This is a genomic window from Stenotrophomonas maltophilia, assembly GCF_013464915.1.
In the GTDB taxonomy this organism is placed as follows: domain Bacteria; phylum Pseudomonadota; class Gammaproteobacteria; order Xanthomonadales; family Xanthomonadaceae; genus Stenotrophomonas; species Stenotrophomonas maltophilia_AT.
In genome coordinates, this window is sequence record NZ_RAVT01000005.1 from 56,085 (window position 1) to 113,083 (window position 56,999).

Sequence of the window (56,999 nt, forward strand, 5' to 3'; positions counted from 1 at the left end):
ATCTGGATGGCGACGAGGAAGGTGCGCAGGCCTGGGGTGAGCGCTTCGGCGTGCGCGGTTACCCGACCCTGATCGTGCTCGACCCGGAGCGCAACGAAATCACCCGTGTGGCCGGTGGCAACGATGCCGCCGAACTGACCCGCGCACTGACCGTGGCCGCTGGCCGTCGCAGTGCGGTCGCCGCTACGCTGGCCACCGCGCTCGCCACGCCGGACAGGCTGGCCGCGGAGGATTGGCAGGTGCTGGGCGACTACGGCTGGGAAGTGGACGCCAATCGCCTGGCCGGTGATCGCAAGAGTGCCGAGGTGCTGCGCCAGCTTGCCAGAACTGCACCGGATGCCGCTCTGCAGCGTCGCTTCGCCCTGCTGGCATTGGCTACCGCGGAAAAGCCGGATGCACCACCCACCGAGGTGCGTGAGCTGCTGCAGGCCGTGCTGGCGCAGCCCGCCGAAGTCCGCCGCAACCGTGAGTTGCTGGGCTATGCAGGCGCGCAGCTGGCCAAGCAGGCCAGCGCCGGACCGGCCACCAGCAACACGCTGGGGCAGCAGCTGCTGGTGGCGCTGGAGCGCGCAGACGCCGAGCGCGGCGACCGCGCCGACGACGCGTTGTCGCGTGCGCTGACCGAAGTATCCCTTGCCCGCCAGCAGCAGCCGAAGGGCGCATTGCCCGCCACACTGGTTGATCGGGTCAAGCAGCGCGTGGCTGCCGCCGACGCTGCCGCCACCGATGCGCATGCGCGCCAGGCGACGATCAGCAGCGCGGTCTACGCGCTGCGCCAGGTCGGCGACGACGCAGGCGCCGAGTCGCTGTTGCTGGCGGAGCTGAAGCGCAGCGAGCAGCCGTACTACTACATGCCCGAACTGGCCGAACTGGCCGAGCAACGCGGCGACACCGCCGGTGCGCTGGAGTGGCTGAAGCGTGCCTACGATGGCGCGCAGGGCCCGGCGACCCGCGTGCAGTGGGGCGTACTGTATGTGGAAGGCCTGCTGAAGCTGGCACCGGACGATGCACCACGCATCGAGCAGGCGACCGCCTCGCTGATCGCTGAACTGGAGGCACAGCCGTCGGGCTACCACCAGCGCACCCGCCAGCGCTTCGAGCGCCTGGCCGGGCAGTTGAAGGCGTGGAGCGGCAAGCACCAGGGCGCGGAAACGCTGGCGCGATTGCAGCAGCGGATGCAGCAGGCTTGCGGTGAACAGGTGGATGGTGCGTGCAAGGATTGGTTGAGTTGATGAAATCGCTGGCGACTGATTCGCCTGCCGGCGCTTTTGTTGATCCGTGTGGGAGGGGGTTCGGAAAGCGGGTTCTGGTAGTGCCGGCCGCTGGCCGGCAACCCGACCTTCGCTGAATGCCGGCCAGCGGCCGGCACTACCACGCCTCCGTCTTGACCTCCTGATCTCTTGACCTCAACCAATGTTGAGGTGCGATAACGATCTCCCCACGGCCAGCCTCTCTGGCCTTCCCCACGGAGATTGCTTCGATGTCGTACTCGCTTCCCCCGCTCCCCTACGCCTACGACGCCCTCGAGCCGCACTTCGATGCGCGCACGATGGAGATCCACCACAGCAAGCACCACCAGACCTACGTCAACAACCTCAATGCCGCCGTCGAGCAGGCTGGCCTCGCCGATCAGCCGGTCGAGGCACTGATCGCCCAGCTCGATGCGGTGCCCGAGGCGCAGCGCGGCGCCATCCGCAACAACGGCGGCGGCCACGCCAACCACAGCCTGTTCTGGACCGTGCTCAGCGCCAGCGGTGGCGAACCCGATGATGAACTGGCAGCGGCCATCAACCGCGACCTCGGCGGTTTCGATGCCTTCAAGGACGCCTTCACCAAGGCCGCGCAGACCCGCTTCGGCAGCGGCTGGGCCTGGCTGACCAGCGATCGCGATGGCCGCCTGCAGGTGGAAAGCAGCGCCAACCAGGACAGCCCGCTGATGGGTGCAGCCGCCGGCCTGTCCGGCAACACCCCGATCCTCGCACTGGATGTCTGGGAACACGCCTACTACCTGCACTACCAGAACCGTCGCCCGGACTACATCGGTGCGTTCTTCAACATCATCAACTGGGCCGAGGTCGGCCGGCGCTACCGCCAGGCCAGGGCCTCATGAGCGGCGAGACACTGCCGTACGCCGGGCCGTGGGCGGGGGTCTTCCCCGCTCCGGCGCCGGTGCCGTCGGTCGAGATGCCGCCGCGTGCACTGCGGCGGCTGCTCGGTCATTTCCCGACCGGCGTGGCCATCGTCTGTGCGCGCGATGCACAGGGCAAGCCGGTCGGCCTGACCATCAATTCGTTCGTGCCGGTGTCATTGCAGCCGCCACTGGTGCTGTGGAACCTGGCGTTGCACGCGCAGAGCCTGTCCACCTTCCAGCGCGCCACCCGCTTTGCGATCAGCGTGCTGGCGGCCGAGCAGGAAGCGCTGGCCCGGCGCTTTGCCGATCCGCAGGTACGCAACCGCTTCGACGGCCTGGCATTGCTGGATGATGACGAGGACGCCCCTCCACGCATCGCCGGTGCGGTAGCCCATCTCACCTGCACCCGGCACGCGATGTGGCCGGTGGGCGATCACCTGCTGCTGGCCGGACGCATCATCGAAGTGCACGAGAGCGGCGGCGCACCGCTGCTGTTCCACCGTGGCCGCTTCCAGCCCGGCCCCACCGAACTGCTGGTGGAGGTGCGCTGATGAACATCGAAGCCCTGGAATGCATGCTTGCCAACGGCAAGGACGGCGCGCTGCTGCGCTTCGGCCTGGGCAAGGGTTGGCTGGATGCCGGCAACCCGGTGCGCGCGGCCACCCACCTGGGCCGTTGCGTGGTCCTTGATCCGCAGTACTCGGCCGCCTGGAAGCTGCTCGGCAAAGCCTGGCTTGCCGGTGGCCAACCGCAGGCGGCGCGCGAGGCGTGGCAGCGTGGGCTGAGCGTGGCCGGCAGCAAGGGTGACCAGCAGGCACGCAAGGAAATGCAGGTGTTCCTGCGCCGCTTGGACCGCGAACAGGCGGCCCTGGCGAAGGCGGGCTGAGTCGATCAGCCCGCGTTGGCCGATGCCGGTGCGGACATGATGTCCGACATCGGCAGGCGGCGCGGCTTGCTCGGGAACGCGTGGCGCAGGATGCGCCAGACCACCTGGCCGAACTGGCGCGGCAGCGAGCCGTTGTTGTAGTGCTGGCCGTAACGGCGGCAGATGTCCTTCACTTCCTTGGCAATGGCCGCATAGCGGTTGGCCGGCAGGTCCGGGTAGAAGTGGTGCTCGATCTGGTGGCTGAGGTTGCCCGACAGCACGTTGATCAGGAAGCCGCCGCTGATGTTGGACGAACCGCGCAGCTGGCGCAGGTACCAGTGGCCACGCGATTCATTGCGCAGGCACTCCTTCGGGAACGTTTCCGATTCGGCGGTGAAGTGGCCGCAGAAGATGATCACGTAGGTCCAGATGTTGCGCAGGCCGTTGGCCACCATGTTGCCCAGCATCACGGTGAGGAAGAACGGGCCGGCCAGCAGCGGGAAGAACACGTAGTCTTTCAGCACCTGGCGGGCCATTTTCCGCGCCACCGGGCGGGTCTGCAGCCACATCGCACGGCCACTGATGCGGCCCTTCAGCCAACGGCCCAGGCGCAGGTCCTGTGCGGCCACGCCCCACTGGAACAGCAGCGCGAAGATCGGCGCGATGATCGGCTGCAGCAGGTAGAACGGCTTCCAGCGCTGTTCCGGGAAGATGCGCAGCAGGCCGTAGCCGATGTCATCGTCCATGCCGCGCACGTTGGTGTAGGTGTGGTGACGGAAATTGTGGGTCTTGCGCCAGTTGTCGGCGGTGGCAACGATGTCCCACTCGTAGGTGTTGCCGTTGAGCTTGGGGTCGCCGGTCCAGTCGAACTGGCCGTGCATCACGTTGTGGCCCAGCTCCATGTTCTCCAGGATCTTCGACAGCGCCAGCAGCAGCGTACCGGTGATCGCGGCCGGCCACAGCAGCGGCATCCAGAACAGCGGCGAGAACGCCGCCAGGAACAGCAGGCCACGGCCGCCCACGCCGAACCAGCGCACGGCGGCGGCCACACGGCGGATATAGCGGGTATCGGAGGCGCCGAGGCTGTCGATCACACGGTCGCGGATCGCGTCGAGTTCCTCGCCGAAGGCATGCATCTCGGCAGTACTCAAGGCACGGTCGGTAGCGCGGGTCATGGCAGGCGTCCTCAGAGATCCAGGGTCAGGTCGGTGGTCGGTGCGCTCACGCAGATCCGCACCGGCTGTGCCGATTCGGACTGCAGGTCGCCGGTGCGCAGGTGGCGGGTGGCGCCACTGACGCGGTCACAGGTGCAGGTGTTGCAGATGCCCATGCGGCAACCGTGCCTGGGCTTGATGCCATGCGCTTCCAGGCTTTCCAGCAGCGAGCGGCCACGTGGCACGCTCAGCTGGCGGCCACTGCGGGCCAGGGTCAGCGACACTTCGCCCTCACTGCTGGCATCGCGCAGCGGCGCCGGCGGGGTGAAGGCTTCGGCCTGGAAGCCGGCCACCTGGTGCGCCAGGCGTTCGCGCGCAGCGGCAACGAACCCATCCGGGCCGCAGGCCAGCACATGGCGCTGCGCCAGCGGCGTGTCATCGCCCGCCACCTGCAGATCGTGGGTATCGATACGCGCGGCCGGCGCCTCACCCTCGCGGGTGGCCAGCAGGTGCACGCGCAGGTTCGGATGTGCCGCGGCCAGCGCCTGCAGCTCATCACGGAACTGCAGATGGGCGGCGGTGCGCTCCCAGTAGAACAGGTCCACCGGTGCTGCCAGCGGACGCTGGCAGGCGTCGCGCAACAGGCTGCGCATCGGCGTGATGCCACTGCCGGCCGCCAGCAGCAGCACCGGCGCCGCGGCCGGCATATGGAATTCGCCGAAGGCGGCATCGAGGCGGAACAGCTCGCCCGGCCGCGCATGATTGACCAGATGCTGGCTGACCCGGCCGCCGTCGATCGCCTTGACGGTGATCGCCAGCTCGCGCGGCCCCAACGTGGTGGGGCTGTAGCTGCGCTGCCACAGGCGCCCCTCAATCTCGACGCCAAGGGTGACGTGCTGGCCGGCGCGCATGCCGGCCCAGTGCCGGTTGGTGCGCAGGACCAGGGTCGCCGCGCCCTCGCCGGCCGGCTCGCGCCGGACCAGGCGGGCCATCGGCTCGCGCAGGGTCCACAGGGGATTGAGCTGGCCCGCCCAGAAATCGAACAACGACGGCGAGACCCAGCGGTATGGAGAGAACAGGGACGGACGGACGACAGCGCTCATGAGCGAACTATACGGGCGCACATACACCTGTGTATACACGTGTATATTGAACCGGATTGGGTATGATTCAGCCTTGCCCCACCGGAACCCCCATGGCCGCCGCCACCGCCTTGTCGCCGCCCGAAGATGCCAACAGCCCGGCCCGCCGTACGGTGAGCCGCGAGGATCTGCTGGCCGCCGCCCTGAAGTTGATCGGGCCGCACCGCAGCCTGTCCACGCTCAGCCTGCGCGAAGTGGCACGCGAGGCCGGCATCGCGCCGAACAGCTTCTACCGGCAGTTCCGCGACATGGACGAGCTGGCCGTGGCGCTGATCGATGCGGCCGGCCGCTCGCTGCGCACTATCATCGGCGAGGCCCGCCAGCGCGCCACCTCTACCGCCACCAGCGTGGTACGCGTTTCCGTGGAGACTTTCATGGAGCAGCTGCGTGCCGACGACAAGCTGCTGCACGTGCTGCTGCGCGAGGGCGCGGTCGGCTCCGACGACTTCAAGCACGCGGTTGAACGCGAGCTGCACTACTTCGAGGAAGAACTGCAGCACGACCTGGTGCGCCTGGCCGCCTTGGATGGCGCGGTGCTGCACGCCCCGGAGCTGGTGGCCAAGGCCATCACCCGGCTGGTGTTCGCGATGGGCGCCACCGCCATGGACCTGCCGCCGGAGAGGGATCCGGAGCTGGTCGAACAGATCTCCACGATGATCCGCATGATCATCGTCGGCGCCCGTACCCCCGCCGCGTTCCGCCGCGGCTGACGATCAGGCCCAGGGTCGGATCCCTTTCCAAAGGAAAGGGCTCTGACCCCGTCTCCCTGCGCCACACGGCAACGCCATCCTCCGTGCATGACCACCGGCAGGGTTGCGGCTGTTTTATGTAATGTTATAACAAACGCATGATCCACCTGGATGGATGCTCCTCACCGAATTGCTGCGGCTTCGTTATATAGCTCTTGCTATATTGATAAGCCACTGCTTTCATATCCGCCAGCCAGGTCGCCCTCGCCGCCCTCCCTCCCCAAGGACGACGCCTCATGCCCGTTGCCACACCCCTTTTCCATCGGCTGCCCTTGGCTGCCGCCATCGCCCTGACCCTGCCGCTACCCGCGCTCGCCGCCACCCCGCGGCCAACCGAACTGGACCGCGTGCAGGTGAAGGTCAGCACTGCCACCCGCAGCGAACGCCTGCTGTCGGACGTGCCCATCCGCACCGAAGTGCTGCGCAAGGAAGACATCGCGCTGCGCGCGGCCACCGACTTCTCGCGGGCCGCCGAGCTGATCAACGGCCTGCGCGTGGAAAGCAACTGCCAGAACTGCAACACCAGCGAAGTACAGCTGCTGGGCCTGCCGGGTGCGTACAACCAGCTGTTGTTCGACGGCATCCCGCTGCTGTCCACACTGGGCAGCGTGTACGGCCTGGAACAGATCCCGGCCGGGTTCGTCGATCGCATCGAAGTGGTCAAGGGCGGTGGCTCGGCGCTGTACGGCCCGGGCGCGGTGGCCGGTGTGATCAACCTGATCCCACCGCTCCCAGCACGCAGCGGTGGCCATGTGCAGGCCGGCGTGGACGTACTGAAGGGCACGCCGCAGAAGAATGCCGACGTGCGCCTGGACCTGGTGGCGAAAGACGCCGATGCAGGACTTTCAGTGATTGCCCAGCGCAACTGGAACAGCGGCATCGACTACAACGGTGACGGCTACACCGAGATCACCCGCAAGAACCTGAAGGTCGGTGGGCTGCAGGCCTGGTATGCGCCCACGCCCGGCACGCGGCTGCGCCTGGACCTGCAGGTGACCGATGAAACCCGGCGCGGCGGCAACCGCCTGGACCAGCCCGAATACCTGGCCAACATCGCCGAATCGCTGGATACGAAATACCGCCGCGGCAGCGTGTCGTGGGACCAGGAAATCAATGCCGACGTCGATTTCCGCCTGGCCTACGCCTTCGCCGATATCGACCGCGACAGTTTCTACGGCGGTCTGGGCGACGTCGTTACCGCCCCCTCAGCGCCCGGCTATGACCCGTCGCAGCTGGACCCCAACGTGGCCGGCAGCGCGGCCTCGCGTTCGTGGCGCCAGTACGGCCGCACCCACAACCCGCTGCACTACATCGACAGCCAGTTGAACTGGCGGCTGGGCGCGCACGCGCTGGCCTTCGGCGTGCAGTACAAGCACGAGGCGCTGCGCGACGACAACCGCACCGGTGCCGGGCAGCGTATTGCGGTACTCGAGGATGCGACCTTCCACAACCTGGGCGCCTTCATCCAGGACGAGTGGAGCCTGCGCGACAACGTCGACCTGGTACTGGGTGCGCGCGTTGACAAGAGCTCGGAGCTGGACAACGCGGTGTTCTCGCCGCGCATCGCACTCGCCTGGCAGGCCACGCCGAACCTGAAGTGGCGGGCCGGTATCGCCACCGGCTTCCGTGCACCGGAGATCTTTGTCGAGGACGTGCATGTCGATACGCTGGGTGGCGAACAGGTGCGCGTGCGCAACACCGACGGCCTGAAGGAAGAACGCGCATTGACCACCCTGTTCGGCTTCGACTGGCGGTCGGACCCGGCCAATCCGGTGTGGAGCTGGGATGCCACCGCCTCCTATGCGCGCATCCGCGACACCTTCGCGCTGGGCGAGATCCAGCGCGGCGATGACGGACAGCTGAGCCAGCTGCGCTACAACGCTTCCGGCTCCAACGTGCTGGGCGCGGAAACCAATCTCGGTTGGCAGCCATCGCCGCAGTGGCGCCTGACTGCCGGGGCTTCGTGGTACCGCTCGCGCTTCCGTGAACCGCAGCGCATCTTTGACGACACCGGCGACGGTGGCGACACCGTCATCGAAAGCCGCGACTACCTGAAGACCCCGCGCTGGACCGGTCTGGCCCAGCTCAGCTGGATGCCCGCCGAGCCGTGGGAAACCTTCGTCGCGCTGCGCCATACCGGCCCGATGTCGGTACTGAACAACCGGCTGGGCGAGCTGCACCGCACGCGTTCGTTCCTGGTGACCGACCTCGGTGCGCGCTGGCACCGCCATCTGGGCGCGCAGGCGCAGCAGGAACTGTCGGTGGCCGCGGGCGTCAAGAACGTGTTCGACCAGCGCCAGAAGGATCTGGAAGTGGGCGCGCTGCGAGACAGCGACTACGTCTACGGACCGCGTTTCGCGCGTTCGTGGTACGTCAACCTGCGCTATGCGTTCTGAAGCACTGCGAACGCTGTTGCTGGCCAGCGCGCTGCTGCTGGCCGTACCGGCGATGGCCACGGACCTGCACGCGCAGGTTTCCGCCTCGTTGATGCGGCCGGAACAGCGCTCGCTGCGGTCGATGCAGTGGGCGCCGCCACCGAGATTGGTCGCGCTGTACTTCGGTGCCGACTGGTGTGCACCCTGCCACGCCTTCGTACCCACGCTGCGCAGCGTGCGCGATGCCCTGCGCGATGCGGGCGCCGATACCGAGGTGGTGTACGTCAGTCTGGATGAGAGCGAGAGTGCGCTGCGCCGCTACATGCACGCGCAGGACATGCCGTGGCCGGTGCTGGACCCGCGGCGCGCCGCGCGCATGCCGGCGCTGCAGGCCCTGGCTGGGCTGGCACCGCCGAATCTGGTGCTGATCGATGCCGACGGCAAGGTACTGGCCAATGGCTGGCAAGGGCGCCGCTATGAGGGCCTGCAGCCGGTGTTGAAGGAATGGACGAAACAGGCATGTGCGCAGGAACAGGCGCGCTGCCCGGATGGCGGCATTCAACCCCGGTAACGCCGGGCCATGCCCGGCGAAATGCGTGATGCGGCGACGCGCCCGCCGGGCATCGCCCGGCGCTACCGCTACGGCGCCCCACCCTCGGCCTTGCGCACGAACGCTTCGAACAGCGCCAGCGTCTGTTCGCTGACATGGTGCTCGATGCCCTCGGCATCGCGCCGCGCGGTATCCGGGTCCACGCCCAGCGCCAGCAGGAAACGCTCCACGGTCTGGTGCCGCTGGCGGCTGGCATGGGCCAGCGCCTCGCCTTCCGGGGTCAGGAACACGCCACGATACGGGCGCTGCACCACCCAGCCATCACGAGCCAGGCGCCGCAGCATCTTCGCCACGGTGGGCTGGGCCACGCCCAGGCGGGTGGCGATATCGACCTGGCGGGCCTCGCCGCCGTCGGCCAGCAGGTCCGAGATCAGCTCGACATAGTCCTCCACCAGCTCCATCCGGTGCGCCTCGCGCACTTGCCGGAAGCTCTCGACCTGGCGCTCGGCCTCGATCAAGGGGGTGCTTTTCAGCGATGTCGAATCGTCGGTCCTGCCCACGCCTGCGCCTGTCCTTCCGGTCTACCCCGGGTTTGAAACTGAATTCTGGACCAGTACCGCGATAAAGACGATTGTTTCACATTGCTAATGACTATAGCAGGAGCTATATTCGGACCCATGAACACCCTGGCGCCCCGCGACCCTTCGGCCTCCACTCCGGCCAGCCTGGGCGCGCTCAATGCTTCGGTGGCGGTCCCTGACAAGGGGCATTGGTGGTTCCGCCTGCTGGCCTTCCTCGGCCCGGGCTACATGATCTCGGTCGGTTACATGGACCCGGGCAACTGGGCCACCGACCTCGCCGGCGGCTCGCGCTTCGGCTACCTGCTGTTGTCGGTCATCCTCATTTCCAACCTGATGGCGGTGATCCTGCAGGCGCTGTCGGCGCGGCTGGGCATCGCCACCGGGATGGACCTGGCCCAGGCCTGTCGCGCGCGTTACCCGAAGCCGGTGAACCTGGCGCTGTGGGCGCTGTGCGAGGCCGCGATCATCGCCTGCGACCTGGCCGAAGTGATCGGTACCGCAATCGCGCTGAAGCTGCTGTTCGACCTGCCCCTGCTGTGGGGCGCAGTGATCACCGCACTGGACACGCTTCTGGTACTGCTGTTGATGAACCGCGGTTTCCGTGCGCTGGAAGCGTTCGTGATCGCATTGCTGATGGTGATCTTCGGCTGCTTCATGGTGCAGATCGCACTGGCCGCGCCACCGGTGATGGAAGTGCTGGGCGGGTTCATTCCGCGCGCCCAGGTGGTGACCGATCCGCACGCGCTGTACATCGCCATCGGCATCATTGGCGCCACGGTGATGCCGCATAACCTGTACCTGCATTCGTCCATCGTACAGACCCGCGCGTATCCGCGCACCGATGAGGGCCGTCGCAGCGCCCTGCGCTGGGCGGTGACCGACAGCACCCTCGCGCTGACCCTGGCGCTGTTCATCAACGCCAGCATCCTGATCCTGGCCGCAGCGGTGTTCCATGCCAATGGCCGCTTTGATGTGGAAGACATCGAGCAGGCGCACCAGCTGCTGGCGCCGATGCTGGGCGTGGGCGCGGCGGCGACGTTGTTCGCGATAGCACTGCTCGCCTCGGGCCTGAATTCGACGGTGACCGCCACGCTCGCCGGCCAGATCGTGATGGAAGGCTTCCTGCACCTGCGCTTGCCGCCGTGGCTGCGGCGGCTGATCACGCGGGCGCTGGCGATCATTCCGGTGGTGGTGGTGATCATGCTGTTCGGCGACCAGGGCGCGGTGAAGCTGCTGGTGCTGAGCCAGGTGGTGCTGTCGATGCAGCTGCCGTTTGCGATCATTCCCCTGGTGCGGATCGTGACCGACAAGGTGACGATGGGCGCGCTGGTGGCGCCACGCTGGCTGGGCGGCATCGCCTGGGTAATCGCGCTGGTGATCGTGGTGCTGAACGTGAAGCTGCTGGTGGATACCTTCAGCGGCGGATGACGCCAATGCCGGGGGTCGGTCCTGCCCCGGTAGATCCACGCCATGCGTGGATGCCTTTGTTCGCAGACCGCGCGAAAAGCAGCCGAGCATGGGCTCGGCTCTACAGTGTCAGAGCCCTCGCCTGCGGAGAAGGATCCGACCTCGGTGGATGCCGCCGCTACAGATGCAACGCGATCGCGGCCTCGATCTGCTGCGGCGACTGGAACCCGGCCAGGCGCGTACGTTCATCACCATCGCGGAACAGCGACAGCGTCGGCGTCTGCCGCAGCCCCAGCTCGCGGAAGAACGCCTCGCCCAGTACCTCCAGCTGCACGCGCAGCAGGGTGGTGCCCTGCCCCGCACTGCTGGCGGCTACCCGGTGCAGCGACATTTCCAGCATCCGGCAGCCGGGACACTGGTCCTTGTGGAAATCCACCAGCACCCGCGGGTGTGCGGCCAGCAGCTGCTGGAACTGCTCAGGCGTGGTGGCGTCGATGATCTGCATGGGTGTTGCTCCAGTATTGGGCCAGGACCGCATCGGTCCAGGCACTGATGGCCGCGGCGTGGCGAACGCCATGCGGCATCTGTTCGATCTCCAGCGGCGGGTAGTCGCTGCGGAAGTAGCGGATCAGCCGGTGCACGGCGCCGCAGTAGTACTCCTGCCCCCATTGCGTCTCACCGGTGCCGAACACCGCCAGCTGCCGCGGCCGCTCACCCCGTTCGGCGATGCCGGCCACCCAGGCCTTCATCTCCGCCGGCGTGCGGCCGGCGTTGTCGGTCCAGCAGCCCAGCAGCACCAGGTCGGCGTCGTCGGCCGCCAATGGGGGGGCCTGGCGCAGGTCGTCGGCCTCGTGCCAGTACACCACATGGCCGGCGGCGCGGCAGCGCTCGGCGATCTGGCGGCCCAGCTCGCGCGTGTTCCCACTCAGCGAGGCGACCACCAGCAGGATGCGCAGCACCGCGCCTGGCTCAGAGGTCGTCGAAGCCGTTGTCGACATTGGTCTTCTTGTAGCTTGCATTGCGCATCTCGAAGAAGTCGGTCTTGGTCTCGGTGAAGTTGTCGGCGTAGGCCTTGATCCACGGCATCACGTTGTCGGTGGTGTCGCTGTACAGGCGCTCGATGCCGAGCATGCCGGCCATCTTGTTGGCCCGGTACTTCACGTAGCGCGTCATCTCCTCGACATCAATGCCGTCGATACCGTCCAGCACTTCCGAGGACCACTGCGTCTCCAGTTCGATCGCATGCTCGAACGCCTGGTGCACGTACGCGGTCAGTTCATTGGTCTGCAGCTCCGGGTTCTCGCCGATGATGGCGCGGATCAGCTCGCTGATGAACTTGGTATGCGCCAGCTCGTCACGGTTGATGAAGCTGATGATCTTGCCGGTGCCGGTCATGCGGTTCTGCCGCACCATGTTGTAGAAGTAGGCAAACCCGGAATAGAAGTTGATGCCTTCCAGGATCGACGACTGGATCAGCGATTTCAGCAGGGTCTCGGCGGTCTTCTCGCGCATGAAATCGTCATACGCCCCCATGATCGGCGCGTTGCGCTTGATGATCGTCGGGTGGGTGCGAGCGATCTCGAAGATGCGGTTCTGGTTCGGCAGGTCGGTGATCGAGGCCAGCACGTAGCTGTAGCTCTCGTTGTGGATCACTTCCTGCTGCCCGATGATCGCCGCATTGGCATGTGCAGCCGGGTCGGTGATGTACTCGGCCACGTTGTAGATGAAACGCGTCTGTGGCGAATCCAGTGTGGCCAGCAGGCCGATGATCGAGTCGTAAGCGTTCTTCTCGCGCCCGGACAGCTCGCCGTACTGGCGGGCATCCAGCTTCATGTCGACCTCGTCGGGAATCCAGAAGTTGGTCGACAGCTCCTTGTAGGCCCGATAGAACGAGGGGTACGGGATGTCGTTCCAGTTCAGGATGCCGCTGGTGCGGCCGTTGATGATGCCGGTGCTGCGGTTGGGATGGCGTGGTTCGAGGATCTTGATGCGGTCGAGGGGGGTTGCCATGGGTTTCTGCCTTCGTATTGCGTGCGTTGCTGTTGTAGAGCCGAGCCCACGCTCGGCTGCCTTGCGCCTGAGCCGAGCATAGGCTCGGCTCTACAGGAGTCGAAGCAATCAGCTGGCGCACCACTCGCATTCGCTGATGTCGATGTCGTTGGAGCGCACGTAGTAGGTGGTCTTCAGGCCTTCGCGCCAGGCCGTCAGATGCAGCTCCAGCAGCGTGCTGGCGCGGATGGTGCTGGGCACGTACAGGTTGAAGCTGATCGACTGGTCGACATGGCGCTGGCGGCGCGCGTTCTGGCGCACGCTGGCGAACTGGTCCACCTTGTAGGCGCCCTTCTCGTAGTACGGCCAGGTTTCCAGCGAGAGACCCGGTGCGGCGACCGGCCGCCGGAAATCCTTCTTTTCCTCGTAGTAGAACGCGCTGTAGATCGGGTCGATGGAGGCCGTGGAGCCGGCAATCTGCGCGGTGCTCATGTTCGGCGCCACCGCCAGCAGCCAGCCATTGCGCAGGCCGTGCGTGGCAACTTCGCGGGCCAGGCTGTCCCATGCCGCACCGCTGTAGTCGCGGTCACGGAAATAGCGGCCGTTGTGCCAGTCGCTGCCGGCGAACATCGGGTAGCTGCCCTTCTCTTTGGCCAGTTGTGCGCTGGCCTGGATGGTCAGGAAATTAATGCGCTCATACAGGCGATCGGCCAACGCCTCGGCGTCCGGCGATTCCCACTGGATCGCCTGCTGTGCCAGCAGGTGGTGCCAGCCGAAGGTGCCCAGGCCGATGGCCCGGTACTTGCGGTTGGTGATCGTGGCCTGCGGCACCGGCAGCGCATTGAGGTCGATCACGTTGTCGAGCATGCGCACCTGGATCGGGATCAGGCGCTCCAGCACATCGGTAGCCAGCAGGTCATCGGGCGCACTGATCGCACGGCCGAGGTTGATCGAGGACAGGTTGCAGACCACGAAGTCGCCGGCGCGACGTGTGGTGACGATCTGGTCGCCGCTGACGATCTCCTGGATCATCCGCGTCGGGCTCATGTTCTGCAGGATTTCGGTGCACAGGTTGCTGGAATAGACCATGCCCGCGTGCTTGTTCGGGTTCCTGCGGTTGACCTCGTCGCGGTAGAACAGGAACGGGTTGCCGGTCTCCAGCTGACTGAGCATGATCCGCTTGAACAGATCGATGGCCTTCACCGTGCGGCGACTGATGCGTTCGTCGGCCACCAGCTCGGCGTAGCGGTCGCGGAAGCTGCCCGATCCGCGCTTCTCATCGTAGAAGTCCTGCAGGTACCAGCCCTTGGCGCTCTTCACTTCGTGCGGGTCGAACAGGTACCAGTCGGCGCGGCGCTCCACCGCCTCCATGAACAGGTCCGGCACGCACACCGAGGTGAACACATCGTGCGCGCGCAGGCGCTGGTCGCCATTGTTCAGGCGCAGATCGAGGAAGGCCTCGATATCGCGGTGCCAGATATCCAGATACACCGCCACCGCACCCTTGCGCTGGCCGAGCTGGTCCACCGACACGGCGGTATTGTTGAGCTGCTTGATCCACGGCACCACGCCACCGGAGGAATTGGGAACGCCACGGATCGGCGCGCCGCTGCTGCGCACGTAGCCCAGGTAGGCCCCCACGCCACCGCCGTGCTTGGACACGCGCGCGATATCGGTGTTGGAGTCATAGATGCCCTGCAGGCTGTCATCCACCGTGTCGATGAAGCAGCTGGACAGCTGGCCACCGACCTTGCCAGCGTTGGCCAGGGTGGGCGTGGCCACCGTCATGTACAGGTTGGACAGCGCCCAGTAGGCCTCGCCCACGAGCTGCATGCGGCGCTCCCGGGGCTTCTCGTCCTGCATCAGGTACAGGGCGATGGTAAGCCATCGCTCCTGCGGCAGTTCGTAGACCTCGCGGCTGCGGTCACTGGCCAGGTAGCGCGTGGCCAGCAGATACAGGCCGTTGTAGGCGAACAGGCGGTCGCGTTCCGGGTCGATCATCTCGCCAGCCTGCTGCAGCTCTTCCTTGGAATAGCAGCGCAGGATGTCGTTGCTGTAGATGCCGCGGTCGGCCAGGCTTTCCTGCAGGCCCACGTAGGAGCCGTACTTCAGGCTGACATCGTAGAAGCGGTTGCGACTGGCGCGCTTGTACAGGCGGCGCAGGTAGATGCGCGCGGCAAACTGCTCCCACTCCGGCGCCACCAGGTCCACGCGCGACTCGGCCTCGCGGATCAGCAGATCGACCAGATCATCGGCACTGAGGCTGGGCTTGCGCTCGACCATCGCCTGCACCACGCGGCGGTAGTCGCTCACGTCCAGCTGCGGGAACTCGGCATGCACGGCATCGATGCTGCGCTGCAGGCGATCGGCCTCGAACGGCAGGCGACGGTTGCCGGCCTCCTTGGTGATCCAGGTCGGCACGCGCTCGCCACCGGCGCGCAGGGCGTCGCCAGCGCCGGCCAGATCGGCCACGCGGAAGGTACTGTCGGTCATGGTGGTGGAACTCCAGGCTCGCACGCGCTGCGGCGGTCGATGCCATGGCGGCCCTGCACGCGATACCGGCGCACGGGGCGGTCGGGGTGGGATGCCAAAGCGCGGGAACACCAGGTCGTCGGCAACTGCCTGCGCCTGCGGCCGGTATCCGGGCCGTGGGGGCGATCTGGGTCCGCGCGATGGCGGCCGCGTCGACACGGCAAGCCTTCAGGGGCGGGCCGCGGGACGTTTGCTGCATGTCCGGCGGCGGCGGCTGACCGGGAGTGACGGCCACAACATAGTGGGGATATTCCAAACCGTCAACACAAGATGCGGTAATCAACGCCTGTCGCGACGATCAGTCGCAGGATGCCGTGTTGCACCTGCGGAGCCTTGTCGACAACACCTGCGTCCCCAGTTCGGTACAACACCAACTTTCCCCGGAACACCGCCCATGCGTGCTGCCCTTTATTCTTCCTTCGGCGATCCGGCCGATGTCCTGGCCGTCGGCGAAACGACCCTGCCCGAGCCCGGCCCGGGCGAGGTGCGCATCCGCACCGTGCTGGCCTCGATCCACAACCACGACCTGCTGACCGTGCGCGGCCTGTACGGCTACAAGCCAACGCTGCCGGCGATCGGTGGCAGTGAAGCACTGGGCGTGGTCGATGCACTTGGCGACGGCGTCGACGGCCTGCAGATCGGCCAGCGGGTTGCCGCCGCCTCGGTGCACGGCACCTGGGCTGAGGCCTTCATCGCACCGGCTCGCATGGTGATTCCGATGCCAGAGGCGATCCCCGACGAAATGGCCGCACAGCTGATCGCGATGCCGCTGAGTGCGCTGATGCTGCTGGAGTTCCTGCACGTCGAGGCGGGCCAGTGGATCGTGCAGAACACCGCCAACGGCGCGGTCGGCAAATCGCTGGCGATGCTGGCGCGGGCGCGTGGCGTGCATGCGGCCAACCTGGTGCGCAATGCCGATGCGGTCGCACAGTTGCAGGCGCTGGGCATCGATCATGTGTTCGACACCTCGGTAGACGGCTGGAAGGATCGCGTGCGTGAGGCGACCGGCGAAGCGCAGGCCGCGGCCGCGGTGGATTCCATTGGCGGCGACGCCAGCGGCGATCTGGTCGACCTGCTTGGCCACCACGGCACGCTGGTGTCGTTCGGGGTGATGAGCGGCGAGCCCATGCGCATTCCCGCCGGCGGCCTGATCTACAAGGAAGCCACGGTGAAGGGCTTCTGGGGCAGCAAGGTCAGCCAGGCGATGGCGGTGGAGGACAAGCGCCGGCTGGTTGGCGAGCTGCTGAAGCGTGCGGCGAGCGGCGAACTGACCCTGCCGGTGGAGCAGGTTTTCGCACTGGACGATATCGCCCAGGCAGCGAAGGCCGGTGCTGGGTCGGGGCGCAATGGCAAGGTGCTGCTGCGGCCGTGATGCCGCAGCAGATGGCGCTGTCCCGGTAGAGTGACTGTCAGTCGACTCTCGCGCGTAGCGCGTCGCGGATGAGGTTGCCGGCGAGGGGCGGAAGAGCGCAAGCGCAGTCGACTGACAGTCGACTCTACCCCTCGCCGGCTTCGGGAACGCCCGGCGCGGCCCCCCCGAACCAGGACGCGCACATGCAGGTCATCCCGGTCGTTAAGAACCTGTGATGTATAACTGAATGCGCTTTCGTCATTGGAAGGCGCACGCGGTCGCATGCGGTACTGACGGCTCCTCCCCCGTTCGGCGTTGTCGCTTCCATGTACCGCACCACCCTGAACCTGCTTGCCGGCGCCATCGCGCTGGGCCTCACCGCTGGCACTGCCAGCGCCGCTGAAACCGCCGATGCCGGCAAGGACAGCACCACCCTCGGCGCCGTGCTGGTGACCGGCTCCAACATCAAGCGCAGCGATACCGCCGGGCCGAATCCGGTGCAGATCGTCAGCCGCGAACAGATCGAGCAGACCGGCCGTTCAACACTTACCGACGTGCTGCGCAACCTGTCGGCCAATGCCGGCAACAGCTTCGACGAGCAGTACACCGGCAGCTTCGCCGCAGGTTCAGCGTCGATCGGCCTGCGTGGCCTGTCGCCGAAGAACACGCTGGTGCTGGTCAATGGCTACCGCGTGTCCAACTTCGGCTTCGCGCTCAACACCCAGGACACTTTCGTCGACCTCAACGCACTGCCGATCAGCGCGGTCGAGCGCATCGAAGTACTCAAGGATGGTGCCTCGGCGGTGTACGGTTCCGATGCCATCGCCGGCGTCATCAACATCATCCTGCGCAAGAACTTCCAGGGCGTGGAAGTGGGCGGCGGCTTCGGTACCGCCACCCAGGGCGGCCTGGACGAACGCAAGGCCAACCTGCTGGCCGGCTTCGGCGACCTCGAGCAGCAGGGCTGGAACGTGCTGTTGGGGTTGGACCTGCTCAAGCGCGACCGCCTGGATGCCGACCAGCGCGCCTACACCCGCAGCGGCGATTTCCGCGACAAGCCCGGCGGACGCCTGGCCGGCTGGTCCACCGCCGGTGGCAACTGGCTGTCCAACCCGCGCGCGCCGCAACCGTTCGCCAGCTGCCCCGACGGCAGCCAGCTGCGCCCATACAGCGATTTCGGCAGCACCCTGCCCGGCCAGGCCTGCGCCTTCAACGCGCAGCCGTTCAAGACCCTGCAGCCCGGCGCAGAGCGCCTGCAGGCGTCGTTGAGTGCGACCTACCGCTTCAATGACAGCGTCGAGGCCTTCGCCGATGTGCTGTACAGCCACAACAAGGCCGACCAGATCTTCAGCGCGCCACTGACCGTCGGCCCTGGCCTGCGAGCCTACAACCCGGCCACCGGCACGCTCATAGACGTACCGGCGGTACTGCCGGTCGGGCACCCGAACAATCCGGGCAGCACGCCGCTGCCGTTCGAGTACACCTTCTTCGACCTCGGCCCGCGCCTGAAGGACAACACCCAGGTGTTCTACCGTGCCCTGGCCGGCGTGCGCGGCAGTGGCGAGCGCTGGGACTGGGAAGTGGCGGCACTGACCTCGCAGAGTGCGCAGCGCGAGTATGTCGACAACTTCATCAACCGCTATGCGTTCGAGCAGATCCTGCGCGACGGCAGCTACAACTTCCTCAACCCGTCCGGCACGCCGGGCGCGCTGGATGCCCTGCGCCTGCAGACCAAGCGCCCGGGCTGGTACAGGCTGCACTCGTTGAACGTGAAGGCCTCGACCTCGCTGTGGGAGCTGCCGGCCGGTGCGGTCGGTTTCGCCTGGGGCGCCGAGTTCCGCAAGGAATCACTGGATGCGCGCACCAGCGCGCAGGTGCTGTCGGGTACCGAGCTGCGCCCGGCCATCAACGTGGTCAACGGCGAGCGCCAGGTCAGTGCCGCCTACGCCGAACTGAGCGTGCCGCTGCACCGCACGCTGGAACTGCAGCTGGCCGGCCGTGGCGACCGCTACGATGACTTCGGCAAGGCGTTCTCGCCGAAGGTGGCATTGCGCTGGCAGCCGCTGGACAGCCTGCTGCTGCGCGGCTCGTTCTCGCGTGGCTTCCGTGCGCCGTCGCTGCCGGAGATCGCGCCGGGCCAGACCGTCAGCTACGGCTCGGTGATCGATCCGTTCGACCCACTGCAACCGGGTGGCAGCCGCGGCGTGACCAACATCCGTACCGGCAATCCGGACCTGAAGGCCGAGCGCTCGCGTAACTTCAACGTGGGTGCGGTGTGGTCGCCGGATGGCGATACCAGCATCGGCCTGGACTGGTACCGCATCGAACAGGACAACCTGGTCAAGCCGGACAGTGCGCAGTTCATCGTCGACAACCCGACCCTGTTCCCGGGCCGCGTACAACGCGAGAACGGACGCATCCAGTTCATCACCAACCAGTACGCCAACCAGGGCGAACTGACCACCTCGGGGCTGGACCTGGACGCCAGCCGCACCTTCCGCACCGACGGTTGGGGCAACTTCACCGTCGCCGGCAGCTGGACCCACCTGCTCAGCTTCAAGCAGCCGCTGGTGGCCGGCCAAGCGCCCTATGACGGGGCCGGCAACAACCGTCACGGCGCACTGCCGCGCACCCGCGGCACCACCTCGCTGAACTGGGCGGTGGGCGACTGGAGCAGCACGCTGAGCCTGCAGTACGTGAGTGGCTACGACCAGCGCGTGGCGACGGCCACCAGCAACCCGGGCCTGCGTGACCGCATCAAGCCGTATCACCAGCTGGACCTGTACGTGGCCTACGAGGGAATTCCGAATACCACGCTGTCGCTGTCGGTGCTGAACCTGACCGACAAGGACCCGCCGTTCGACCCGGCCGGTGGCTCCAATGGTTTCGACATCAGCCAGTACAACCTGCGCGGGCAGTTCGTCTCGCTGGGGGCGCGCTACCGGTTCTGATGCGGTGCCGGGGCGACGGTGATGCGCCGCCCCGTTCGCGTTGCCGGCCAGCGGCCGGCACTACCATCAACGTGCATCAGCGGCTCAGGTGCAGGAACTGCAGGTGCCGTTCGTACTGGCTGATGATGTCGTTGATGATCTGCTTGCGGCTGTAGCCGACCAGATCGTAATCCTGGCTGCCTTCGAACAGGTGCACTTCAGCGCGGTAGTAGCGCTGGTTGCGCAGCTGCTGCGCGGCGAACGACGGGGTCAGGTAGCCACTGAGGATCACCCGGTACAGGAAGTCCTGCTGCTCGCCGTGGTTGACGGTGAGCTCCATGTCGCCCGCTTCGAAACGCGTGGCCACATCCCAGCCCTGGCCGCGCAGCTGCTCGGCCACCGCCTCCATCGCCGGCTTCACCGTGTCATCCATGAAGCGGTAGACCTGGTCGCGCACCGGGAAGTGCATGGCCTGGCTCAGGCGCTGGCGCCAGCCCTGGTGGTGGCGGTCGTCGCCGATCAGCGGCGATGGCCGGTACTGCAGCGCGCGCTTGCGGTGCGACTCGTCACTGAAGGCGCGGGTCAGCCCCCACATCATCAACAACAGGATCGCCGAGAACGGCAACGACGCCAGCACCACCGCGGATTTCAGTGCGTCGATGCTGCCGGCCAGCAACAGGCCCGCCGTCAGCACGGCAATCACGGTGCCCCAGAATACGCGCAACCAGCGCGGGCCATCGTCCTCGGGCGAGCCGCCATGCGACGACAACGTGGACAGCACCACCGCACCCGAATCAGCCGAGGTCACGAAGAAGATGAAACTGACCAGCACGGTCACCGCGATCACGGTGCGGCTCCACGGGTAGCCGTCCAGCAGTGCGTACAGCACCGTCGGTGGATCATCCACCGCCAGCTGTGCCAACTGCTGCTGGCCGTGGTGCAGCACCTGGTCCAGCGCGCTGTTGCCGAAGATCGACAGCCAGGCCAAAGTGAAGCCGAGCGGGATCAGCAGCACGCCGAACACGAATTCGCGGATGGTGCGACCGCGCGAGATGCGCGCGATGAACAGTCCGACAAAGGGCGCCCAGCCGATCCACCAGGCCCAGTAGAACACCGTCCAGCCACCCAGCCATTCGGGCCGGCCGCCGTAGGCATACACATCGAAACTCTTGCCGACCACACTGCCCAGGTAGTCGCCCAGGTTCTGCATCAGCGTGCTGAACAGGTACTGCGTCGGCCCGGCAAACAGCATGAACAGCACCAGCGCGATCGCCAGCAGCATGTTGATGTTGGCCATCCAGCGCACGCCCTTCTCCACGCCGGACACGGCCACCGCCACCGCCGCGCCCATCATCGCCACCACCAGGATGATCTGCACCAGGTTGGAATGCGGGATATTGAAAAGGTGTGCCAGGCCGGCATTGAGGTGCAGCACGCCGAAGCCCATGTCGGCGCCGATGCCGAACACGGTGGCGACGATGCCCAGCGCGTCCACGGTGTAGCCGATCGGGCCGTTGATGCGCTTGCCGATCAGCGGGTACAGCGCCGAGCGCAGCGCCAGCGGCAGGTTGTGGCGGTAGGCGAAGTAGGCCATCGCCATCGCCGCCAGCGCGAACACGCCCCAGCCATGCAGGCCCCAATGCAGGAACAGCAGCTGCATGGCCTGGCGCGCACCGGCCTCGCCCGCGGCCGGATCGCCCTGCGGCGGCTGCAGGTAGTGGGTCAGCGGCTCGGAAACACAGAAGAAGAACAGCGTGATGCTGATGCCCGCAGCGAACAGCATGCCGGCCCAGGAGAGGTAACTGAACTCCGGTTCGTCATGGTCGGCACCGAGCTTGATGCCACCGTACTTGGACAGCGCCACGCCGACCACGAACACCAGGTATAGGGTCATCGCCAGCAGGTAGTACCAGCCGACATTCAGTGCAGCCCAGTCCTGTGCCTTCAGCAGAAGGCGGCCCGCACCGAGCGGGAACAGGCTGACGAACAGCGCGAACGCCACGACAACGATCGCCGCGAAGGCGAACACAGGCCGAAGGGTGCGCACCGGGGATTGTTGCGGCTCCAGTACATCCATGGGGCGGCGTTCTCCGGTAGATCAAGGAATTAGCCGACGGAGTCTGGCTGAACCGCAGTGGACAGAGCATGAAGTTGTGGCCTGCGGTCACGGTCCGCGCGCGCGGTTTCGTGCTATCACGCGCGCGCCGCCCTGCCCACCGTGCGTCACGACATCACATGCACCGCGCACAGCTTGTTGCCATCGGGATCGCGCAGGTAGGCCAGGAACAGCTGGCGCCCGGCCATGTTGCGGATGCCGGCCGGGTCTTCGATGGCGGTACCGCCCTGGGCGACGCCGGCATCCTGCCAATCACGCACGGCCTCGGCACTGTCGAGGGTGAAGCCGATGGTGCCGCCGTTGGCGTGGCACGCCGGTTGCCCGTCGATCGGCGCGGTGACGATGAACATGCGGCCATCCTTGAAGTACACCAGCCTGCCCTTGTCATCGAAGACGCCGGGGCGTGCGCCCAAGGCGGTGAACAACGCATCGTAGAAGCGATGCGCGACATCCATGTTGTTGGTCCCAACGGTGACGTGGCTGAACATGCGGGCACTCCCTGTGGAAAACCCCAGTGTCGGTGAGCGCGCCGGGCATCGCAAATCCGGCGATCTCCCTCTGCCGCCTGCGCAGGATTTGTCGTGCGCCGCTCGATCACCCTATAATGGGAATCATTCTCATTAATGATCCATGCCCATGGCCGTGCCCGCCACCTCCAGCACTGCGCTGGCGGGGTTCTACCGCGAACACCATGGCTGGCTGCTGGGCTGGCTGCGCCGCCGCACCCACAATGCCGACTGCGCCGCCGACCTGACCCAGGACACCTTCCTGCGCCTGCTCAGCCGTCGCGTCGATCCGTCCGAACTGCGGCTGCCACGTGCTTATCTCAGCACCATCGCACACGCCCTGCTGGTCAATCACTGGCAGCGCGCAGACCGGGAGCGCGCCTATCTGTCCGCGCTGGCCGCGCAGCCGGAGCCGGTGCACCCCTCGGCAGAGGAGCGCACGCAGGCATTGCAGCTGCTGCACGCCGTCGCCGACATGCTGGCCGGGCTGGCCGAGCGACCACGACGTGCCTTCCTGCTGGCGCGACTGTCTGGTCTGGGCTATGCGGAGATCGGCCAGCAGCTGGGCGTGTCCGAGCGGATGGTCAAGAAGTACATGGCGCAGGCGATGCTGCATTGCCTGCGCCTGTCCGGCGATGCCACGGCATGAATGCCGCACTGGCCAGCCCGGCGCTGGAGCAGGCGGCAGAGTGGTTCGCGTTGCGCCAACAGGGCTGGAGTGACGACGAGCAACAGCACTGGCACGCCTGGCTGCAGGCCGATCCCCGCCACGCCGATGCATGGCGGCGGGTCGAGTCGGTCTGGCAATCGTTCGCGCCACTGTCGGCCCCTGCGGCCGCGACCGCGCTGGGCGCCGCAGGCCTCCGCCGTCGGCAGGCGCTGCGCGGCCTCGGCGGCGCCCTCGCCATCGGTGGCGTCTCGCTGCTGGGCCTGCGCGCACTGCAGATCCAGCGCGGATTGCAGACCCAGCGCACCGCCGGCGGCCACACCGGGCACTGGACGCTGGCTGATGGCAGCCAGCTCTGGCTCAACGCCGACAGCGAAGCAGCCATCGACATCGGCGGACACCGACGCGCCGTGCACCTGCTGCGCGGCGAACTGCTGCTGCAGACCGGGCACCTCCCCGCCTACGCTGGCCTGCCCTTGACCGTGCACGTTCCGGGCGCACGCCTGCAGCCGATCGGCACCCGCTTCGCGGTCGGACGGGAGGCGCAAGGCAGCCGCCTGGATGTATTTGAAGGTGTCGTGCGCTGCCTGCCGCAGTTCGGCACGGCGCTGGATGCACCCGCAGGCGGTGCGATGCGGATTGGCCCGATGGGCGGGCTCGCTCCGCTTGAAGCGGATCCGCTGCGCGGGGATTGGCAGGACGGACGCCTGCAGGTGCAGGACATGCAGTTGATCCGGGTGATCAACGAGCTGGCCCGCCATCACCACGGCTATCTCGGCTGTGATCCTCGCCTCGCCGCACTGAACGTCACCGCTGTCCTGCCCCGGCTGGACAGCGCCCGGTCCCTGCAGTTGCTGGCGCGCGCCCTGCCGATCCGCGTCGAACAGCGCTGGCCGTGGTGGACCGTCGTGCGCCCGCTCTGAAAACGCGGTTCCCCTTTTTCGCGCTCACCGGGCAGTACAGGGGAACCCATTGCGGATGTTGCCGCCTCCATGAAACTGCCCTGCTCCTCCCCTCGCCCTCTGGCCATTGCCCTGTGCCTGGCCCTGGCCACGCCCGCCCTGCTGCCGGCCGCTGCCCACGCGCAGGCGTCCACCGCAGCGGTGCGCTGGCAGATTGCACCTGGTCCGCTCGACCAGGCCCTGACCGCGTTCGGCCAGCAGTCGGGCCTGTCCATCGCTGCCGATGCCCGCCTGACCCGCGGCCGCCACAGCAAGGGCGTGCAGGCCACGCTCGGTACTGACGCCGCATTGGCGCAGCTGCTGGCCGGCACCGGCCTGACCTTCCAGCGCGATGACAGCGGCGTGGTGCTGCAACCCGCGCCAGCGGCTGAAGCCGGTGTGCGCCAGATCGGCACCCTGCGCGTGGCCGGCCAGGCCAGCGAAGGTGCATCGCCGTGGGGCCTGGCCGATGCCGATGCGGTCTACCGCGACAGCGGCTCGCGCGTGCACCTGGACCGCCAGCAGCTGGAGCGCTTCCGCGGCCAGTCGATCGGTGATGTGCTGGCCGGTGCGGTCGGCGTGCACACCGCTGACGTGCGCAACGGCGGTGCCCTGGACGTGAACATCCGTGGCCTTCAGGGCCAGAACCGGGTGCCGGTGATCATCGACGGCGGCCAGCAGGCCATCGACGTGTACCGCGGCTATGCCGGCGTGCAGCAACGCAGCTACCTCGACCCGGACCTGATCAGTTCGGTCAGCATCGAGAAGGGACCGAGCCTGGCCGCCAACGCTGCCAGTGCGATCGGTGGTGTGGTCTACATGGAAACGCTGAATGTCGATGACATTCTCGACGACGGCCAGGCCTGGGGCCTGCGTGTGCGTGGTGGCCTGGCCGACAACAGCATCGACCGCACCCGCACGTTCAAGCAGATCGCGCGCGGCAGCGACAACCGCAACAGCCTGCGTGATCCGCGCGACTGGAACGGCAGCGTGGCCTTCGCCCAGCGCGGCGAGGACTGGCAGCTGGTGGCCGCCTACGCGCGGCGCCGCCAGGGCAACTACTTCGCTGGCAGCAACGGCGCCCACCGCTACGACGACCAGCACCTGTCCAGCGGTGGTACCGGCATGTCCAGCCAGGCGGTCTCGGACATGTACCACCCGGGCGATGAAGTGCTGAACACGCATACCGACAATGAATCGGCGCTGCTGAAATTCACCTGGACGCCCAACCCCGACCAGCGGCTTGAGCTGAGCCACCGTTACTTCAACTCCAGCTTCGGCGAGATCATGCCATCGGCGATCGGCCGCGTGGGCGAGTCCAACGAATGGGTGACCTATGTGGACAAGGCCAACACCATGTTCCAGTTCGAGCCCGGGAAAATGCGCCTCAACGCCACCTCGCTGCGCCACCGCTACCGCCCCGAAGCGCACCCCTGGCTGGACCTGAGCAGCACGCTGTGGTTCACCACCGCCACCAGCCGCATGTTCAACAGCAACATCGCCAACACGCCGCTGTTCAAGGACGTGCCCAACGACCAGATGCCGGACACGCTGGGCGAAACCTATGGGCCGGGCCTGCAGTCGGACGTGAAAACCCGGCGCTGGGGCGTGGACAGCAGCAACACCACCCGCTTCAACAACAGCCTGGGCGACTGGACGCTGCGCTATGGCGCTGCGCTCCAGCATGAGGACACCGCACCGAATTCGCCGGTGCTGCCGGTGGACTACAACAACAACCGCTACCTGCGCTCCGGCACGCGCCGCGAAGCGAGCGTTGTCGCCTCGCTGCAATGGCAGCCGTGGGACTGGCTGTCGCTGACCGCCGGCGGCCGCTTCATCGACTACCGCACCCGTGACCGCAACCGCGTGGCCTTCGTCAGTGAATCGCGCGACCTGCGCTACACCTTCGCGCGCCTCAGCAAGGGCGGCCAGCTGCTGCCGGGCTGGTACAAGGAGTGGTACCCGGATGCACAGGGCAACTACACCTACGACTCGCTGCGGGCCACGCCCTACGGCGACAGCACGCTGGGCCAGAGCTACGACTTCGATGGCTTCATTCCCGACCCGCGCGGCGCCAACGGTTTCTACACCAAGCAGGTTCCTACCGCATGGGGCTACAAGCCGGCGATCCGCCGTTCCGGCCACGGCTTCGCACCCTATGCCGAGGCTCGCTTCAACCTCGACCAGGACATGTTCTTCTACGTGAAGTACGCGCAGGGCTGGAAGATGCCCAGCCTGTTCGAGTCGACGCTGGGCAACAGCACCTCGGCGCCGGTGGCCGACCTCAAGCCGGAGAAGAACCGTTCCTGGGACATCGGCTTCAGCCTGCTCAAGCAGGACCTGTGGCGCGACGGCGACCGCCTGGCGTTCAAGGTGGCCTGGTTCAAGAACGATATCGACAACGCGATCACCCGCCGCTTCGACTCCAGCAACTGGGCGTTCTACGTCGACAACGTGGACAACTACACGGTGTCCGGCTACGAGCTGCAGTCCGGCTATGACGCCGGCATCGCCTACCTGGACCTGTCGGCGAGCTACTACCAGCGCGCGCGCACCTGCGACGCGGCCACCGCCAAGCGCCTGCGCGAAGACCCCTATGCGAAGTGGAGCAAGCTGGACACCACGCCGGACTGCGTGGACGGCGGCTTCGGTACTTCGTTCGTCAACGCACAGAATCCGCCGAAGTACTCGATCCACAGCACGCTGGGCTTCCGCCTGTTCGACAAGCGGCTGGATACCGGCATCCGCCGCACCTACAACAGCGGCCCCACCCACGAACTGGACAAGCCCTGGAACACCACCGGCTCGACCGGGTTGCAGAACATCTATCTGCCCACCGCGATCTACGACTTCTACGCGCGCTGGCAGTTCACCCCGAAGGCCGAGGTGGAACTGGTGGTCAGCAACCTGCGCAACACCTACTACATGGACACGCTGGCGATGAGCCTGATGCCCGGCCCGGGCCGTACCACGCGGCTGAACTTCACCGCACGCTTCTGACCGCTGCAGAAACCGCAACGCCCCGGGGAGATCATCCCCGGGGCGTCTGCATGCGGCGGCTCACGCGCTGACAGGTGCCAACCTGGGCTGGCACCGCGACTCAGCACCGGTAGGTGCCAACCTTGGTTGGCACAGCGACGCGCTACTTCGCAGTACTCAGCAGCAGCACCGCAACAGTGACCAGACCGATACCGACCCAACCGATCGGGCGCAGGCGGTTGCCGAACAGCAGACGGCCGCAGGTGGCGGTACCGATCACGCCGATCGCACCCCACATCGCATAGGCCGTGGCCAGGTCCATGTAGCGCACCGCCTGGCCCAGCAGGGCGAAGGCGATCCAGACCATGACGATCGCGCCGACACCCCAGCGCCAGCGGTGGAAGCCTTCCGACTTGGCCACCATCATGTTGGCGGCGACGTCGATCAGCGCAGAACAGATCACGAAAAACAGGGCCAGGGTATTCATCAGTGCGCCTCCCCGAGGGTGACACAGACGATGCCGACCACCGCCAGCACCAGACCGGCCAACTGCTGCAACGACAGGCTCTCGCCGAACACGGTGAGGCCGACCACGGTCAGCAGGGTCAGGCCCAGGCCCTCCCACACCGCATAGGCCACGCCCACCGCGATGCGGCGCACCGACAGGGCCAGGAAGTAATAGGACAGCGCCAACGCGCCGGCCATGACCAGGTAGCCGGTCCAGCCGCCGTCGCGGGCGGCATGGGCCATGAACGAGGTGCCGACCACTTCGGCAACGATCGCCACGGTCAGGCAGGCCCAGGCGGCCAGCGCGCCACGGGCGGGAACAGTACGGGACATGTGAAACTCCTTGCGGGACGGGGACCACGCCGCCTCATCAATGGGTCCACGCCGTGCGTGGAGGGTCCGGAACGCCCCGCAGACGGGGGCGACGGAAGCCAGTATCATCGTCTTTTACGGTGGTATCAAAATGGATTCGATCGACAGGAGCGATGGATCAATGCCCTACTCCCCTGAATCCCTGCAGGCCTTCGTGGAAGCTGCCGCGCTGGGCTCGTTCTCGGCGGCGGCACGGCGGTTGCGCAAGACCCAATCGACGGTCAGTACCGCCATCGCCCACCTGGAGGCCGATCTGGGCGTGAGCCTGTTCGATCGCAGTGGGCGCTACCCGCAACTGACCGAGGCCGGGCGCCAGGTACTGGGCCACGCGCAGGAGATCCTTGCCGCCGATGCCCGCCTGCAGCAGTTGAGCGTGCGCCTGGCCGCACCGGTCGAGTCGCGCCTGACCGTGGTGTTTTCCGACGTCTACCAGCTCGATCCCGAGCAACGGATTCTGCAGCGCTTCGCCGAGACGTTCCCGGAGACCGAACTGGAATGGCTGGATGCCGAAGGCAATGACGTACTGGAGCTTGTCGGCAGTGGTCGCGCCGCGCTCGGTCTGCTGCCGCGGCAGGAGCACTATCCGGATGAACTGGTGGCACGGCCGCTGGCGCACCACAGCGAACTGTCGGTGTACGTGGCGCGCGAACATCCGCTGGCCAGTGCCGGCCGTCGCGCCGCCACACAGCTGGCGCGGCATCGGCAGGTGCGCCTGAGCGCGGAAGTCGATCAATCCCGCGTGGTCACCGGCCTGGCCTGGACCGCCACCGACTATCTGATGGTGATGGAGATGGCCGAGGACGGCATCGGCTGGGCCGAACTGCCACGGGCACTGGTGCAGCGCTACGACCGTGGGCGGCTGGTGGAACTGGTGCTGCCCGGCTGGCCGCGGCGCATCCACAGCGACCTGCTGTGGCGCCGCGATACGCCGCCGGGCCCAGCCGCACTCTGGTGGGCTGACGCGTTGGGGTGAGGTGGTGCCGGCCGCTGGCCGGCAATCTCATTGACCCGTGGCTGCCGGCCAGCGGCCGGCACTACCGGACCGATCAGCGATGGGCGAGCGCGTAATCCAGCGCCGAGCACACCGCTGCGACCTGGGCGTCGTTGCACTGCTGCGGGGTGGCGCGCGGGCTGTCCGGGTAGACCTCGGTGGTGGTGGTGTAGGTCGCACCGGTGATACCGGCACACAGGCCCAGCTTCACCAGCGGGTACTCGATCACGCCGTGAGCGACCACCGGCGATCCGATGATCTCGCCCTTGTCGTCGGCCGGGGCGATGTGGGTGACCTTCTCCACCTCGGCAATCACCGCCTGCTGGAAGGCCGGTTGTGGGTTCCCGCTGTCATCCACCAGATAGAAGCCATCCGGAATCAGACCCGGTTCGAACGGCTTGCCGTCGCGCGCCGCCAGCGCCGGGCGGAACTCGCTCTCGTCGCTGTCGGTGGTTTCGTGCAGATCGATGTGCAGCACGAACTGGCCCTTGTAAGGCGCGATCAGCTCGATGACGGCGGTCGATTCACGCGCCGGGCCATCGCTGCGGAAATTGCGGTTCGGATCGATCGCATCGAAGTTCCAGCGGTTGATGCGCTCGAATCCCCACGGGTTCACGCACGGCGCCACCAGCAGATTGGCCTTGCCGGCATAGTCGGCGGCATGCTTCTCAAGGAACTCCAGCGCGCCCATCACGCCGCTGGTTTCGTAGCCGTGCACACCGCCGGTGACCAGCGCGGCCGGCAACGCCGGGTTCCAGTCGCGACTGCGCAGGGCAAACAGGGTGTAGGTCTCGCCAGCGTAGTCGAGCTGCCCATAGGCCACCTTGTCGAAGCGCGAGGCCAGCGCCTCGATGCGTGGCAGCACCTCCTCATCGTAGCGACGCAGGCGCTGCTGGCGACCGCGCCACGCCTCCCGTTCCGCCGCTCCCCACGGCTGGCCAGGGGTTCCGACGGGGTAGAAGGCGGCTTGGGACATGGCGGATCTCAGCGAGTCAGGAAGCAATCTCCCACTCTACCACCGGGGCATCAGCGTGAACCGGCGGCGCATTCCATTGGCGAATGGAATCAGCAATAATTCTCATTTACCACCTTCCACAGCCCGCACCGATGCCCATTCCCGCCCTGCAACCGGCCCGCCTGCCGCTGGCCGCCGCCCTTGTCCTGTGCCTGCTCCCTGCCGCCACCGCCTTCGCCCAGGACGGCGCCACCACGCTGGACAGCATCCAGGTCTCCGGCAGCTGGCTGGGCACCGGCCTGCATGACAGCGTGAAGAGCTTCGCTGGCGCGCGTACCGTGGTCGACCGCCAGCGCATCGAGGCCAGCGGCGCGGCCAGCATCGGCGATGCCATGCGCCGCATCCCCGGCGTGCAGGTCACCGACAACTCCGGCACCGCCGGCAGTTCGGTGTCGCTGAACATCGGCGTGCGTGGCCTGACCGGCCGCTACTCGCCACGCTCGACCGTGCTGCTCGATGGCGTGCCGCTGGCGGTGGCGCCGTATGGCCAGCCGCAGCTGTCGTTCGCACCGACCAGCCTGTCCAACATCGAGTCGATCGACGTGGTGCGCGGCGGCGGCGCGGTGCGCTACGGGCCGCAGAACGTGGGCGGCATCATCAACTTCAGCACCCGCGCCATTCCCACCGGGGCCGGCCTGCACGGCGAAGCGGGCGTGCGCTACACCGCCTACGACCATGGCGGTGGTGACAGCACCCAGTACAACGCCTTCCTCGGCGGCACCGGCGACAACGGGCTGGGTGCCGCCCTGCTCTACTCGGGCCAGGATGGCCGCGGCTGGCGCCAGGGCAGCGATGACCGTTTCAACGATCTCGCGCTGAAGTTCGCCTACGCCATCGACGAACAGCAGGAGCTGCGCGCCAAGCTGTCGTACTACGACGTGCGCTCGCTGACGCCGGGCGGCCTGACCCGCGCGCAGTACGAGGCCGATGCGTTCCAGAACACCCGGCCGACCGATTTCTGGAAGGGCCATCGCACCGGCATCGACCTGGGCTACACCAACACACTGTCGGCCAACAGCGAGTTCGAGGTGCTGGCCTATTACAACGAAAGCACCCGCGCCAGCTCGCTGATCAACGCCGCCAATACCCAGTTGACCGTGCAGCCGCGCGACTACCGCGTGCTTGGCATCGAGCCGCGCTATACCCAGCGCCTGCACTGGGGCAGCACCGTGCATGACATCACCGCCGGCTACCGCTTCCTGCGCGAGCGCGGCAACGACCGCAGCTACACCGTCACCCGCCGCACCGGCGCGGCCAGTGCCACCACCCGCTTCGACAACGCCACCGATGCGCATGCCTTCTACATCGACGATCGCATCGCCATCGGCCAGTGGCGCATCACGCCCGGTGTGCGCATGGAGTGGATCGACATGGACCGCCGCCAGGCCGGTGGCACGGCAACCTTCAGCAGCCGCAACGACAAGGCCCTGCCCTCGATCAACGTCGCCTACCTGCTGACTCCGCAGCTGACCGTGTTCGGCAACTACACCACCTCGTTCGGACCGGTGCAGAACATCCAGCTCAATTCGCAGACCGCCAGCAACCCGCTGAACCCGGAAGTGGCCAGGACCACCGAGCTGGGTGCGCGCTGGCAGGACGGCGCACTGCGCGCGGAATTGACCGTGTTCAAGATGCGCTTCGACAACCAGATCCTGCAGGTGCCGGGCATCACCCCGCCCACCTTCCAGAACATCGGTGCCACCGACCACAAGGGCGTGGAGAGCGCACTGGAGTACCACTTCACCGATGACAGCGCACTGGCCGGCCTGGAGCTGTATGCCAACTACACCTGGACCAAGGCGATCCAGCAGTCCGGCGACAACCGCGGCCTGGACGTGCCGTTCTACTCGCGCGACACCGACAGCATCGGCGCCCGATACGCGCTGGCCGGCTGGACCTTCAACGTCTCCAGCACCCACCAGAGCGGCCAGTTCTCCGACGCCGCCAACACCTGGGCCGAGAGCGCCGATGCGCGCGTGGGCCGCGTGCCGGGCGTACGCCTGTGGAATGCCCAGGTGGCCTGGCAGGTGCCGGGACTGGGTGACAGCGAGATCGCGCTGGGTGTGAACAACCTGGCCGACAAGCGCTGGTACACCCGCAACGTCGATGGCAACGCCGGCCGCATGGTGGCCGCACCGCGCACCTTCTACGTGCAGGGCCGCTACCGCTTCTGAGCCGGTAGCCGCCCGATGCGGTGACGGTGGCGCTCACGGTGGCGGCGTATCATGCCGCCACCATGTCTTCGCCCGTTTCGCCATCGCGCCTGCATCTGGCCTTCCAGGGCCTGCGCCTGCGCCTGCGCGGCAGCGACCTGTGGTTCATCGCGCTGGCGCTGCTGGTCGGCCTGATCGCCGGCTACCTGACCCTGCTGCAGTCGGGCATCGCACGTTGGTTGCAGGGCACGCTGTATGGGCTGGACGAAGGCATGCGCCTGAGCTCCCTGCCCTCGCTGACCTGGACCGCGCTGCTGGTGCTGCCACTGGGCGGTCTGCTGGTCGGCCTGGTCAGCCTTGCGGCGACGCGGCTGAAGCGGCCACTGCTTGATGCGGTCGAAGCCAATGCGCTGCACGGCGGCCGCATGTCGATGCGCGACAACCTGATCGTGCTGACCCAGACCCTGCTGTCCAACGGCTGCGGCGCCTCGGTCGGCCTGGAGGCTTCGTATACGCAGATGGGCGCGGGCAGCGGCTCGCAGCTGGGCCGGGTGATGCGCCTGCGTCGCAACGACGTGCGCATCCTGGTCGGTGCCGGTGCCGCCGGTGCCATTGCCGCCGCCTTCGGTGCGCCGCTGGCCGGTGCGTTCTATGCGTTCGAGATCGTCATCGGCGCCTACACCCCGGCCGCGCTGGCGCCGGTGGCCGTCGCCGCGCTGGCCGGCGCGTTCGTGGCCGACCAGGCCGGCATCGAGGCCTATCTGCTGCCGGCGGCCTCGACCATCGACGTGCGAGCCGCCGACTACGCCATCTACGGCCTGCTTGGCTGCTGCTGCGCGATGGTCGGCATCGCCATCATGCGCCTGATCGCCTCGATTGAAGGCACCGTCAAACGCAGCCCTCTGCCGGCCTGGGGGCGGCCGGTGGTGGGGGGACTGCTGCTGATTCCGCTGGCACTGGCCAGCCCGCAGGTGCTGTCGTCCGGCCACGGTGCCCTGCACCTGGACCTGACCACGCACCTGCCGCTGATCTGGATCGGCAGCCTGCTGACCCTGAAGTGCCTGGCCTCGGGCATCTCGCTCGGTTTTGGTTTCCGTGGTGGCCTGTTCTTCGCCTCGCTGTTCATGGGCACCCTGGTCGGCGCCCTGTTCGCCGGCCTGCTGGCGATGGCCACCGGCGTGCCGGTGATTGATGCAACTTCGGCCGCACTGGCCGGAATGGCCGCACTGGCCGCCGCCGTGGTCGGCGCACCGATGACCATGGCCATGCTGGTGCTGGAAGGCACCCACGACTTCCTGCTGACCAGCGTGGTGATGAGCGCGGTACTGGTGTCCAGCACACTGGTGCGGCAGTGGTTCGGCTACTCGTTCTCGACCTGGCGCATGCACCTGCGCGGTGAAACCATCAAGAGCGCCCGCGACGTCGGCTGGGTGCAGAACCTCAATGCCGGCCGGCTGATGCGCAAGGGCGTGGCCACCGCCCCGGCCGACCTCGATGTGGCCACCTTCCGCCAACGCTTTCCGCTGGGCTCGGGCACCCGGGTGATCCTGATCGACAGCGAGGGGCACTACGCCGGCATCGTGCAGATCCCACGGGTCTACGGCGATGGCGTGAAGCCGGAAGCCCTGATCGGCGAACTGGCCGAGAACCGCGACGTCTCGCTGGCACCGTCCTCCGACGTGGTCAGCGTGATGCAGCGCTTCGACCAGACCCAGGCCGACGAGCTGGCGGTGGTGGCTGCCGACGGTCAGGTGCTGGGCGTGGTCTCCGAGGCCTTCGTGCGCAAGCGCTACGCCGAAGAACTGGACAAGCGCCAGCGCGAGCTGATGGGCGAGCGGGTCGAGGACACCGACTGACCTTCAAAAAAGGGGACGGAGGGGATTAAGTCGTTTCCAGCCCCCTCGAAATCCACGCATGGCGTGGATCTACTGTCACCTCGACCGGGTAGACTCCGGCCATGCGCTTCATTGAAACCTTCCAGGCCGGTCCCTTCGCCGACACCGTGGTGAGCCTGCTGGCCGCCTTCGTGCTGGGCACGCTGATCGGCGCCGAGCGCCAGTACCGGCAACGCACCGCCGGCCTGCGCACCAACGTACTGGTCGCGGTGGGCGCGGCCGCCTTCGTCGACCTGGGCATGCGCATCGCCGGCAGCGCCGAAGCCGTGCGGGTGATCTCCTACGTGGTCTCCGGCGTCGGCTTCCTCGGCGCCGGCGTGATCATGAAGGAAGGCATGAACGTGCGCGGCCTGAACACCGCCGCCACCCTGTGGTGCTCGGCGGCGGTGGGCAGCTGCACCGGCGCGGACATGCTGGCCGAAGGCGTGCTGTTGACCGTACTGATCATCGCCGGCAATACCCTGCTGCGGCCGCTGGTGAATGCGATCAACCGGATCCCGATCAACGAGGCCGCCACCGAAGCGACCTACGAAGTGCGCCTGAGCGTGGATGCCGAAGCGGTGCCGCGGGTGCGCGAGCGCCTGGTCGACGCGCTGGAAGCGGCACAGTACCCGGTTAGCGACGTGCAAGTGGTCGAGCATGCCGACGCACCCTCCGATGTGATCGCCGTGCTGGTCAGTACCGCGGTGAGTGCCGACGAGCTGGATGTGGTGCTGGCGCGGATGGAGCACGTGCCGGGCGTTCTGCACGCCACCTGGGAAGTCAGTACCCGCGATTGATTCATCCACGCCATGCGTGGATGCGCTTCCCTCATCCAGCCATCCGCTGCTGCGCGCGCAACAACTTGCGGAACGAACCGCACTGGCGCGCATCCTGCGCTTCCGGGCAGGCCGCCGCGCGTTGCAGGTGCCGGCGCACCCGCTGCAGCTGGGTGATCTGCCGCTGCAGCACCTCGGCCTGCGCCAGCAGGGCTTCGCGATCCAGCGTAATGCATCCGCGCTGAGGTGGCAGCGACAACCCGATCTGCTGCAGCGACAACCCGGCCGCCTGGCCAAGACCGATCAACGCCAGTCGTTCCAGCACCTGTTCATCGTACTGCCGGCGCAGGCCACGACGGCCCAGCGACTGCAACAACCCGAGCTGCTCGTAGTAACGCAGGGTCGAGGCCGGCACGCCGCTGCGCTTCACCACCTCGCCGATATCCAGTTCACGCATGGGCTTGACCTCAAGTCGCCTTCAAGCATCAACCTATGGGCAACTTCCCGCCAGGACAAGGCCATGGCCAGTACATCCCCCGTTGATCAGAATGCGCTCTGGAATGGCCCTGGCGGCCAGATCTGGGTCGCCCAGCAGGCCATCCTCGACGGCCTGTTCCAGCCGATGGCCGACCTGCTGGTGGCCGAACTTCCGCAGACCGTCACGCAACTGCTCGATATAGGCTGTGGCACCGGCGCCAGCCTGCTGGCATCAACCGCCGCTCGCCCGGCGGCACACAGCACCGGCCTGGACATCTCCGCGCCGATGCTGGCGCTGGCCCGCCAGCGCGCCGGAGCGGCAGGACTGGACGCGGACTTCATCGTCGCCGATGCGCAGCGGCATCCGCTGCCGTCCGCACACTTCGACTGGATCCAGTCGCGGTTGGGTGTGATGTTCTTCGAAGACAGCCAAGCCGCCTTCAGCAACCTGCACCGCGCGGCACAACCTGGCGCGGGGCTGCGTTTCATCGCCTGGCGCAGCGCCGACGAGAATCCGTTCATGACCACGGCTGAACGCGCGATCGGCGATGAACTGGAGCTTCCGCCGCGCGTACCCGGCGCGCCCGGACAGTTCGCCTTTGCCGATGGCGGGCAGGTACAGCGGCTTCTGCAGGCCGCCGGTTGGAAGGATGTGGAGGTGGTTGCGGTAGACCTGCCCTGCTCGATCGCCCGCGAAGACCTGCCGACCTATGTCGGCCAGCTGGGCCCATTGGGACTGGCCCTGCGCGCAATGCCGGAAGACCGTGCCACCGTGCTGCGCGACCAGGCACTGGCCGCATTCGCGCCGTTCATCGAAGGCAACCGCGTACGCGTGGATGCCGCCTGCTGGCTGGTCCGCGCCCGCGCCTAGAAAAAGGGGACGGAGGGGATTAAGTCGTTCTTGCCCCGGGTATGCCGGAAACGACTTAATCCCCTCCGTCCCCTTTTTGTTTTACAGCGCCTCGCCGGCGTCGGCCAGGCGCGATTCGATCAGTGCGTACCACTGCTGCAACACGTCGATCAGCATGTCCAGCTCGGCGTCGGTGCGCTGTGCGCGGCCGCTGCGCAGGCAGGCCTGGGCTTCCTGCAGCTGGGCCAGGAACCCTGCCACGGTATCGGCCTGCAGGATCAGGCCCGGCAGGCGTCGCCCGGGGATGCGCACCACGGCATGGTTGCCGAGCTGGCCGTACACGCTGAGAGTGGCTTCCGTCTTCATGGAGAGGGGCAGGAATTGGGCATTCATCGCGTGCACCGTTTGAAAACCTGAGCCGCCGGCAGGCGTGGTCGACGGGGGAGACGTAACCACGTCCTGCCGGCGGTCAGGGGGGACTCGGGATACCGGGACACTTCCCCGGCGTGGAACTGTCAGCGCGGCTGGGCCATCCCGGCGATCTGCACGCGCCGGTTCGGTGCCAGGCACGCGATCAGCTCGCGACGGTTGCGCTGCTCGCACTGCACGATCGGCTCGGATGCACCCCGCCCCTCGGCACTGATGGCGGTGGCGGGCACCCCGCCCTGCACCAGGGCATTCCGCACCGCCTCGGCGCGGCGCTGCGACAACGTCTGGTTGTAGCTGGCGCTGCCAATGCGATCGGTGAATCCGGTCACCCGGATCGACTGCACCTGCGCGGCCTCGCGCACCTGCGCCAACACCCCCTGTACCGCACGCTGGCCTTCTGCGCTGAGCACGGCGCTGTCAAAGCCGAACAGTGCATCGGCAGACAGTCGCAGCGGCTGTTCCGGTAGCGGTGCCGGCGGCGGGGGGGCGGGTGGCCGTGGTGGCTCGAGCACGGCCGCGCATGATTCCGGCTTCCAGTAGCCGCCCTGGGCGATGCCCTTGCTGTCGAATCGCACCTGGAACTGGCAGGTGAAGTATTCGGCACCCTGCGCCGTCCGGAAGTTGAACAGGTAGTTCCACTCGCGCACGCCCCACATGCCTTCGTTGAAATGCGGCGTGCCCAGCAGGGTGTAGAGCTGGCGCTTGCTCATGCCCGGCGCGAAGCGGCGCAGGTCGGCGACATCGGGATAGATGCCCTCCTTCAGCGAGGCCTTCGAGGCGTCCGGGAAGTGGACAGCGGTGGCTTCGGCCGGACCGTCGGCGGCCGGCGCATGGCTGCGGCACGCGGCCAGCAGCCCCATCCCCAGGATCAGGCCCAGCGTAGCGGCCAGCTGGCCGGTGCGGGCGATGCGATGCTGTTTCATGTCGTTCCCCCTGTAGACGTTTCCGCGATGCCGGGCCGCACCTGCGACCCGGCGGCGGGGATCACCACTGGATGCCGGCACCGACGGCCACGCCGGCCTCGCCACGGCTGTTGGTGGAGCCGCTGAACTTGTAGATCCAGCGACCACCTTCGGAGACACCGGAGATACCGATTGCCACGCCCGACTCACCGTTGTAGCTGCCGGCTGCGACCGAGGCCATGCTGCGGCCCGCTTCGCTGGGCTGCGGCAGGGCTGCGGTGGCCATCGCCGAAGCGATACCGGCCGAGGCGCGGTTGTCGGTCTTGCGCAGGTCGCGCTCGAAGCCGCCCATGCGCTCGTCGGTGTAGGCCTTGGACCAGTCCAGGGTCTGTGCCATGCCCGACTTCAGCTGGTCCACGTTGACCGCATCGGTACCGGCGGTGCCGGCAGCAACATTGCGCACCGTGGTCGGGCCGCTGGTGGTGCTGCCCAGGGTGACGCTGTTGTAGTTGGTCGCACCGTTCACCGTGGTGTCGTAGCGGATCGTGCCCTGCTGCGAGGCCTGCAGCTGGCGCACGTTGACCGCATCGGTGGCCTGCGAACCATCGGCCACATTGACCACCTGGCGTTCGGCACCACTGGCACCGACCGACACCGTATTGGCCCGGTTTGCAACCGAACCTGCGCCCAGGGCCACCGAATTGTCGGCCTGTGCCTGCGACCCATTGCCCAGCGCGGTCGAATTGGCACCAGCAGCGGTGGAGCCTGCGCCACCGGCGGCCGAATTGGCACCGCTGGCGGACGGGTCGGCCAGATTGTTGGTGTTGTTGGCGCGGAAGCTGCCGGCCACATTGGTGATGTTCTGGATCTTCTGGTCGGTGTACTTCTTCGATTCGTCGATGGCGTAGTTCACGCCATTCTTCAGCTGGCCCACATTGGTTGCGTCGTACGTATCGGAGCCGTCGGCGACATGGGTGATCTTGCGCTCGCTGCCGCTGCTGCCGACCGAGACCTCACCGGCCGAGTTGCTGGCGCCGGTCTGCCCGTAGGCACCGGTGTAGCCACTCTGGGCACCGACGCTGGCCACCGAACCGGCACCCAGCGCCACGCTGTTGCCCGCGCTGGCACTGGCACCATTGCCGACTGCCACGCTGCTGGCACCTGCGGCACTGGCCTGCGGGCCGACCGCCACCGCCTCCGCGCCGGCCGCCGTTGCAGCCGCTGCCGTCGAGTTCACCGCCAGGTAGGCACTGCCACCGCCACCGTTGGTGATGCGCTGGTTGAGGATCTTCAGCGAGCCATCCACAGCGGTGAATGCGGCGGTGACGTTGTTGTAGTCACCGCTGGTGAAGGTGCCATCGGTCGCGATGCTGGAGATGCTGAACTTCGGTGCGGTCCACACGTTGGTGGTGCCGTTGTAGGCGGTGGTGCCACCGAAGTAGTTGGCGATGGTGCTGTTCGTGCTGAACAGCTGGTCGCCGGTGATGGCATCACTGCTGCCGGCCAGGATGCTGCCGGCGGCGACGTTGGTCACCTTCACCGCACCGCTGCCAGTGCCCTTCAGCGAGACACTGTTGATCACGTTGCCACTGCCATCGACGTCGTACTTCACGGCCAGCTTGTCGATCTCACCGGTCTGGTCGGCCACATTGGCCAGCGAGTTGCTGACCGCATCGAAGGCCGTACCGACGTCGTTGTAGTTGCCCTTGGTGATCGTGCCGTTGGCGGCCACGTTGTTGATCGAGTAGGTCGGTGCGGTCAGCACACCGCTGGCGTTGACCGCTGCACCACCACCGAGGTGGGTGGCCACGGCCTGGTTGGCGGCGAACAGCTGGGCACCGTTGATGGCTTCACTGCTGGTGGCACTGACCTGGCCCGGGCCGAGGTTGCGCAGCGTGGTGGCGGTGCCGGTCTGGCCAAGCGTGGCGCTGGCGTAGTTGACGCTGCCGTCGCCGTTGAGGTCGTAGCGCAGGGCGCCCTGCTCGGATGCCTGCAGCTGGCCCACGTTCACCGCATCGGTCGCCGCCGTACCGGCGGCCATGTTGGTGACCTGGCGCTCGGCACCGGCCGCGCCGATGGAGACACTGTTGGCACGGTCGGCCAGGCTGCCGGCGCCCACCGCGATGCTGTTGGCGGCGGTGGCGCGGGCGTTGGTGCCGACCGCGATCGAGTCGGTGCCGCTGGCCACGGCCTCGGTGCCGGTGGAGTTCACCCGCAGGTACTTGGTTCCGCCATTGCGGATGTCGGTGATCTGCGTGTTGAGGTTGACCAGCGAGCCATCGACGGCCGCGAACGCGTCGGTGGCGTTCTCATACAGGCCCTTGGCGATGGCGCCACCGGTGGAGATGCTGCTGATCTCGAACAGCGGTGCGGTGAAGACACCACTGGCCGGGTCGAACGCCGCGCGGCCACCGAAGAAGCTGGCGATGGCTGCATTGGTACCGGCCAGCTGGCCACCGTTGACCGCCTCCAGGCTGCCTGCGGTGATCGCGCCGCCGGCCAGGTTGCCGATGGTGGTGGTGCCGGTACCGGCACCGAGGGTGACGCGGCGATAGTTCGGATTGCCGCCGGCATCGAGGTCGTAGGTCACCGCAGCATCGGCCACGCCGTTGATCAGGCTGATCGCACCCTTCAACTGGGCCACGTTGACCGCATCGGTGTTGACGCTGCCGGCAGCCACGTTGGTGATCTGGCGCTCGCCGCCACCGGCGGTGCCCACCGACACTTCGCCGGCCGAGACCTGCGGTGCGGTGAGGCCATACGCGGTGTAGCTGGCCTGAGCACCGCGCAGTGCAGCCGAACGGTAGCCCAGTGCCACCGAGTTGGCCTGGTTGGAGGTGGCTTCAGCACCCAGCAGGGTCTGGCCGTTGGCGGTACCCACGGCACTGTCACCGACGATCACCGAATGGCCCATGCGCGCGGCGTAGTCGGCGGTCGGCACACCGGTCGGGTTGCTCGGGTCGTTGACCCCATCGCCCGGGAAGGCGACGTTGGCATCCACCTTCGGCAGCTCGTGACGTGCATTGGCACCGATCACCACTTCCTTCGAACCGTTGGCGAACGCACCGTCACCCATCAGCACCTGGTAGTCCTGCGCAGCGTTGACCGCCCAGCACGAGATGTCAGCCAGCGCGATGTCCAGGCACTTGGCTGCCCAGGCAGGCGAATCCTTCGGCAACAGCAGGCCCAGCAGGCCGCCCGGATTGCCGTTGTTGATGTTGTAGATGTAGCTGTCGGAGGTGACGCCACCGATCAGGGTCAAGTGCGAGCTGCCGCCGGTAGCGGCGCCGCCGAGGCCATTGAGCGTGCTGCCGACCGGCGACAGGTTCACCACCGGCAGGCCCAGCACGTTGACCGTTGAATAGGTCTGCATCACGTTGGCGTTGCTGAGCTTGAGGTTGCCGTTGCTCAGGTAGCCGTTGCCACCGAACAGGCTGGTGGTGGTCGGGCCGATCAGCTGGCCGACATTGCCGACCAGGCCGCCGGTGCCGATGACCAGGCCCGCATTCGGATCCGCTGCGGCGGGGGCCTTCGGGCTGGTGGGTGGAATCGCAGAAGGCTTGGTCAGGCCCAGGCCGCCCAGCGTGTCACCGACCAGACCGCCGACCGCGCTGCCCAGATTGCCAAGGGTGCCATTGAGGTTGCCGTTGAGCAGGTTGCCCACGGCGCTGCCGACGTTGCCGAGCGTGTTGCCGAGCAGGCCACCCAGGCCAGTGCCGGAGCCGGTGGCGCCATTGAGCAGGCCACCGACGGAACCGACCGTGTTGTTGAGCGTGCCGCCGACCGCGGTGCCGACGCTGCCAACCGTGCCGCCGACGGCGCCTACGGTGTTGTTGAGCGTGCCGCCTACGGCGCCGCCCACACTGCCGACGGTGCCGTTGAGCGCTCCGCCCACCGCGCCGCCGACCGTACCCACGGCGCCATTCAGTGCGCCACCCACGGCGCCCACCGTGTTGTTGAGCGTGCCGCCCACGGCACCGCCGACGCTACCGACCGTGCCATTGAGGGCTCCGCCAACCGCACCTCCGACGGTGCCTGCGGCGCCGTTCAGTRCGCCACCGACGGCACCCACCGTGTTGTTGAGCGTGCCGCCAACGGCGCCGCCCACACTGCCGACCGTGCCATTTAGGGCTCCGCCAACCGCGCCGCCGACCGTACCCACGGCGCCATTCAGTGCGCCACCCACGGCACCCACCGTGTTGTTGAGCGTGCCGCCCACGGCACCGCCGACGCTACCGACCGTGCCATTGAGGGCTCCGCCAACCGCACCTCCGACGGTGCCTGCGGCGCCGTTCAGTGCGCCACCGACGGCACCCACCGTGTTGTTGAGCGTGCCGCCAACCGCGCCGCCCACACTGCCGACCGTGCCGTTGAGCGCTCCACCGACCGTGCTGCCAACCGCACCGACGGTGCCGTTGAGCGCGCCACCGACGGCGTTGCCCGCGGCGCCGACCACGCCACCCACCAGCCCCCCGACACCCAGTGCGCTGTTCTGCGCCGCAACCGTTGCCTGGCCCGCCAGTTTCAGATTGCGATCGGCAACCACTTCCTGGCCATCCGGCGCCTGCACGCGCACCTTGCCCGCTGCGCCGGCATCGAATGCTGCGGTGATCGCGCGATCGTGGGTTTCCCCCGGCAGTTCCTCCTTGGCCGGCAGCGTGATCGCCGTCGTCGCCTTTGCCTGGCCCTGGGCGTCGATCTGATGGCCTGCCACCTTCAGCTTCGAATCCAGCGCCCCATCAACAGAAGCCTTCAGACCCCGCAGTGCGCCTGCCGGCGCGCCGCTGATGCCAGCGGCCGCCTTTGCACCGGTATCGATTGATGCCACCTGCGCACCACCGAGGCCGATGCTGGCTTTCGCACGGACATCGGCGGCAAGCCCCGGGACGGCGACCTGCTTCGGCGCGGTGTTCGCGGCCAGCTTCACCTGCACGGTGGCCGGCAGCACGTCACGCACCACCGGCAGCGACGCGGTGCTCAACTGCAGGCCGACGCGCGCATCCGCGCTGATTGCCGGGCTGCTCTGGGCCTGGCTTGCGGCAGCCGCGAGGGCTACCTCGGCATCGACCTTGACCGGCATGGGTTGGGTGTACTTGGCTGCAAGTGCCTGCAGATCACGCAGCGACTGATTGGATTCGGATGCCCCTGCGTGGCCACTGGCCAGCGCACACAGCAGCGCCAGGGCGAGCGTGGTGGGCATCAGCAGGAAGGCGCGCGGATCCCGCGCGGCACTGCCACCGCTGTCGCCGGTGGCCAGTTCGGAGGCCACGACCAGAGCATTGAGCTGGCGGTTCCATACACGCCGGTAGATGCGATTCATGAGCACTTCCCCCGTAGGCGAACAACTGGAATGTCAGTGGACTTGCCGATTGGCAGGTGATTGACATTTCAGCGCTCGCGGCGGCGGCTGCGCACTTCATTCCGGCACGGCAATCGCGCATTCCGGCAAATCCACGGCCGGAATCGGCAGCGGGTTATGCAGAAGCGGCAACGATATCGGCAAGCGCATGGGCAATTCCGGCAGAAACCACCCCGAAACCCTTGCGGCGCTTGATTCAGGCCGGCTGGCCGATCTGCGCGGGAGCGCGCATGAGCGTATCGCGCGGCAGCTCGCCGAAGACCTTGCGGTAATTGTCGGCAAAGCGGGAGAGGTCCCAGAGGCCGCAGCTGAGGGCGATCGCCTTCACCGAACGGCGGCTGGAATCGGCCATCGACAGGCTGCGGCAGGCAGCGCACAGGCGCAGCATGGACAGATAGCGGTTGGGCGAGGTTCCGAACAGATCCTCGAAGGCATAACGCAGGCCGCGTTCGCTGACACCCGCCGCGTCGCATATCTCGTTCATGTAGATGTTGCGGCGCAGGTTGAGCCGCATGAAGTTCTCCGCCCGCTGCGCGATCAGATAATGCGTGCGCCGCGCGCGGCTGCAACCAGGGCGATCGGCGGCGCCTGCACCGAGCAGGGCCTGCACGTGCTCGTGCAGCAATCGTTCGGTTTCTTCCGGCTGCAGGCCGGCACCCTGGCCGAGCTGAAGATGCAGCTGCTGATAATGATGGGCGAGTGGTGCCGAATCGTTCGCCAGATTGAACAGTGAAAGTGCCTGTCCCGCGGGCGGCGTGCTGCGCAGGCTCAGTTCGGTCAACTTGCGTTGCACCCGTGCGACCGGCACCAGCATCAGGGTCATGTGCGTACCGGGGCTCAGCGTGAACTCGCTGATGCCTTCAGGCATCACCGTCAGCGCCATTCCCGGTGTAAGTGGCACCCCGTGGCACCAGCTCAGTGTTTCATCGGTCGCGTGCAGATAGCCCAGCATCGCCCAGTCGGGCGGCAGCATGAAGCGGCCACGGCAATGGAAGCCGCAACTGATGCTGCAGAACAGTGCTTCCTCATGCACGCGCGAAGCGAAGGCCGCCCGCGGCCCGTTGCCATCGAGCAGCAGCAGTTCGACATCGCACACACGAAGTACGCCGCTCAGCGTCGCCAGATCGATCGATCGCAGGCCGCTGTCGTCGCTGTCTTCTACCCCACCATCGACCATGACAGTGTCGTCCCCCCGTTGATCCGCAACACGCTGCGGCCCCCACTGCCTGACAGGGCCACACCATTCCTCCAGGAACCTTCGCCATTGCCGGGATGGCTGCGGCCGGTGCCGCGCGGCCAACCCGGTTGAAAGCAGCAACTTGAAACCGAGTATGCCCGATAATCATCGAAGGTAAACCCGAACCCTGCATTGAAGAAAATAGATACACAGATGAAGAAAATGTAGCCGTCAGTGGCACGATTTTCGCATGCGCCATTTGCGACATCACATTATCTGCACGTCGATGAATCGTTTTGCCAGCGAACGGATATACGTCACAGAAACAGCCTGAAAGTTTAAGGATCGTCGGGTTTCTGCCGAATTTGCATATAGGTTCCAGTTGCAGCCAACCGCCATTCAGGCAAAGTCGATAACACGGTGATCCGGTCGCTTCAGAGCGACCACACCTGGGGGAGCGCATGACCACGACCGTATCGCAGAACAGTTCGGCCACCGGCGCAGCGCCGCGTGGTTGCGACGTTGCGGCCGGCATCTCCCCCGGGGCCGATTACCCAGCATGAGCACGGCGGGTCATTCCCGTCATGCCACCCCGCCAGGACGTGCGGGGCCCACGGACGAACCCGGCGGAGCCGGGCCACCGCCCAACAGGTGTCCTGCATCTGCAGACAACAAGTAGAGGGAGACAAGGCCATGAACGCATCCATCCGCAAATTCCTGAAGGAAGAAGATGGCGTTACCGCGCTCGAGTACGGGCTGCTGGCCGCCGTCATCGCCGGCATCCTGATCGCGGTAGGCAACAAGGAGATCAAGGGGTTCTTCGAGACGCTGTTCAAGAACCTCTCCGACCTTGCCAACAAGGCCTCCGGGTCGGCACCGGCGACCGGCGGCGGCTGAGCCTGCGTGCATCGCACATCCCTGCAGCGGTGCTGGGATGTGCCCGGTGGCAACTGCAGGCTGTCCAATGACGGACGACGGAGTGTGCGATGACGTTGCTGGGACTCTTGGCCATCGGCGTGTGCCTGCGGATCGCGATCAGCGATCTGTATGCCCGCCGGGTGCCCAATGCCTGGCTGTTGTCCGCATCGGCCATTGCCATCGCATTGATCATCGCAGGGCAGTTCAGCGCGCCGCGCCAGCCGTGGCTTGCCCACGCAACGGGCGCGGCGCTCGGCCTGGTGGCCCTGCTGCCGTTCTATGCCATCCGCTGGATGGGCGCCGGCGACGTCAAGTTCTTCGCGGTACTGGGCCTGATGCTGGGCTGGAAAGCCCTGCTGCCGATCTGGGTGGTGGCCAGTCTCGCGGCCGGCCTGCACGCGGCAGTGATCATTGTTGGCCGCCGTCTGGGCGTGATGCTGCCCACGGGCCTTCAGATGCAGGTCAACCGCGCCAGCAGCCAATGGCAATCGCACCCCGCCCTGCGCGACATGCAGGCCGCCCGCCAGGGACGACACGGCATTCCCTATGCAGCCTACCTGGCCATCGCCGGCATCGGCTGGGTTCTGGCAAGCGTCTACGGAGGTGTGGCATGAACATCCGCAATCCACGGCGTCAACGCGGCGTGGCCAGCATCGAATTTGCCCTGATGCTGATGCTGGGCCTGCTGCCACTGCTGCTGTTCACGTTCTCCGGCGTGATGATCATGGCCGCGCAACAGACACTGGCGACGGCCTCGGCCGAGGGGGCTCGCGCTTCATTGCGCTATGGCAGCGCCAATGAACGGCGTACTGCCGCCTGCGTCGCGGCCCGCAGTTCGATGCAGTGGCTGTTGAAGTTTTCTGGACAGGGTGTCGACTGCAGCAATGGCGGCAGCAACGCCATCGTGGTCTCCGCGCAGGCACCCTGCGCCGGCCTGGCCACTGCCCAGTGCATGACGGTGACGGTCAGCTATGACTACGCCAGCCATCCCTTCCTGCCGGGCACCGCCACGCTTTACAAGTGGGTGATGCAGGCTCCCATCCGTAGTGTCGCGGTCGCCCAGCTCGACCTCGGCAGCGGCAACTGACGATCGGTACAGGAGACGGTTCCATGCTCAAGTTGACCCGCATCGCTGCCGTCGCCCTGATCGGGCTGGCCGTGCTGCTGGCAGTGATCGCCCTGATGATCGGGCGCAAACCGGCCGCGCCGGCGACGGCCGCCCCCGTCGCGCACAGCGAAGCCCAGGCGATCACCGTGGTCGAAGCCGTGGCCCGGCTGCCTGCCGGAGAACCGATCACCGCCAACGGCCTGCGCCTGGCGCAGCGGACCACGGCGGTAGCCGGTGCTGCCACCAGCCTCTCTGCCGTGGTCGGCAAGGTACCGGTGCAGGACATCGCCGAGGGCACCGCCATCAGCAGCAGCGCCCTGGCACAGGGATTCTCCCTGCAGCTGCGCCCGGGCGAACGCGCACTGGCCGTTCCGGTGGATGAACTTGTCGGTGCTGGAAACCGCATCCTGCCGGGTGATTTCGTCGATGTCTTCCTCAACCTGCGCAATGCCCAGCCCAACGCCAGCGGCCCGGCGGAGGCCGCGCAGACCCGCCTGCTGCTGTCACGGCTGCGCGTGCTCAGCTACGGTCAACAGGACATCGCTCCGGTCACCAGCGATGCCGTCGCCGGCAACGAGGGCGATACCCGCAACGACCCCCGCGCCGCAGACATCACCGGCAATGGCAGCAGCCATGGCACGGGCAACGAGGCCACCCAGCCGGCACGCAGCGCGGTGCTGGCAGTGCCGGTGGCCGACGCCAACCGGCTGCTGCTGGGGGCGCAGCAGGGAAAACTGTTCCTGGCCCTGCGCAACCCGGCCGATACAGGCCAACCTGACCTTGCACTGTTTCCACAGGCGCGTGGCGTGATCGATCCTGTGCGTGGCCTCGATGCCGAACAGCAGCTCGCACTGCAGCGGCCGGAGAACCACGCCTTCGCCGGCATCGACGGTGATGCCTTGGCCGGGCGCGGCAACACCGCGGCCCGCAGCACCCCGGAGGCCCCGGCGCGTGCGCCGGCGGCTCGGCGCAGCGCACCGCGTGCGTCGGGCATCGAGATCATCCGTGGCGACAGCTCCGCCCCCCGTGGTTCCCTTTGACCTGCATCGAGCGCATCCATGACCGAACGCCGCCGCCCACGCCCCTCCCCCCGCCAGCGCTGGCTGGCCCTGCTGCTGGTGCTGCTGGCTCCGGCGACAAGCGTGGCCGCCGACGATCTCGTGCTGCAGGCGCGTGAGCAGCGCCCATGGACCCTCCCGGCCGATCTGGAACGGGTCGCCATCGCCGACCCGGGCGTCGCCGACATCGTGATGCTGCGTGGACAGCGCCAGGCGCTGCTGGTCGGAAAGGCGCCGGGTACGACCACCCTCCTGCTGTGGCACCGCAAGCAGGCCGAGCCGCAACGCCTGCAGGTACGCGTACAGAGTGCCGTGCAGGGCGCGGCAGACGCAGGCTCGAATGGGCTGGTGTTCACCCAGCAGGACAACCAGGGCCTGCTGCAGGGAAGCACCGACAGCGTGCTCTCGCACATGCAGGAACAGAAGACCGCCGCCATGGCGCTGGGCAAGGACGGGCTGCTTGCCGATGCGTCGACGGTCAGCAGCGGCGGCGTGGTCCAGGTCGAGGTCAAGGTGGTCGAATTCAACAAGACCGCGTTGAAGCAGATCGGCATCAGCTTCCAGAACCGCAATGGCAACTTCGCCTACGGTTTCGCCCGCCCGGGCGGACAGCTGCCGGGCAATACCGGCATCCTGCCGGGCATGAAGGAAGGCAACTCCGGCAATGAGGCCGAGTCGCCCATTTCTTCGGCGTTCCGGCTGGTGTTCGGCTCGACCAAGGGCTTGTGGAACGCCGATGTCGATCTTCTGCAGAGCAACGGCATGGCGCGCGTGCTGGCCGAACCGACCCTCGTCGCATTGTCCGGCCAGAGCGCCAGCTTCCTGGCCGGCGGCGAGCTGCCGATCCTGGAACCGCAGGGCCTGGGCACCACCACCATCACCTACAAGCCGTTCGGCATCGGCCTGACCGTGACCCCGACGGTGCTGGCCCCCAACCGCATCGCGCTGAAGGTCGCACCCGAAGCCAGTGATCTGGACTACAGCAACGCCATTGCCCTCAATGGCGTGCAGATTCCATCGATCACCACGCGTCGTGCCGACACCACGGTCGAACTGGGTGACGGCGAGAGCTTCGTGATCGGTGGTCTGGTCAGCTCCAACGTCGTCTCCAGCGTTGGCAAGATTCCCCTGCTTGGCGACCTGCCGATCATCGGTTCGTTCTTCCGCAACTTCGACTACAAGCGACAGGACAAGGAGCTGGTGATCATCGTCACGCCGCGGCTGGTGCAGCCGCTGGCGCGCAATACCGAGCTGCCGCTGCCTGGCGAACGCGAAGCCAAGCCGAACCTTCCCGAGTGGGGGTCCTGGCTGCTTGGCCCGATCAGCCAGGATCCGGTACCTGGCTTCTCACGCTGATCCTCATGATGCCTGCGATACCACGCCCATGCCCTACGCCACTGCCCAGCCGCTGCATCCGCAAGGACCGCCGATGAATCTGGTCCTGTACGGAATGGATCGCGAACTGCTGCCCCGGCTGGCGGCGAAACTGCCGCCGACCACCACCCTGCACTGGCAGGACAGCAGCATGCCGACCTCCGCACAGGACCTGCAGCGCGGGCCACAGAGCCTGGTGCTGCTCGACTTCCGCCCGGAACACGCCGCCGCCTCCAGCCTGCTGGCGCAACAGCTGCAGCAGACCCAGCCCGACCTGCCTCTGGTCGCGGTCGGCGCCACCAGCGCCGCCCAGGTCGAAGGCGTGGTGATCGCGCTGCGCGCCGGCCTGCGCGATGTGCTGGACCTGGACAGCGACAACATCGGCATCGAGGCTGCATTGCGCCGCGCCCTTTCGCCGCGTCCAGCCGCCACCGCCCAGCATGCGCACAAGGCGCGCCTGATCGTCCTGCTCGGCGTGCGTGCCGGGGTCGGCACCAGCACCCTTGCCGCGCATCTTTCGGTACTGGCCCAGCAGACCCGCGCACTGGCCCAGGGCGAGGCCCTGCAGCAGGACGGCCTGTTGATGGAACTGGCACAGCCGTCCGGCGACCTGGCGCTGTACCTCAACCTGGACAGCCGCTTCCACTACGAAGATGCACTGCGCAACGCCAGCCGCATCGACGCCACCCTCGCCCGCACCGCGATGGCTCGGCATGACACCGGCCTGGTGCTGCTCGACCGCGCCAGCGGCAGTGATGCCGTGCCGCCATCGGACCCCGGCGCACTGCTGCAGCGCCTGCGCAGCGTGTTCGCCAGCGTGCTGTGCGATGCCGGTGGCTGCCCGCTGCGGCAGCTGCCGCCCCTGCTGCTGGACCAGGCCGACGAGATCTGGCTGGTCACGGACGCTTCGATCGCCACGCTGGTATCGCTCGACCAGGCCTTGAAGCACCTGGCCGGCCAGCGTGAACGCGAGAAGCGCCTGCAGCTGGTGATCAACCGCCACGACGACAGCAGCGGCATGAGCCCCGAGCAGATCGCACGCCGATTCGAAGTGCCACTGCTGGCCACGCTGCCCGAGCGCCCGCGCGTGCGCCTGGCGGCCAGCCAGGGGCATCTGCTGCTGCAGGATGCACCGCGCGACCCCTACCTGCGTGCCCTCGCCCCGCTCGTGTCGCGCCTGGATCCGGCTGCCTGCCCGGTCCAGGCACACGGCCTGCGGGAAAGACTCTCCCTTGCCCTGGGTGGATCGCAATGGAAGACAAGGTAACCCCGTTCCCGCATGCCGCCACCCGCCCGGTGCTGCCCGACAGCACCCCGGGACACCTGCCGTTCGCGCAGACCGAGCAGTACCAGAAGGTGCTGTCGGCCGCGCATGAGCACCTGCTCAACAGCATCGAGGACGAGCGCATCGACATCGATTCCTGGGCGCCTGACACCATCGCCCGCTGGGTGCAGGTGCAGACGGTCGGCTTCATCCAGGAATGGCGCATCCCGATCAACGAGGAGGAAATGCAGGTGGTCGCCGAAGGCCTGGTCAAGGAGCTGACCGGCTTCGGCCCGCTCGACGACCTGCTGCACGACCCGACGATCGAAGACATCCTGATCAACGGATTCAAGGATGTGCACGTCTCGCAGGGAGGGCAGCTCAAGCGCGCCACCCAGCGATTCACCGACGACACCCACCTGCTGCGCATCCTGCGCCGCATCCTCGCGCCGCTGGGCCGCCGCCTGGACGATTCCAACCCGATGGTCGACGCGCGCCTGCCCAACGGCGGCCGCCTCAACGCGATCATCTCGCCACTGGCGGTGGATGGGCCGATGGTCTCCATCCGCAAGTTCCGCAAGGACCCGTTCACCCCCGACGAGCTGCTGGCCAAGGGCACCTTCGATGCACCGATGCAGGCGCTGCTGAAGGCGATGGTGCTGGGCCGCTGCAACATCCTGGTGTCCGGCGGCACCAGCTCGGGCAAGACTTCGCTGCTGAACGCCCTGGCCAGCTACGTGCCGCCGAACGAACGCGTGATCACCGTCGAGGACACCGCCGAGCTGTCACTCAACCATCCGCACGTGGTCCGCCTGGAAAGCCGCATCGGCGGCGCTGAAGGCCATGGTGCGGTGAGCATCCGCGACCTGGTCCGCAACAGCCTGCGCATGCGCCCCGACCGTATCGTGGTCGGCGAGGTGCGTGGTGCCGAAGTACTGGAGATGCTGCAGGCCATGAACACCGGCCATGACGGATCGATGGCGACCATCCACGCCAATTCGCCCCGTGACTGCCTGTACCGCATCGAGATGTTGGCCGGTTTCGCCGGGTTCCAGGGCAGCGAGGACAGCCTGCGCCGGCAGATCGCCAGCGCCATCGACTTCATCGTGCAGATCTCGCGGCTGGGCAGCGGCCGGCGCGTACTGGTCTCCATCACGGAAATCACCGGTGTCAGCGACAACCTGATCACGACCCAGGAAATGTTCCGTCACGAACTGCAGATCGACGGCAACGGCAGGGAAACCGATCGCTGGATCGGACTGGGCTTCCATCCGCATTCGCACAAGCTGGAACCGTTCCGCCAGCAGTTGCGCGAATCGTTGTACGGAGACTTCTGAGCATGGGCACGGGCCTGCTGCTGGGTGTGCTGAGCATCATCTCGGTGCTGCTGGCGCTTGCGGTGTGGCTGTGGGGCACCGCCAGCAACCGCGAACAGCGCCAGGCCTCGCTGCAGCACGCCGAGCAGCAGCTGGCCCGCGGAGGTGCCAGTGGCGGCGCCCCGGCCGGGGCATCCGTGGCCGCCGCCAACGACCCGGCGCGACCGGCAAGTGCCGGGCGCCGGGTGCTGCCGCTGGACGGCCTGCTGCAACGTGCCGGCCTGCAGACGGGCTGGAAGCTGCCGATCATGATGTTGGTGCCGGGACTGGTGCTTTCGGTCGTGGCCATGCTCAGGCTCGGCACGGCGTGGATGTTCCCCCTGACCCTGCTGCTGTACCTGCTGGCCTGTTGGCTGTGGGTCATGCGCCGCACCACGAAACTGCGTGCACAGCTGCTGCATCAGCTGCCCGACTTCCTCGACAACCTGGTGCGGCTGACCGCGCTGGGCAACAGCCTGCAGGCTGCCTTCCAGGTGGCGTCGATGCAGACCAGCGCGCCGTTGCGCGGACTGCTGGACACCACCGTGCGCTACGCACGCAGCGGCATGGACCTGGACCGTGCCCTGAGCCTGGCGGCACAACCCTACCGGATGGATGTGCTCAAGGTGCTGTCCGTGGTGATCGGCGTCAGCGTGCGCATCGGCGGACGCTCCGATCAGATCCTGCAGCGCATGGGCGATTTCATGCGCGACCTGGAGCAGGCCCAGCAGGAGCTGGCCGCGACCACGTCGGAAACGCGCATGTCGGCCTGGGTGCTGGGCCTGCTGCCACCGGCCAGTGCGGTGCTGATGGCCATATCGAGCCCTGAATTCTTCCAGCCGGTGCTGCACGATCCGCTGGGTCACAAGATCCTGTTGATCGCGCTGGGGCTGGAGCTGTTTGGCGCTTTCCTGCTCTACCGCCTGGCCAAGTCGCTATGAACACTGGAATCCGCCACGGAGGTGCCCGATGAGTGCCAGCACCTGGTTTGCACTGTCCCTGCTGGTTCTGGCCGCCGGTATTGCCCTGCTGGGCATTGCCGGGTGGGTACGCAGCCATCGCGAACAGCGCACCTCGGCCACCTTGAAGACCGCACTGCAACCCCGGGACGAGGCACGCGACACGGAAGCCGCGCGCCGTGATTCGCTGGGTTGGCTGGAACGCTTCGGGCGCGCGCTCAGTGGCGGCCGCCTGGAATCTGCATTGCTGGCCAATGAAGACCGGCTGCTGCTGGACCTGGCGGGCTGGAACACACGCCGTGGCACCGCCATCTATCTTGGCCTGCGCCTGCTGCTGGGCGTGCTGGTGCTGGCGCTGGCCCTGGCGTTCAGCAGCGCCCAGGGCCTGGCCAAGGTGATGGTCGTGATCGGTGCCCTCGCAGCGGGCCTGCTGCTGCCGAAGTTCATCCTGTCTTCGTGGGTGAAGCGGCGCCGGCGTGCGGTCGACAACGAGCTGCCCCTGCTGATCGACCTGCTGCGCCTGCTGCAGGGCGTGGGCTTCAGCATGGACCAGAGCCTGCAGACGCTGGGCGACAAGCTGCGCGACGCGTTACCGGTGCTCGGCGGCGAGCTGCAGGAGGCCAACGTCGCGTACACCCATGGCCGTACGCGCGCGCAGTCCCTGCGCCGCCTGAGCGAGGTCTACGCCGATGATGACCTGACCAGCCTGATGCAGTTGATCCTGCAGGTGCACGCGCATGGCGGCGCAGTGCAGGAACCGCTGCGGCAGTTCAGCATCCGGTTGCGGGAACAGCGCCGCAACACCCTGAAGGAAAAGGTCGGCAAGCTCTCGGTGAAGATGACCGTGGTGATGATGCTGACCCTGCTGCCAGCGCTGATGCTGGTTCTTGCCGGACCGGCGCTGGTCGCGCTGGCCACCACCATGTCCAAGATGGGATCGCCCTGATGCCTGCCCTGCGCACCTCCTGCCTGTTGCTCGCCCTCGCCGCCGTCGCCAGTGGTTGTGCGTCGACCACGCCGAAGTACCTGCGCGCCCCCAGCCTGGCCGCGCCCGAACCGGCACCGCAGGACAGCCGCAATGCCTACCTGGAACTGATCGGGCGCATGCAGCAGCAGGGTGCCTGGTATGCCTCGCTGGCCCACGTCGATGCCTTCCGCCAGCGCTATGGCGATCCGCCGGCGCTGCGCCTGCTGCAGGCCGACGCCCTGCGCGAGACCGGCCAGGCCGACGCTGCCATCGCCCTGTACCGCGAGCTCTCCAATGGCCCGCAGGCCGCTGCAGCCGCGCACGGCCTGGGCCTGATCGCTGCGCGCCGTGACGACGATGGCGGCAGCGAGGAGGCACTGGCCCGGGCCACGCAGCTGCAGCCCTTGAACACCGACTACCTGGGCGATCTCGGCTATGCACGCCTGCGTGCAGGCCGGTTCGAACAGGCGCGTGAACCGTTGGCCAAGGCGCTGGAGCTGTCTCCGGGCAACCCCAAGGCCACGGCCAACCTTGCCCTGTGGGCCGTGCTGCGCGGCGACGCCGCCACCGCAGAGCGCCTCGCCGCGCAGGCCAGTCTCAACGAGGACACGCGACGCAGCATCCAGCAGCAGGCCGCGCAGATCCGTGCTCGCCTGCAGCAGCGCCAGGCCGCCGCGGCGCAGGTTGCCCCTGCGTCCCCGTCCACCCGCGCCAACGCCAGTGCCGCCTCCAGCGTGCCGCCAAGCACCACGCGCCTGGCCGCCGAACCACGTCGCGACATCCGTGATGCGCGCGACCCACAGCGCCTGCCGCCCTCGATGCTGGAACGTTTCAGCACCTCCGATCAGCCGAACGGGAACACTCCATGAGCGCAATGCCCCTGACCCGACGCCTGTTGCCTGCACTGGCCTGCCTGCTGATGGCCGGCGGCGCGCAGGCGCAGCAGCAACCCCTGACCGGGCAGATGCTCGGCGGCAGCGCGCCGGTGGCAGCGGCCAGCCAGCCACTGCAGTCCGAGGCATTGGCCACGGTGGACCTTGCAGCCCCTGCTCCATCGTCATCACCGGCCGCCGCCCCGCCGATCATCGCCACCGACCACGTTGCACCAGCGCCCCGCCCTGCACGCACGCAGATCGGCGATACCGCGCGCGACCTGTTCCGCCTGCAGGCATCGGGGCAGCAGGCCGGGCAACGCCTGCCGATCCTCGGCGACCAGGCCACGTTGAGCTATGCCCGGTACCTGAAGAGCTTCGAACACGAGATCCCGGACTTTTTCGAAACCGATGTCGCCAAGTCCAAGGGAACATCCTCATCCGGACGCTGAGGTAGGCCATGAAACGCCCACGCCAGTTCAGTTTCAGCCGCCCACGGGGCGGTATGTCGGTCACCATGATGCTGGTCATGCTGGCGCTGCTCGCCATGCTGGGCCTGATCGAGATCGGCTACCTGTTCTGGGCAAAGCGTGACGCACAGAAGGTCGCAGACCTCGCTGCACTGGCCGGTGCACAACGGCTCGAGCTGTGCACGCCTGACAACAGCGACAACAGCGCAGCACGACAGAGCGCAGTCACCCAGAACAAGTTCGCAGGCACCCTGCAGATCCGCTGCGGCAACTGGAGCGCCGCACGCAGCACGTCGAACCGCTTCGTCACCACCGTCGATGCCAGCAACCCACGCAATGCCGTGCAGGTGGTCGCGCAGCGCAGCGTGCTGCCGTTCTTCGGCCAGAACACCAGCCTGCCCACCGTCAGCGTGGAGGCGGTGGCCCGACGTTCCGAGCCGACTGCGGTGTTCGCGGTCGGTTCGCAGCTGCTGCGCACCAACGGCGACTCGGTACTGCTGTCGACCCTGCGCCTGGTCGGCCTGGATGTCACCAATGCCACCGTGCTCTCCTATGACGGCCTGGCCCAGGCCAACATCACGCCATCGGGCCTGCTCAAGGCGTTGAACATCCCGGTCAGCGCCAACCTCAGCGTGGCCGACTTCAACCGGTTGCTGTCGGTCAACAAGATCTCGCTGGCACAGCTGGTCGATGCCACCGCCACCGTGGTCGGCCGCAATACCACCGTGGGCGTGCAGCTGCGCGCGCTGTCCGACCTGGTCGCCACCCAGCTGGACATCAACAAGCTCAACATCGTGCTGGGCAGCCAGTCCGGCGGCGGTGGCCTGTTCGCCGAGGTCGTCTCACCGGATGGCACCGTCGGCAGCGCGCTGGAAACGAAGGTCAACGTCCTCAACCTGATCAGCACCGCCATCTCCATCGCCAACGACGGCAACGGCGTGGCGGTCAAGGGACTGGACCTGCTGGGCATCAACATCCAGGCCGGCGTGGTCGAGCCGCCCTCGATCGCCATCGGTGGTGTCGGTACACGCGCGTACAACGCGCAGGTGCGGCTGATGGTGGACGTGGACAGCAACAACCTGTTCGCGGTGGGCCCGCTGCTGAACCTGCTCGGCACGCGACTGCACCTGCCGTTGCATGTCGATGTCGCCAATGCGATGGGCACGCTGACCGGCATCCAATGCGGCGCCAGCCCCCAGAAGGCCACCATCAAGGTCGATTCGTCGGTGCTGCGCGCCTGTGTCGGCAATGTCGACCCGGCACAACGCTTTTCCAAGAGCAATGTCTGCGACGCCACACTGAAGAACGAGCAGCTGCTGAAGCTGCTCGGGCAACCCCTGATCAATGACAGGATCACCCTGCCTGCCCTGACCAGCTCGCAGAACCTGACCCTTGCCGCCGGAGAAACCGCTTCGACCCGGATCAATCCACTTGCAGTGGGCAACGCGGTGTCGGACCTGGTCAATGAACTGCTGCGCGTGCTGTCGGGCATGCTCAGCTCACCCAAGCAGGGCATGAGCGCCAACGACACTGCCAAGGCACTGGCCGACCGCTACCTGCAGGCAACCTTCCCACCCAATACGCGCTACGACGTGAACAAGCTGATCCCACTGCTGCGCGATGGCGACCCCAGCCGGCAGCTGGCCCCGCTCAACAGCTGGACCGTACCCGATGGCCTTCCCTATGCCTGTGGCCTGCTGAACCTTGCCACCTGCCACAAGGATGGCCAGGTCTGGGATGCGTTCAAGGTCACCGTCACCGGCCAGGGACTGGGCGTGCTCGATGGGCTGCTCGGATCGCTGGTGGGCGGCCTGCTGATCAACCGCTGCGACAGCCTGCTGGGCAACCTGATCGACTACAACGGCTGCGTGCGCAACAACCTGGCCTCATACATCCAGACCGCGCCGGCCGGCTTCCTCGATGGTACCGGTGGAACCGGCGTCACCAATCCGGATGGCAGCGTGAGCTGCAGCGGCCTGCTGTGCACGCTGCTCAAGCCGATCCTGGCCGCCCTGAGGCCAGTGCTCAACAGCGTCGGCACCCTGCTGACCAACCTGCTGGCGAGCGTGCTGGGCCTGGAACTCGGCCGCACCGACGTCAACGTGCAGTCGATCCAGTGCAGCGCGGCGCAGCTGGTCTACTGACCCGTGACGGGCGCCCTTGGCGGCGCCCGCGCCCATGCTAGACTCCCGGCGGGGAACCACCTTCATCTCAACCCACACTCATCCGTGGATGGTCTAGACATGCGAGAAACTTCAGGGGGCGCGGTCTTCGCCCGGCACGCGCGCGGCGCGGCACTGCTGGCCGTGGCCATGATGCTGGTGGCACCGGCGGCGATGGCTGCCCGTGGCGACCGTGAGGCAGCCGCAGAGCCGGCCGCACGCAGCGCGCCGGTGGTGCGCAACACCGTTGACGAACTCAAGCAGCTGATGGATTCGCGCCAGCTGACCGAGCTGCGCACGACCTACAACGGCAACTACGGCGCCAGCCTGCTGTTCAACGCGAACACCCTGACCTACTACGTCGCCCTGTTCCAGGAGAAGAACTTCTGGCGGGTAATCAAGACCGATGCCGTCGACAACGCCGAGCGGGTCTACCGTACCTTTGCCCAGCAGTCCGAACAGCTGGCCCAGGTCTACATCGATACCACCCGCCTGGAAGCCGGCAAGCGCTACACCGAGCGCCTGGTGGCCTACAACGAGGAACGCCTGCGTACCCTGCAGCAGGAAATGGAACAGCAGCAGGCGCAGTCCGCCCAGGTCAGCGCCGCCCTGCAGCAGGCGCAGCAGCAGGCGGTCAGCCTC

Annotated in this window: 48 protein-coding genes (2 of these 48 cut by a window edge); 31 read left to right on the forward strand and 17 right to left on the reverse strand. The window is 67.2% G+C overall.

The annotated features are described in order from the left end of the window. From D7T59_RS01685 to D7T59_RS01700, 4 genes are all read left to right on the forward strand, one after another. Positions 1-1,232 carry the 3' portion of a thioredoxin family protein gene (locus tag D7T59_RS01685; protein ID WP_180851310.1) on the forward strand. Its footprint begins 289 nt before the window's first position, so the window shows 1,232 of its 1,521 coding nt (coding positions 290-1,521); its start codon lies beyond the left edge, outside the window; the stop codon is at positions 1,230-1,232. A gap of 248 nt (positions 1,233-1,480) precedes the next feature. Continuing rightward, positions 1,481-2,110: a superoxide dismutase gene (locus D7T59_RS01690; RefSeq protein WP_180851102.1), complete on the forward strand. Its 630-nt coding sequence runs from the start codon at positions 1,481-1,483 to the stop codon at positions 2,108-2,110. Beyond that, positions 2,107-2,682, forward strand: coding sequence for a flavin reductase family protein (locus D7T59_RS01695; protein WP_180851103.1), 576 nt, complete (start codon positions 2,107-2,109; stop codon positions 2,680-2,682). The genes D7T59_RS01690 and D7T59_RS01695 overlap by 4 nt, the downstream gene beginning before the upstream one ends. Beyond that, entirely contained in the window at positions 2,682-3,017 is a 336-nt protein-coding gene (locus D7T59_RS01700; protein WP_049428438.1) for a tetratricopeptide repeat protein, read from the forward strand. Before D7T59_RS01695 ends, D7T59_RS01700 begins: the two co-directional genes overlap by 1 nt. Positions 3,018-3,022: 5 nt before the next feature. Here the strand turns inward: D7T59_RS01700 and D7T59_RS01705 are convergent, their stop codons facing one another. Both D7T59_RS01705 and D7T59_RS01710 read right to left on the reverse strand, forming a co-directional pair. Beyond that, positions 3,023-4,171 (reverse strand): fatty acid desaturase family protein, encoded by a 1,149-nt coding sequence (locus D7T59_RS01705; RefSeq protein ID WP_099553346.1) that lies wholly within the window; start codon positions 4,169-4,171, stop codon positions 3,023-3,025. A gap of 11 nt (positions 4,172-4,182) precedes the next feature. Further along, positions 4,183-5,253, reverse strand: a complete 1,071-nt coding sequence (locus tag D7T59_RS01710) for a ferredoxin reductase (RefSeq protein WP_180851104.1) — start codon at positions 5,251-5,253, stop codon at positions 4,183-4,185. 92 nt (positions 5,254-5,345) lie between these two features. Between D7T59_RS01710 and fabR the strand changes: the two genes are divergently transcribed. From fabR to D7T59_RS01725, 3 genes are all read left to right on the forward strand, one after another. Continuing rightward, positions 5,346-6,002, forward strand: coding sequence for an HTH-type transcriptional repressor FabR (gene fabR, locus D7T59_RS01715; RefSeq protein WP_180851105.1), 657 nt, complete (start codon positions 5,346-5,348; stop codon positions 6,000-6,002). 275 nt (positions 6,003-6,277) lie between these two features. Beyond that, a complete protein-coding gene (locus tag D7T59_RS01720) occupies positions 6,278-8,437 on the forward strand; it encodes a TonB-dependent receptor plug domain-containing protein (protein WP_180851106.1) in 2,160 nt (719 codons plus the stop codon). Then, entirely contained in the window at positions 8,427-8,987 is a 561-nt protein-coding gene (locus D7T59_RS01725; protein WP_180851107.1) for a thioredoxin-like domain-containing protein, read from the forward strand. Before D7T59_RS01720 ends, D7T59_RS01725 begins: the two co-directional genes overlap by 11 nt. A 68-nt stretch (positions 8,988-9,055) precedes the next feature. Here the strand turns inward: D7T59_RS01725 and mntR are convergent, their stop codons facing one another. Beyond that, positions 9,056-9,526 carry a manganese-binding transcriptional regulator MntR gene (mntR, locus tag D7T59_RS01730; RefSeq protein ID WP_180851108.1) on the reverse strand — a complete coding sequence of 157 codons (471 nt, stop codon included), beginning with the start codon at positions 9,524-9,526 and terminating at the stop codon, positions 9,056-9,058. Between the two features lie 117 nt (positions 9,527-9,643). Here mntR and D7T59_RS01735 point away from each other — a divergent pair, with 117 nt between their 5' ends. Beyond that, positions 9,644-10,975, forward strand: coding sequence for an Nramp family divalent metal transporter (locus tag D7T59_RS01735; protein WP_164136344.1), 1,332 nt, complete (start codon positions 9,644-9,646; stop codon positions 10,973-10,975). A 157-nt stretch (positions 10,976-11,132) separates the two neighbouring features. On the opposite strand, the gene D7T59_RS01740 is transcribed toward D7T59_RS01735, so the two are convergent. The 4 genes from D7T59_RS01740 to D7T59_RS01755 form a co-directional block, all read right to left on the reverse strand. Next, on the reverse strand, positions 11,133-11,459 hold the full coding sequence (locus D7T59_RS01740) for a thioredoxin family protein (protein ID WP_164136345.1): 327 nt from the start codon (positions 11,457-11,459) through the stop codon (positions 11,133-11,135). After that, positions 11,431-11,952, reverse strand: coding sequence for a flavodoxin (locus D7T59_RS01745; RefSeq protein WP_180851109.1), 522 nt, complete (start codon positions 11,950-11,952; stop codon positions 11,431-11,433). The genes D7T59_RS01740 and D7T59_RS01745 overlap by 29 nt, the downstream gene beginning before the upstream one ends. Beyond that, a complete protein-coding gene (locus D7T59_RS01750; protein WP_049428423.1) occupies positions 11,924-12,964 on the reverse strand; it encodes a ribonucleotide-diphosphate reductase subunit beta in 1,041 nt (346 codons plus the stop codon). Before D7T59_RS01750 ends, D7T59_RS01745 begins: the two co-directional genes overlap by 29 nt. Positions 12,965-13,072: 108 nt before the next feature. Next, positions 13,073-15,436, reverse strand: coding sequence for a ribonucleoside-diphosphate reductase subunit alpha (locus D7T59_RS01755; protein ID WP_180851110.1), 2,364 nt, complete (start codon positions 15,434-15,436; stop codon positions 13,073-13,075). Between the two features lie 433 nt (positions 15,437-15,869). Between D7T59_RS01755 and D7T59_RS01760 the strand changes: the two genes are divergently transcribed. Together D7T59_RS01760 and D7T59_RS01765 are read left to right on the forward strand one after the other, a co-directional pair. Further along, on the forward strand, positions 15,870-16,847 hold the full coding sequence (locus D7T59_RS01760; RefSeq protein WP_180851111.1) for a zinc-binding dehydrogenase: 978 nt from the start codon (positions 15,870-15,872) through the stop codon (positions 16,845-16,847). Between the two features lie 305 nt (positions 16,848-17,152). Then, positions 17,153-19,777 carry a TonB-dependent receptor gene (locus D7T59_RS01765; RefSeq protein ID WP_180851112.1) on the forward strand — a complete coding sequence of 875 codons (2,625 nt, stop codon included), beginning with the start codon at positions 17,153-17,155 and terminating at the stop codon, positions 19,775-19,777. 76 nt (positions 19,778-19,853) lie between these two features. Here D7T59_RS01765 and betT read toward each other — a convergent pair whose 3' ends face one another. Both betT and D7T59_RS01775 read right to left on the reverse strand, forming a co-directional pair. Next, the gene (betT, locus tag D7T59_RS01770; protein ID WP_164136349.1) at positions 19,854-21,833 is read right to left on the reverse strand and encodes a choline BCCT transporter BetT; all 1,980 of its coding nucleotides are present in this window, start codon (positions 21,831-21,833) and stop codon (positions 19,854-19,856) included. A 146-nt stretch (positions 21,834-21,979) separates the two neighbouring features. Further along, a complete protein-coding gene (locus tag D7T59_RS01775) occupies positions 21,980-22,360 on the reverse strand; it encodes a VOC family protein (RefSeq protein WP_180851113.1) in 381 nt (126 codons plus the stop codon). Between the two features lie 148 nt (positions 22,361-22,508). Here D7T59_RS01775 and D7T59_RS01780 point away from each other — a divergent pair, with 148 nt between their 5' ends. The 3 genes from D7T59_RS01780 to D7T59_RS01790 all read left to right on the forward strand — a co-directional run bounded on the left by D7T59_RS01780 (position 22,509) and on the right by D7T59_RS01790 (position 26,986). Then, entirely contained in the window at positions 22,509-23,027 is a 519-nt protein-coding gene (locus tag D7T59_RS01780) for a sigma-70 family RNA polymerase sigma factor (RefSeq protein ID WP_180851114.1), read from the forward strand. Further along, a complete protein-coding gene (locus D7T59_RS01785) occupies positions 23,024-23,968 on the forward strand; it encodes a FecR family protein (protein WP_180851115.1) in 945 nt (314 codons plus the stop codon). Before D7T59_RS01780 ends, D7T59_RS01785 begins: the two co-directional genes overlap by 4 nt. Before the next feature lie 69 nt (positions 23,969-24,037). Beyond that, on the forward strand, positions 24,038-26,986 hold the full coding sequence (locus tag D7T59_RS01790; RefSeq protein WP_180851116.1) for a TonB-dependent receptor: 2,949 nt from the start codon (positions 24,038-24,040) through the stop codon (positions 26,984-26,986). Positions 26,987-27,128: 142 nt separating this feature from the next. Here the strand turns inward: D7T59_RS01790 and D7T59_RS01795 are convergent, their stop codons facing one another. Then, positions 27,129-27,452, reverse strand: coding sequence for a DMT family transporter (locus D7T59_RS01795; protein ID WP_180851117.1), 324 nt, complete (start codon positions 27,450-27,452; stop codon positions 27,129-27,131). Continuing rightward, positions 27,452-27,805: an SMR family transporter gene (locus tag D7T59_RS01800; RefSeq protein WP_180851118.1), complete on the reverse strand. Its 354-nt coding sequence runs from the start codon at positions 27,803-27,805 to the stop codon at positions 27,452-27,454. Before D7T59_RS01800 ends, D7T59_RS01795 begins: the two co-directional genes overlap by 1 nt. Positions 27,806-27,965: 160 nt before the next feature. On the opposite strand from D7T59_RS01800, the gene D7T59_RS01805 reads away from it, so the two are divergent. Next, on the forward strand, positions 27,966-28,817 hold the full coding sequence (locus D7T59_RS01805; protein WP_180851119.1) for a LysR family transcriptional regulator: 852 nt from the start codon (positions 27,966-27,968) through the stop codon (positions 28,815-28,817). 73 nt (positions 28,818-28,890) lie between these two features. On the opposite strand, the gene D7T59_RS01810 is transcribed toward D7T59_RS01805, so the two are convergent. Then, complete coding sequence (locus D7T59_RS01810) at positions 28,891-29,811, reverse strand: M14 family metallopeptidase (protein ID WP_180851120.1); 921 nt, start codon at positions 29,809-29,811, stop codon at positions 28,891-28,893. Between the two features lie 131 nt (positions 29,812-29,942). Here D7T59_RS01810 and D7T59_RS01815 point away from each other — a divergent pair, with 131 nt between their 5' ends. The 3 genes from D7T59_RS01815 (at position 29,943) to D7T59_RS01825 (ending at position 34,677) form a co-directional block, all read left to right on the forward strand. Continuing rightward, positions 29,943-32,024: a TonB-dependent receptor family protein gene (locus D7T59_RS01815; RefSeq protein ID WP_180851121.1), complete on the forward strand. Its 2,082-nt coding sequence runs from the start codon at positions 29,943-29,945 to the stop codon at positions 32,022-32,024. A 62-nt stretch (positions 32,025-32,086) separates the two neighbouring features. Continuing rightward, the gene (locus D7T59_RS01820) at positions 32,087-33,859 is read left to right on the forward strand and encodes a chloride channel protein (protein ID WP_219629679.1); all 1,773 of its coding nucleotides are present in this window, start codon (positions 32,087-32,089) and stop codon (positions 33,857-33,859) included. A 101-nt stretch (positions 33,860-33,960) separates the two neighbouring features. Then, entirely contained in the window at positions 33,961-34,677 is a 717-nt protein-coding gene (locus D7T59_RS01825; RefSeq protein WP_180851123.1) for an MgtC/SapB family protein, read from the forward strand. Positions 34,678-34,708: 31 nt separating this feature from the next. Here the strand turns inward: D7T59_RS01825 and D7T59_RS01830 are convergent, their stop codons facing one another. Then, the gene (locus D7T59_RS01830; RefSeq protein WP_094000810.1) at positions 34,709-35,113 is read right to left on the reverse strand and encodes a MerR family transcriptional regulator; all 405 of its coding nucleotides are present in this window, start codon (positions 35,111-35,113) and stop codon (positions 34,709-34,711) included. Positions 35,114-35,176: 63 nt separating this feature from the next. Here D7T59_RS01830 and D7T59_RS01835 point away from each other — a divergent pair, with 63 nt between their 5' ends. Next, complete coding sequence (locus tag D7T59_RS01835) at positions 35,177-36,004, forward strand: class I SAM-dependent methyltransferase (RefSeq protein ID WP_180851124.1); 828 nt, start codon at positions 35,177-35,179, stop codon at positions 36,002-36,004. An 81-nt stretch (positions 36,005-36,085) separates the two neighbouring features. Here D7T59_RS01835 and D7T59_RS01840 read toward each other — a convergent pair whose 3' ends face one another. The 4 genes from D7T59_RS01840 to D7T59_RS01855 all read right to left on the reverse strand — a co-directional run bounded on the left by D7T59_RS01840 (position 36,086) and on the right by D7T59_RS01855 (position 43,850). Further along, positions 36,086-36,376, reverse strand: coding sequence for a DUF6959 family protein (locus D7T59_RS01840; RefSeq protein ID WP_014037513.1), 291 nt, complete (start codon positions 36,374-36,376; stop codon positions 36,086-36,088). 122 nt (positions 36,377-36,498) lie between these two features. Then, the gene (locus D7T59_RS01845) at positions 36,499-37,335 is read right to left on the reverse strand and encodes an OmpA family protein (protein WP_180851125.1); all 837 of its coding nucleotides are present in this window, start codon (positions 37,333-37,335) and stop codon (positions 36,499-36,501) included. A gap of 61 nt (positions 37,336-37,396) precedes the next feature. Next, positions 37,397-42,634 (reverse strand): ESPR-type extended signal peptide-containing protein, encoded by a 5,238-nt coding sequence (locus tag D7T59_RS01850; RefSeq protein WP_180863233.1) that lies wholly within the window; start codon positions 42,632-42,634, stop codon positions 37,397-37,399. A gap of 235 nt (positions 42,635-42,869) precedes the next feature. Beyond that, positions 42,870-43,850 carry an AraC family transcriptional regulator gene (locus D7T59_RS01855; protein WP_099553288.1) on the reverse strand — a complete coding sequence of 327 codons (981 nt, stop codon included), beginning with the start codon at positions 43,848-43,850 and terminating at the stop codon, positions 42,870-42,872. A gap of 693 nt (positions 43,851-44,543) precedes the next feature. Between D7T59_RS01855 and D7T59_RS01860 the strand changes: the two genes are divergently transcribed. The 13 genes from D7T59_RS01860 to D7T59_RS01920 all read left to right on the forward strand — a co-directional run. Further along, positions 44,544-44,747: a Flp family type IVb pilin gene (locus D7T59_RS01860; RefSeq protein WP_164136364.1), complete on the forward strand. Its 204-nt coding sequence runs from the start codon at positions 44,544-44,546 to the stop codon at positions 44,745-44,747. 89 nt (positions 44,748-44,836) lie between these two features. Then, positions 44,837-45,382, forward strand: a complete 546-nt coding sequence (locus D7T59_RS01865; protein ID WP_180851127.1) for an A24 family peptidase — start codon at positions 44,837-44,839, stop codon at positions 45,380-45,382. Continuing rightward, on the forward strand, positions 45,379-45,855 hold the full coding sequence (locus D7T59_RS01870; RefSeq protein ID WP_005413739.1) for a TadE/TadG family type IV pilus assembly protein: 477 nt from the start codon (positions 45,379-45,381) through the stop codon (positions 45,853-45,855). Before D7T59_RS01865 ends, D7T59_RS01870 begins: the two co-directional genes overlap by 4 nt. A gap of 23 nt (positions 45,856-45,878) precedes the next feature. Continuing rightward, positions 45,879-46,916, forward strand: a complete 1,038-nt coding sequence (gene cpaB / locus D7T59_RS01875) for a Flp pilus assembly protein CpaB (RefSeq protein WP_180851128.1) — start codon at positions 45,879-45,881, stop codon at positions 46,914-46,916. Between the two features lie 18 nt (positions 46,917-46,934). Beyond that, positions 46,935-48,290, forward strand: a complete 1,356-nt coding sequence (locus D7T59_RS01880) for a type II and III secretion system protein family protein (RefSeq protein ID WP_180851129.1) — start codon at positions 46,935-46,937, stop codon at positions 48,288-48,290. 28 nt (positions 48,291-48,318) lie between these two features. Next, positions 48,319-49,575 (forward strand): CpaE/TadZ family protein, encoded by a 1,257-nt coding sequence (locus tag D7T59_RS01885; protein ID WP_164136515.1) that lies wholly within the window; start codon positions 48,319-48,321, stop codon positions 49,573-49,575. Next, a complete protein-coding gene (locus D7T59_RS01890; RefSeq protein WP_180851130.1) occupies positions 49,560-50,909 on the forward strand; it encodes a TadA family conjugal transfer-associated ATPase in 1,350 nt (449 codons plus the stop codon). The genes D7T59_RS01885 and D7T59_RS01890 overlap by 16 nt, the downstream gene beginning before the upstream one ends. 2 nt (positions 50,910-50,911) lie before the next feature. Then, positions 50,912-51,868 carry a type II secretion system F family protein gene (locus tag D7T59_RS01895; protein ID WP_043035231.1) on the forward strand — a complete coding sequence of 319 codons (957 nt, stop codon included), beginning with the start codon at positions 50,912-50,914 and terminating at the stop codon, positions 51,866-51,868. A gap of 28 nt (positions 51,869-51,896) precedes the next feature. Continuing rightward, positions 51,897-52,832, forward strand: a complete 936-nt coding sequence (locus tag D7T59_RS01900) for a type II secretion system F family protein (protein ID WP_164136513.1) — start codon at positions 51,897-51,899, stop codon at positions 52,830-52,832. Further along, complete coding sequence (locus D7T59_RS01905; protein WP_180851131.1) at positions 52,832-53,722, forward strand: tetratricopeptide repeat protein; 891 nt, start codon at positions 52,832-52,834, stop codon at positions 53,720-53,722. Before D7T59_RS01900 ends, D7T59_RS01905 begins: the two co-directional genes overlap by 1 nt. Continuing rightward, a complete protein-coding gene (locus D7T59_RS01910; protein ID WP_180851132.1) occupies positions 53,719-54,177 on the forward strand; it encodes a DUF3613 domain-containing protein in 459 nt (152 codons plus the stop codon). The genes D7T59_RS01905 and D7T59_RS01910 overlap by 4 nt, the downstream gene beginning before the upstream one ends. An 8-nt stretch (positions 54,178-54,185) precedes the next feature. Further along, positions 54,186-56,339, forward strand: a complete 2,154-nt coding sequence (locus tag D7T59_RS01915; RefSeq protein ID WP_180851133.1) for a TadG family pilus assembly protein — start codon at positions 54,186-54,188, stop codon at positions 56,337-56,339. 99 nt (positions 56,340-56,438) lie between these two features. Then, positions 56,439-56,999: the 5' portion of a DUF2968 domain-containing protein gene (locus D7T59_RS01920; RefSeq protein WP_164136509.1), read on the forward strand. 153 nt of this gene lie beyond the right edge of the window; the window shows 561 of its 714 coding nt (coding positions 1-561); its start codon is at positions 56,439-56,441; its stop codon lies off the right edge, out of view.

Bases quoted from the DNA above. Each gene is read 5' to 3' on its own strand.
- D7T59_RS01690 (WP_180851102.1), top strand. From the start codon at position 1,481: ATGTCGTACTCGCTTCCCCCGCTCCCCTACGCCTACGACGCCCTCGAG.
- D7T59_RS01695 (WP_180851103.1), top strand. From the start codon at position 2,107: ATGAGCGGCGAGACACTGCCGTACGCCGGGCCGTGGGCGGGGGTCTTC.
- D7T59_RS01700 (WP_049428438.1), top strand. From the start codon at position 2,682: ATGAACATCGAAGCCCTGGAATGCATGCTTGCCAACGGCAAGGACGGC.
- D7T59_RS01705 (WP_099553346.1), bottom strand. From the start codon at position 4,171: ATGACCCGCGCTACCGACCGTGCCTTGAGTACTGCCGAGATGCATGCC.
- D7T59_RS01710 (WP_180851104.1), bottom strand. From the start codon at position 5,253: ATGAGCGCTGTCGTCCGTCCGTCCCTGTTCTCTCCATACCGCTGGGTC.
- fabR (WP_180851105.1), top strand. From the start codon at position 5,346: ATGGCCGCCGCCACCGCCTTGTCGCCGCCCGAAGATGCCAACAGCCCG.
- D7T59_RS01720 (WP_180851106.1), top strand. From the start codon at position 6,278: ATGCCCGTTGCCACACCCCTTTTCCATCGGCTGCCCTTGGCTGCCGCC.
- D7T59_RS01725 (WP_180851107.1), top strand. From the start codon at position 8,427: ATGCGTTCTGAAGCACTGCGAACGCTGTTGCTGGCCAGCGCGCTGCTG.
- D7T59_RS01735 (WP_164136344.1), top strand. From the start codon at position 9,644: ATGAACACCCTGGCGCCCCGCGACCCTTCGGCCTCCACTCCGGCCAGC.
- D7T59_RS01740 (WP_164136345.1), bottom strand. From the start codon at position 11,459: ATGCAGATCATCGACGCCACCACGCCTGAGCAGTTCCAGCAGCTGCTG.
- D7T59_RS01745 (WP_180851109.1), bottom strand. From the start codon at position 11,952: ATGTCGACAACGGCTTCGACGACCTCTGAGCCAGGCGCGGTGCTGCGC.
- D7T59_RS01750 (WP_049428423.1), bottom strand. From the start codon at position 12,964: ATGGCAACCCCCCTCGACCGCATCAAGATCCTCGAACCACGCCATCCC.
- D7T59_RS01755 (WP_180851110.1), bottom strand. From the start codon at position 15,436: ATGACCGACAGTACCTTCCGCGTGGCCGATCTGGCCGGCGCTGGCGAC.
- D7T59_RS01760 (WP_180851111.1), top strand. From the start codon at position 15,870: ATGCGTGCTGCCCTTTATTCTTCCTTCGGCGATCCGGCCGATGTCCTG.
- D7T59_RS01765 (WP_180851112.1), top strand. From the start codon at position 17,153: ATGTACCGCACCACCCTGAACCTGCTTGCCGGCGCCATCGCGCTGGGC.
- betT (WP_164136349.1), bottom strand. From the start codon at position 21,833: ATGGATGTACTGGAGCCGCAACAATCCCCGGTGCGCACCCTTCGGCCT.
- D7T59_RS01775 (WP_180851113.1), bottom strand. From the start codon at position 22,360: ATGTTCAGCCACGTCACCGTTGGGACCAACAACATGGATGTCGCGCAT.
- D7T59_RS01780 (WP_180851114.1), top strand. From the start codon at position 22,509: ATGGCCGTGCCCGCCACCTCCAGCACTGCGCTGGCGGGGTTCTACCGC.
- D7T59_RS01785 (WP_180851115.1), top strand. From the start codon at position 23,024: ATGAATGCCGCACTGGCCAGCCCGGCGCTGGAGCAGGCGGCAGAGTGG.
- D7T59_RS01790 (WP_180851116.1), top strand. From the start codon at position 24,038: ATGAAACTGCCCTGCTCCTCCCCTCGCCCTCTGGCCATTGCCCTGTGC.
- D7T59_RS01795 (WP_180851117.1), bottom strand. From the start codon at position 27,452: ATGAATACCCTGGCCCTGTTTTTCGTGATCTGTTCTGCGCTGATCGAC.
- D7T59_RS01800 (WP_180851118.1), bottom strand. From the start codon at position 27,805: ATGTCCCGTACTGTTCCCGCCCGTGGCGCGCTGGCCGCCTGGGCCTGC.
- D7T59_RS01805 (WP_180851119.1), top strand. From the start codon at position 27,966: ATGCCCTACTCCCCTGAATCCCTGCAGGCCTTCGTGGAAGCTGCCGCG.
- D7T59_RS01810 (WP_180851120.1), bottom strand. From the start codon at position 29,811: ATGTCCCAAGCCGCCTTCTACCCCGTCGGAACCCCTGGCCAGCCGTGG.
- D7T59_RS01815 (WP_180851121.1), top strand. From the start codon at position 29,943: ATGCCCATTCCCGCCCTGCAACCGGCCCGCCTGCCGCTGGCCGCCGCC.
- D7T59_RS01820 (WP_219629679.1), top strand. From the start codon at position 32,087: ATGTCTTCGCCCGTTTCGCCATCGCGCCTGCATCTGGCCTTCCAGGGC.
- D7T59_RS01825 (WP_180851123.1), top strand. From the start codon at position 33,961: ATGCGCTTCATTGAAACCTTCCAGGCCGGTCCCTTCGCCGACACCGTG.
- D7T59_RS01830 (WP_094000810.1), bottom strand. From the start codon at position 35,113: ATGCGTGAACTGGATATCGGCGAGGTGGTGAAGCGCAGCGGCGTGCCG.
- D7T59_RS01835 (WP_180851124.1), top strand. From the start codon at position 35,177: ATGGCCAGTACATCCCCCGTTGATCAGAATGCGCTCTGGAATGGCCCT.
- D7T59_RS01840 (WP_014037513.1), bottom strand. From the start codon at position 36,376: ATGAATGCCCAATTCCTGCCCCTCTCCATGAAGACGGAAGCCACTCTC.
- D7T59_RS01845 (WP_180851125.1), bottom strand. From the start codon at position 37,335: ATGAAACAGCATCGCATCGCCCGCACCGGCCAGCTGGCCGCTACGCTG.
- D7T59_RS01855 (WP_099553288.1), bottom strand. From the start codon at position 43,850: ATGGTCGATGGTGGGGTAGAAGACAGCGACGACAGCGGCCTGCGATCG.
- D7T59_RS01860 (WP_164136364.1), top strand. From the start codon at position 44,544: ATGAACGCATCCATCCGCAAATTCCTGAAGGAAGAAGATGGCGTTACC.
- D7T59_RS01865 (WP_180851127.1), top strand. From the start codon at position 44,837: ATGACGTTGCTGGGACTCTTGGCCATCGGCGTGTGCCTGCGGATCGCG.
- D7T59_RS01870 (WP_005413739.1), top strand. From the start codon at position 45,379: ATGAACATCCGCAATCCACGGCGTCAACGCGGCGTGGCCAGCATCGAA.
- cpaB (WP_180851128.1), top strand. From the start codon at position 45,879: ATGCTCAAGTTGACCCGCATCGCTGCCGTCGCCCTGATCGGGCTGGCC.
- D7T59_RS01880 (WP_180851129.1), top strand. From the start codon at position 46,935: ATGACCGAACGCCGCCGCCCACGCCCCTCCCCCCGCCAGCGCTGGCTG.
- D7T59_RS01885 (WP_164136515.1), top strand. From the start codon at position 48,319: ATGCCCTACGCCACTGCCCAGCCGCTGCATCCGCAAGGACCGCCGATG.
- D7T59_RS01890 (WP_180851130.1), top strand. From the start codon at position 49,560: ATGGAAGACAAGGTAACCCCGTTCCCGCATGCCGCCACCCGCCCGGTG.
- D7T59_RS01895 (WP_043035231.1), top strand. From the start codon at position 50,912: ATGGGCACGGGCCTGCTGCTGGGTGTGCTGAGCATCATCTCGGTGCTG.
- D7T59_RS01900 (WP_164136513.1), top strand. From the start codon at position 51,897: ATGAGTGCCAGCACCTGGTTTGCACTGTCCCTGCTGGTTCTGGCCGCC.
- D7T59_RS01905 (WP_180851131.1), top strand. From the start codon at position 52,832: ATGCCTGCCCTGCGCACCTCCTGCCTGTTGCTCGCCCTCGCCGCCGTC.
- D7T59_RS01910 (WP_180851132.1), top strand. From the start codon at position 53,719: ATGAGCGCAATGCCCCTGACCCGACGCCTGTTGCCTGCACTGGCCTGC.
- D7T59_RS01915 (WP_180851133.1), top strand. From the start codon at position 54,186: ATGAAACGCCCACGCCAGTTCAGTTTCAGCCGCCCACGGGGCGGTATG.